This window comes from Ruminococcus sp. (genome assembly GCF_024691275.1).
GTDB lineage: Bacteria > Bacillota > Clostridia > Oscillospirales > Ruminococcaceae > Ruminococcus.
In genome coordinates, this window is record NZ_JAILNU010000056.1 from 1 (window position 1) to 52226 (window position 52226).

General features: G+C 43.1%; 36 protein-coding genes. 15 read left to right on the forward strand and 21 right to left on the reverse strand.

Annotation, left to right across the window (positions count from 1 at the left end; translation table 11 throughout):
* Positions 1–17: 17 nt before the first annotated feature.
* Together K6G33_RS15265 and K6G33_RS06465 are read left to right on the forward strand one after the other, a co-directional pair.
* The gene (locus K6G33_RS15265; RefSeq protein ID WP_367270490.1) at positions 18–128 is read left to right on the forward strand and encodes an SEC-C metal-binding domain-containing protein; all 111 of its coding nucleotides are present in this window, start codon (positions 18–20) and stop codon (positions 126–128) included.
* A 530-nt stretch (positions 129–658) separates the two neighbouring features.
* A complete protein-coding gene (locus K6G33_RS06465; RefSeq protein ID WP_296777496.1) occupies positions 659–1198 on the forward strand; it encodes a helix-turn-helix transcriptional regulator in 540 nt (179 codons plus the stop codon).
* Between the two features lie 230 nt (positions 1199–1428).
* Here K6G33_RS06465 and K6G33_RS06470 read toward each other — a convergent pair whose 3' ends face one another.
* A complete protein-coding gene (locus K6G33_RS06470; protein WP_296777497.1) occupies positions 1429–2970 on the reverse strand; it encodes a diguanylate cyclase in 1542 nt (513 codons plus the stop codon).
* A 47-nt stretch (positions 2971–3017) separates the two neighbouring features.
* Positions 3018–3776 (reverse strand): hypothetical protein, encoded by a 759-nt coding sequence (locus K6G33_RS06475; RefSeq protein ID WP_296777500.1) that lies wholly within the window; start codon positions 3774–3776, stop codon positions 3018–3020.
* Positions 3777–4470: 694 nt separating this feature from the next.
* Here K6G33_RS06475 and K6G33_RS06480 point away from each other — a divergent pair.
* Together K6G33_RS06480 and K6G33_RS06485 are read left to right on the forward strand one after the other, a co-directional pair.
* Positions 4471–4650, forward strand: a complete 180-nt coding sequence (locus K6G33_RS06480; RefSeq protein ID WP_296777502.1) for a hypothetical protein — start codon at positions 4471–4473, stop codon at positions 4648–4650.
* A 141-nt stretch (positions 4651–4791) separates the two neighbouring features.
* Positions 4792–6951, forward strand: a complete 2160-nt coding sequence (locus K6G33_RS06485) for a glycoside hydrolase family 11 protein (protein WP_296777505.1) — start codon at positions 4792–4794, stop codon at positions 6949–6951.
* A gap of 112 nt (positions 6952–7063) precedes the next feature.
* Here the strand turns inward: K6G33_RS06485 and K6G33_RS06490 are convergent, their stop codons facing one another.
* The gene (locus K6G33_RS06490; RefSeq protein WP_296777508.1) at positions 7064–9238 is read right to left on the reverse strand and encodes a substrate-binding domain-containing protein; all 2175 of its coding nucleotides are present in this window, start codon (positions 9236–9238) and stop codon (positions 7064–7066) included.
* A gap of 197 nt (positions 9239–9435) precedes the next feature.
* On the opposite strand from K6G33_RS06490, the gene K6G33_RS06495 reads away from it, so the two are divergent.
* Positions 9436–11598 (forward strand): cellulase family glycosylhydrolase, encoded by a 2163-nt coding sequence (locus tag K6G33_RS06495; protein WP_296777509.1) that lies wholly within the window; start codon positions 9436–9438, stop codon positions 11596–11598.
* A gap of 200 nt (positions 11599–11798) precedes the next feature.
* On the opposite strand, the gene metK is transcribed toward K6G33_RS06495, so the two are convergent.
* Positions 11799–12986, reverse strand: coding sequence for a methionine adenosyltransferase (gene metK, locus K6G33_RS06500; protein ID WP_296777512.1), 1188 nt, complete (start codon positions 12984–12986; stop codon positions 11799–11801).
* A gap of 431 nt (positions 12987–13417) precedes the next feature.
* On the opposite strand from metK, the gene K6G33_RS06505 reads away from it, so the two are divergent.
* From K6G33_RS06505 to K6G33_RS06515, 3 genes are all read left to right on the forward strand, one after another.
* Positions 13418–16177, forward strand: a complete 2760-nt coding sequence (locus K6G33_RS06505; protein WP_296777513.1) for a CotH kinase family protein — start codon at positions 13418–13420, stop codon at positions 16175–16177.
* Between the two features lie 239 nt (positions 16178–16416).
* Complete coding sequence (locus tag K6G33_RS06510) at positions 16417–16971, forward strand: RNA polymerase sigma factor (protein WP_296777515.1); 555 nt, start codon at positions 16417–16419, stop codon at positions 16969–16971.
* On the forward strand, positions 16961–19555 hold the full coding sequence (locus K6G33_RS06515) for a hypothetical protein (protein WP_296777517.1): 2595 nt from the start codon (positions 16961–16963) through the stop codon (positions 19553–19555). The genes K6G33_RS06510 and K6G33_RS06515 overlap by 11 nt, the downstream gene beginning before the upstream one ends.
* 63 nt (positions 19556–19618) lie before the next feature.
* Here the strand turns inward: K6G33_RS06515 and K6G33_RS06520 are convergent, their stop codons facing one another.
* From K6G33_RS06520 to K6G33_RS06560, 9 genes are all read right to left on the reverse strand, one after another.
* Positions 19619–20866 (reverse strand): fibronectin type III domain-containing protein, encoded by a 1248-nt coding sequence (locus K6G33_RS06520; protein WP_296777520.1) that lies wholly within the window; start codon positions 20864–20866, stop codon positions 19619–19621.
* A 10-nt stretch (positions 20867–20876) separates the two neighbouring features.
* Positions 20877–21437 carry a hypothetical protein gene (locus tag K6G33_RS06525; RefSeq protein WP_296777522.1) on the reverse strand — a complete coding sequence of 187 codons (561 nt, stop codon included), beginning with the start codon at positions 21435–21437 and terminating at the stop codon, positions 20877–20879.
* A complete protein-coding gene (locus tag K6G33_RS06530) occupies positions 21434–22081 on the reverse strand; it encodes an ABC transporter ATP-binding protein (RefSeq protein ID WP_296777525.1) in 648 nt (215 codons plus the stop codon). Before K6G33_RS06530 ends, K6G33_RS06525 begins: the two co-directional genes overlap by 4 nt.
* Positions 22078–23268, reverse strand: a complete 1191-nt coding sequence (locus K6G33_RS06535) for an ABC transporter permease (RefSeq protein ID WP_296777527.1) — start codon at positions 23266–23268, stop codon at positions 22078–22080. The genes K6G33_RS06530 and K6G33_RS06535 overlap by 4 nt, the downstream gene beginning before the upstream one ends.
* On the reverse strand, positions 23252–23662 hold the full coding sequence (locus tag K6G33_RS06540) for a DUF4418 family protein (protein ID WP_296777528.1): 411 nt from the start codon (positions 23660–23662) through the stop codon (positions 23252–23254). Before K6G33_RS06540 ends, K6G33_RS06535 begins: the two co-directional genes overlap by 17 nt.
* A gap of 239 nt (positions 23663–23901) precedes the next feature.
* Positions 23902–24384 (reverse strand): SMI1/KNR4 family protein, encoded by a 483-nt coding sequence (locus tag K6G33_RS06545; RefSeq protein WP_367270491.1) that lies wholly within the window; start codon positions 24382–24384, stop codon positions 23902–23904.
* 58 nt (positions 24385–24442) lie between these two features.
* Positions 24443–26473 (reverse strand): serpin family protein, encoded by a 2031-nt coding sequence (locus tag K6G33_RS06550; RefSeq protein ID WP_296777530.1) that lies wholly within the window; start codon positions 26471–26473, stop codon positions 24443–24445.
* A 233-nt stretch (positions 26474–26706) separates the two neighbouring features.
* On the reverse strand, positions 26707–29598 hold the full coding sequence (locus K6G33_RS06555) for a dockerin type I repeat-containing protein (protein ID WP_296777533.1): 2892 nt from the start codon (positions 29596–29598) through the stop codon (positions 26707–26709).
* Positions 29599–29957: 359 nt separating this feature from the next.
* Complete coding sequence (locus K6G33_RS06560) at positions 29958–31313, reverse strand: trypsin-like peptidase domain-containing protein (RefSeq protein WP_296777535.1); 1356 nt, start codon at positions 31311–31313, stop codon at positions 29958–29960.
* A 389-nt stretch (positions 31314–31702) separates the two neighbouring features.
* Here K6G33_RS06560 and K6G33_RS06565 point away from each other — a divergent pair, with 389 nt between their 5' ends.
* A complete protein-coding gene (locus K6G33_RS06565) occupies positions 31703–32263 on the forward strand; it encodes a flavin reductase family protein (RefSeq protein WP_296777536.1) in 561 nt (186 codons plus the stop codon).
* A gap of 294 nt (positions 32264–32557) precedes the next feature.
* Here K6G33_RS06565 and K6G33_RS06570 read toward each other — a convergent pair whose 3' ends face one another.
* The 6 genes from K6G33_RS06570 to K6G33_RS06595 form a co-directional block, all read right to left on the reverse strand.
* The gene (locus tag K6G33_RS06570; RefSeq protein WP_296777538.1) at positions 32558–33709 is read right to left on the reverse strand and encodes a glycerate kinase; all 1152 of its coding nucleotides are present in this window, start codon (positions 33707–33709) and stop codon (positions 32558–32560) included.
* A gap of 67 nt (positions 33710–33776) precedes the next feature.
* Entirely contained in the window at positions 33777–34973 is a 1197-nt protein-coding gene (locus K6G33_RS06575; RefSeq protein ID WP_296777540.1) for an endo alpha-1,4 polygalactosaminidase, read from the reverse strand.
* A gap of 150 nt (positions 34974–35123) precedes the next feature.
* Positions 35124–36341, reverse strand: coding sequence for a YqiA/YcfP family alpha/beta fold hydrolase (locus tag K6G33_RS06580; protein WP_296777542.1), 1218 nt, complete (start codon positions 36339–36341; stop codon positions 35124–35126).
* A gap of 15 nt (positions 36342–36356) precedes the next feature.
* Positions 36357–36731, reverse strand: coding sequence for a fluoride efflux transporter CrcB (crcB, locus tag K6G33_RS06585; RefSeq protein ID WP_296777545.1), 375 nt, complete (start codon positions 36729–36731; stop codon positions 36357–36359).
* Between the two features lie 471 nt (positions 36732–37202).
* The gene (locus tag K6G33_RS06590) at positions 37203–38129 is read right to left on the reverse strand and encodes a hypothetical protein (protein WP_296777547.1); all 927 of its coding nucleotides are present in this window, start codon (positions 38127–38129) and stop codon (positions 37203–37205) included.
* Positions 38116–38670 (reverse strand): RNA polymerase sigma factor, encoded by a 555-nt coding sequence (locus K6G33_RS06595; protein ID WP_296777549.1) that lies wholly within the window; start codon positions 38668–38670, stop codon positions 38116–38118. Before K6G33_RS06595 ends, K6G33_RS06590 begins: the two co-directional genes overlap by 14 nt.
* 198 nt (positions 38671–38868) lie before the next feature.
* On the opposite strand from K6G33_RS06595, the gene K6G33_RS06600 reads away from it, so the two are divergent.
* The 5 genes from K6G33_RS06600 (at position 38869) to K6G33_RS06620 (ending at position 45230) form a co-directional block, all read left to right on the forward strand.
* Positions 38869–39915 (forward strand): hypothetical protein, encoded by a 1047-nt coding sequence (locus tag K6G33_RS06600; RefSeq protein WP_296777550.1) that lies wholly within the window; start codon positions 38869–38871, stop codon positions 39913–39915.
* Between the two features lie 142 nt (positions 39916–40057).
* Complete coding sequence (locus tag K6G33_RS06605; protein WP_296777552.1) at positions 40058–40591, forward strand: flavodoxin family protein; 534 nt, start codon at positions 40058–40060, stop codon at positions 40589–40591.
* 806 nt (positions 40592–41397) lie between these two features.
* Positions 41398–43080: a DUF5131 family protein gene (locus K6G33_RS06610; RefSeq protein ID WP_296777553.1), complete on the forward strand. Its 1683-nt coding sequence runs from the start codon at positions 41398–41400 to the stop codon at positions 43078–43080.
* Between the two features lie 188 nt (positions 43081–43268).
* Entirely contained in the window at positions 43269–44087 is an 819-nt protein-coding gene (locus tag K6G33_RS06615) for a DUF169 domain-containing protein (RefSeq protein ID WP_296777555.1), read from the forward strand.
* 33 nt (positions 44088–44120) lie between these two features.
* Positions 44121–45230, forward strand: coding sequence for a flavodoxin (locus tag K6G33_RS06620; RefSeq protein WP_296777557.1), 1110 nt, complete (start codon positions 44121–44123; stop codon positions 45228–45230).
* Positions 45231–45513: 283 nt separating this feature from the next.
* Here the strand turns inward: K6G33_RS06620 and K6G33_RS06625 are convergent, their stop codons facing one another.
* Positions 45514–46125 (reverse strand): sugar O-acetyltransferase, encoded by a 612-nt coding sequence (locus K6G33_RS06625; RefSeq protein WP_296777560.1) that lies wholly within the window; start codon positions 46123–46125, stop codon positions 45514–45516.
* A gap of 15 nt (positions 46126–46140) precedes the next feature.
* Positions 46141–47859 (reverse strand): S41 family peptidase, encoded by a 1719-nt coding sequence (locus K6G33_RS06630; protein ID WP_296777561.1) that lies wholly within the window; start codon positions 47857–47859, stop codon positions 46141–46143.
* Between the two features lie 394 nt (positions 47860–48253).
* On the opposite strand from K6G33_RS06630, the gene K6G33_RS06635 reads away from it, so the two are divergent.
* Positions 48254–52009, forward strand: a complete 3756-nt coding sequence (locus K6G33_RS06635) for a lectin like domain-containing protein (protein ID WP_296777564.1) — start codon at positions 48254–48256, stop codon at positions 52007–52009.
* Positions 52010–52226: the final 217 nt, after the last annotated feature.

A 52226-nucleotide genomic window follows, 5' to 3' on the forward strand; every position in this document is an offset into this window, starting at 1 on the left:
AAGATCCAATTTTAGAAATGCTAACGCCATCAAAGGTTAAGAAAAAGGTAAGTAAAAACTGTAAATGTCCATGTGGCAGTGGAAAAAAATTCAGAAATTGTTGCAAGGGAAAAAGAATATATGACTAATAGTATCAAAAAACTTTAATGGATCTATGCTGGATATTTTCTAAATAAAAATGCATTATTGTTGGTTTGTCAATGATGCGAGACAAATTAAATCAAAAAACTTGACCGTATTCGAGGAAAGCTTTGATGTAATCAGAAGGAGATTTCCAGTTAAGCGGACGCATACGCAGCGACAAGTAGTTGTTGGCATACTGAAAGAATAACATACAAGGCACTCAGAATTCTGTTCGGAGTGCATTGTGTTTTAGTAGGATAGTTTTTAACTTTATCATCACAGACTGAAGTGAATGGCATTTCTTTATGTTGTCATGTGATAATGAACTGAAAAGACGCAGCAGTTCAGCACTCCTTTCGTTGATTTTTCTATGGGCTTGTGGTATAATAATAACAAAATGTGAGGGCTAAAAATCCTCATCAAATCGTTGTTTTTACAAAATGCTACTTCAAGTTGCGCAAATGCAAATTCAAGTTGGTAGATTTTTAAGAATGATATTTGATAGAATATAAAAAAACGAAAGCGAGGTATGCATATGAATTTTGCAGACAAATTAAAACAGATAAGAAAAGACAGAAAAATATCTCAGGAAGATTTAGCTGAAATGCTTGATGTGAGCAGACAGGCGGTATCAAAATGGGAGCAGGGAACAGGTTATCCGGAGGTCGAAAAACTGTTGCTGTTATCTGACACGTTGAATATATCTCTTGACAGCCTCATGGGAAGCGAAAACGTCCAAGAGAAACAATCGGTCAATGTCAATATAACAGGAAATATAATAATAACATCTCCTAATGAAAACGTGATCGTTACCTGCTATAAGGTTTGTTCTTCACAGGAAATGAAGGGCAGAGCAGGGACACCTAAATACTTTTTGATGGGTTTTAGCGGCGGAGGTAATCCTTTTTTGGGAGAGCCTGCAACTCTTCTTGGCTGGTATGCAGATAAAGACAGCATTTCAAAAGAGATCAGCGAAATACAAAATGCGCTTGAAAAAGGTGTACCAAGTTATGAACTAAAATATAGCGCTAAAGTGAAAAGACACTTGTTGAGTATAAAAATAGTAAATGATTAATGGCTGATGTCATTAAGCTAAGAATATAAAGTAAAAGAAACAGGAGTATGTTTGTGATAAGCGGACACACTCCTGTTCTTATGTAAAATAATAAGGCAGACGAAAAGACAGCCCCGAAGCTGCCTGAAAAAGAAATTGACATACTTTAAGAATAATGATATGGATATACAAAAATACAGCACGAGATGCTAAGATCCCGTGCTGTATTATGAAGGGGTGGAACGTCGTTATTACATAGAGTCCATATCGACGAATTCTACCTGACCTAATGTACTTCTTCCGCTGATGTTTACCATTTCCTTGAGAACTGATACAACGTTTGTTGAAGGCTCATTGGTCGTGCGGACAAGACCGATCTTATAGCCTACATTTATCATACCGATAGGAGTCTCCTGTGGCTCAAACAGGTCTCTCTGAGCGTTTTTAACTTCGTTGACAACCTGATTATGAGCAACTGTAGAAGCGTCTTCCTTTCTGACTGCTACAACGAACTCGTCATCACCTGTACGGTAAACAGTGCCGTCAGGGAAAGCCTTTGTGAGAGCAGCTGCTGTATTACAGAGAACAACGTCACCTGCGTCGTTTCCGAAATGTGTATTGATTGCTGCGAGCTCACTGATGTCGAACATTGCGAAGTAGCAAGGATGTTTCTCGTCAGCCTGCATCTTATCGAGGTCTTCACCGAAAGCAACACGGTTTTTAACTTCAGTAAGGATATCATTGAACAGAGCTGTCTGGAGTGAAGCTTCAGTAGCCTCATTTTTAAGGAGCTGGTTACCGAGTTTACGGTTGATAGACTCCTGATGAGCGTTGATAAGACCGAATACGGCAACGAGTAAGATGATAAGAATACCAAAGATAAGTATGAAGATCTGGAGCTGATTTCTCATGGAGTAAACTTCCTTTGAAGGAGCGTTTACGAAAAGTGTCCAGCCATACTCACTGATATAGTCACTTACAGAAGCCATCTTCTTGCCTGTTGCGTCAGGGAACTCACCGTAGCTTGTAACATCTTCAGTGCTTGAAACTAATTCGCTGTTGATATTCTGGATATCAGGGACTTCACAGACAGTACCGATCAAACTCTTATCTTCAGAGTAAAGATAAATGTTATCCTTTGCATTTATAAGGTCGTAAGTCGAGCTCTGGAGACCACCGATGTTCATATCAGCGATATCTGAGAGGACGTTTTCAGTTTTGATAGCGAGACCTACGAAGCCGATAGGAGTTCTGCCGTCGTATATAGCTTTGTAAATAGATACAACCTGATTGCCTGAGTTAGGGGATATCAGGATACCTGCGTTATATATATCATCATCAGCTGCTTCAAAAGCGTCACGGAGCTGAGCAAGACGGTCGCCTTCACGAATAACAACGCCGATGGTATCGGGGTTGATATGTGTGAGGGTCTTTGCATTCCAGTCACAAATATAGAGACCTTCAAGATCGGATACCTCTGCTCCGAATTCCTGAGTGTATTTCTGAGCTGCTTTATAGCAATCAGTATTTTCCTGATCGAGCAGGTAGTTCTTTATATCACTTGCATGGCTGAAGTTGTCCAGTGTGTCTTCTGCCCAGTGAACATAGTCAACAATAACCTTTGCACGCTCCTTAGCGACGGTTTCCATATTTGACTGCGCATTTCTTGCGGTGATCTTGCTGACAGCTACTGTCATGAATGTAATCAATATAGCCATGAAAGCAAGAAGTCCGATCAGTATCCAGGTGATAGGAGAAAGCTTCTTTTTCGTTTTTTCCTTTGAATTACTCATAATTTCTCTTCCTTTCTCAATGTAATGTTATAAATGTCAGATGTACGTCACTTCTTAAAGAGCTTTTTCATTAAAGCACTTTCTTCTTTTTCATCGTTTCCGATGTCCTTACCTGCATTCATAAGACCGCCCACTTTGTTTTTGAGCAGACTTCCGCCAGCCTTTCTGGTTGGCTTGGTAAGGCTGTTGCTGTACATACTTGAGGCGAATCTTCCTCCGCTTACAGGATTGGCTTCGTTGTACGGCATACTGTTGTTGTACATCGAGCCGCCTTGTCCGCCGTACATATTTCCCTGCGGAAGTGTACCGTACATATTTCCCTGCGGAAGTGTACCGTACATACCACCCTGCGGTTGACCGGCAAAACCATTGTTTCCGTACATATAGCCGCTCTGAGGAGGTGGCTGATTAAACTGGGTGTTGTTACCGCCATTCATTGTTCCGACCTGTGAAAGCGGTATCATACGGTCAGGAAGCACGACCTGACAATTAGCATTTGCAGGAGCTTGGCCAATAATTAAGCTCACGCAGTTGTTACACGGAAGAATAGGCTGCAGTGTCATGATATCAATGAGCATTATGAATTCTGCGACGGGATCATCCACAGCACGCATCTGCTGTAAAGCATCGAGTTCTGCGTGGACATTGACCATCATGCCGTTCTGCATTTCATTGTGACTTACGCCGGTGTAGGTTTGCTTTGTTGCTGAACAAATAACGCAAACAGTATCGTTTGGCGCACACTGTCCGGTATTCCGCCTCTGTAACGCGGTTTCTTGTGCAACTTTGAACATGTTCTGATACATCAAAATACTCCCCCTTCGATTTATTGTTGATCGTGCAAATGAGCATTACAGTCTCATTTCGCAAAACAACCATTAAACATTATAATACGAAACGTATTATTTTCCAACCCCAAATATGCGGCAAAGGTGGAAAATTCACTTGAAATAATTGTGGTAATATTACTTTGTTTAGCCACATTACGGTTGATTTTAAATGTTTTTTCGTGTGATGTTTACATTTTGATGTTATACTGATAGTTATAGCTTTTCAGCCATAAACAATCGGTAAAAACTGGGTTTAAGGTCGTGCGACATGATGACGGCTCTTGCGTTATTTAGAGTTCGGGTTTATTGCATCAACTCAATTATAAAACAGGAGTTTATTTCCATCATGTCCGGTGGATAGCTTATTGTAAAATAGAATGTCAATACCCTGTTTGTTGAAAAGATAGTACGTCCTGTTTTTATATTTATATTATAACACTATTACCAACAACTGTCAATGATGTTTATAATTATTTACAATTTGTGTTGTATTATATATAAATTATACAACCTGTCCTTTTTGGAAGGGTGAAATCAGAATGCAATATCTGTTATTTTGTAAATAATACTGCGGCATATCTCTTATTGTGTATATCAAATAACAATAATATGTTGTTGAATGAAGGAAATGCCTGAATGTTCATATTTGCTTTTTGGACATCAATTATGTATGCTTTTTGAAGAAACGATGACCGCTCCCGAGAAGTGTAAGCACTATAGTCTCTCAGGCAAACAAATGATCCTTTTTGCCGCGTCAGGTGGCAGTAAATTCGGAAAAGCGCTGTTTGTCGGACAACGTTCGGGGATCGCTGAGAAAACAGACACCTGCCGATACGATGAAAAAGCCTGAAATACCGCAATAAAAGCTTTGACGTATGATGGCTCAAATGATATTATTAAGACAGGATATATAATATCCGCCTTTTAGATGATATGATTTATTTGCGGCAGTAATACTGCCGACATGAGATCTCGGTGAGGAGGAAACATTATGCGCAAATGGTTAACCAAAACAGCATCAGCTCTGACAGCAGGACTTTTTATGCTCAGTGCATCGGGGCTTGCGTCTGTGAGCCCGACAGCTCAGGTATATGCGGCTGATTTTAACGAGAAAGAATCTGTAGACGGATATTACTATGAATTATGGAATCAGGATTACAGAGGTGAGCTGGATTACAAAAACACTGAAAATAACGGCTTTACCCTGAGCTGGAGCGGTATTGAGAACGCCTTTGCGCTTAAAGGTGACGCATTTGAAAGAAACACTGTCTATGCTTCGCAGATAAAAGAATATACCGTTGTATATGACGAAGATGTGGACTATATGGACAGTGCAAGCTATTCAGGCATTTATGGCTGGATGGAGGATAGCAATGCCTATTATGAGTTTTACATAGTAGACAGCTGGGGCAGCTGGCGGCCTTTTGCGGGTGATGTTCTCGGTTCGTTTGAATCAAACGGCATAACCTATGATATCTACAAAAACTTGAGAATTCAGATGAACTGTTTTGCGACGGCCCCTGTTACATACAGTTATTACAGCGTTGCTCGTGAAAATCTTGCTGAAAAAACCGACAGTGTCTGCAATATAAAGAATACTATCAATGTTGTGGACCACTTTAAGGAATGGCAGAAGTTAGGTTTGAATCTTGGATTTATGTACGATGTGGGCTTCAGTGTTCAGGCGTTCAGGAGCTCAGGCAATGCTAAGGTAAATTCTCTTGAAATAACCAAGGAGATAACCGAGCAAAACAACTACGGACCTGAGTTTGCATATACAAGGCATGAGCCTCTCCCGACAGACGAAGAGGGCAGGAAAGTATTCATAGATTTTGAGAATGAGAATGAGAAGGCAGGAGCGCCGTTCACGGGAACAAAGGCTTCATATGATACGGATCATTCCTTCGGCGGTAAGTATTCTATGCTGATATCGGGGGAGGGAAATGCAAGACGTGCCTTTGAGTACAAGATTGATCCCTATGATTTCAGCGGCAAGGATCTCTTTGCAGGTTTGAAGCTCTATCATAACAGCGGCAGGAATATCAAGTTCATATTTGCGATAGCAGATCTTAACTCCACAACAGGCTATTCCAGAGAACTGTATTCCAGAACTGTCCCATCGGGACTCTGGACGGATATGGAGGACTTAAAGTTCATGCTCCCCAACGACAGATTCGCAAATAATGTCATTCGCGTATTCACCGAAGAGCCCGTTGATTTCTGTGTTGATGATTTTTATTTGGCAGAGGAGTCCGACATTAAGGATAAGCTCGCAAAAAAGGAGCATACTGTCATAGGCGATGTGAACAGAGACAATGCAGTTGATATTTATGACGTTATCGCAGTCAGAAGACTTCTTCTGACAACCGAGGATTACAATGTCAGCTTCTATCAGGACGTAAACGGCGACTGCAAGCTGAATATCAGCGACCTTGTAGCGCTTACCCGATTTGTCCTCGGCAAAACAGATAAGATCACCGTGCCTGAGAAAGAGCGTGTTTATTTTGCAGACAATTTCAGCGAGACCGTGGGCAGTAAAGTTTTCAGCGTACAAAGCGAAGAAGATACTGCGGGAGAGGTAAAATCAGCTGTTTGCAGTGACGGCACATTCAGCTCTCAGTGGAGCGAGAAAAAACATTACGAGATATCAAGCTATCAGATACTGAAAGATCTTGACGAGTGCAGCTTAAAGTATTCGGGAACTGTCAAGACCGAGCCATGTGCCGCAGTCGGAAATGAAAGTAACGTAGAATCAGCGATCTGGGCAGAGTTCAAAAACGGCAGCGATACATTGGAATTCCTGATCTATGACGGAGCGAGCGAAGCTGAGAGATTGATGTGGCTTCATGATCCTGACGATATGAAGTTGGTAGAGATAGGCGGCAATGAGTATTACGTTGATAAAAACGCGGAGCTGCCCGATATTATGGAACCACAAATGTATATATGGCTTTATCCGAAAGAAAACAGCATTAAAACAGGTGAGGTATGCACCTTTGACGGTGAGATAGATTTCTCTGAGATGCTGAAATACTTCGGCAAGGAGGATTTCAAGCCGTATTCGGTTAAATTTTCATTAATTACCAATAATACCAAGGGATTCGTCGAGCTGAAAGAACTGTCCTGTACTGATAAGAGCAGGGCAGAATAAAAAACGGATCCGAAGTGCTATGTAAAAAGCTCCCTGTGCGCAAAATACACAGGGAGCGATTTTTGTTATATGCTTTATGTTTTTATCTCACAGTCGATGCTTATTATATCTGTCATGTTCCGTTGCCTGTCATGGATTTCCTGTAGTTCGAGGCGGTCATGCCTTTTTTCTTTCGGAAGAGCTTCATAAAGTGTGAAGCGTCGGGATAACCGCATTTTTCGGCTATCTCGCTGACATTGAGAGCTGTGTTCGCAAGGAGCCTTTCCGCAAGGGCAAGCCGTGCGGAGATAACATCTGCATTAAAGCTGATATTAAGGAACTGGCGGTAGAGGTGCTGGAAGTAGGAGGTGCTTACGCCTATTTTTGCGGAAGCTGTTTCTGCTGTCCATTCAAGCTGAGGCTCTTCGTAGACGTTGTATTGCAGCTCGCGGAGCTTTCCAAGAAAGGCGCTGCTGCTGTCTGCGGAGGAACTGCGCATATCCTCCAGCTTTTTTTCAAGCTGAGCTATCATGTCAGTGGGAGATGTACTGCTGTCGGTCACTGTAGACAAGCGCCTGAGCATAGGTGATATGCTTACATTTTGCTGCATCTCTATCATTTTCAGATTGGAGCTCAGTGAGTTTATGAAGAGCTGCTCGGGAAAGTCGGAATCGTCGCATTCGCCTATCATTATAAACTCCTCGCCGCCTGTCCTTGCGGCGATCTCGCCTCTTGCGCATGAAAGGTTCACCGCCTGAGCAAATGATACAATTATCTGGCGGACGTACTCACTGCTGTACTGTCCGCGGAACTTCTCTGCGATCTCGATACAATATAGAACGCCGTAGTAGCGTCGGTCGGGATCGAGTGAATCGGTACGAGAGATAAGACCCTTGCGGCTGAAAAGACCCGTGAGGATATCACGCTCCGAGAGCCGCTGTATCTTATCGTTGAGGGAGCGTTCGTAATCAAGCATACGTATGCGCTCAATGGTGTTTGCGGCGACCTGACAGAATTCGCCGTAGTACTGTTCAAATACAATGCTGTCTGAATACCTGCGGACGCAGTAGCCGAAGTTCCTGTCGAGGTAGTGCAGAGGAGTGTATATATAGGCGGCAGGCTGGTCTGAGAGCTCCTGCTGAGGTATGATCGTATCCAGTGGAAATTCCTGCTGAGAAATGTCGCATCTGCCGTTGCAGTACTTCATACGGCAGATCATTTTGTCAGTGTAGACGCTGCTGTTGTTCTCCTCACCGTTGCTGCAAAGGCATAGGAAAAAGTCGCTTTTCGGGTAGATGAGATATGCGTTCTGCGCGAGGACTATTGCGCACTCGTCCATGTTCTTGACATTGTTCATCATGGAGGAATAGTTGCTGTGCATGAATATGCTCATTGCCATGTCTCTTGCAAACATATTATCACTGATGGCAGCGTCCTCAGAGGTATCCCTCTTGCAGCCGCAGCTTGCGCCTAAAATAACGGCAGGCCGCACCTCTATGCGGCTGCGGGGACTATCGCCGCTTATGAGCTTATGCAAGCGGCATACAGCTTCAATGCCGTTTTCCGTGAAGCCGCCTCCGAAAGTGGTAAGTGACGGGTGGTAGCTGCTAACGTCGGGGTTGCCATCGTAGCTGCCCACAGCGATGTTGTCGGGGACGTTTATGCCATTTTTGGCAAGTGAAAGGCAGAGCTGCAAAGCCATGTAATCGTTCCCGCATACAATGGCTTGCGGACGCTCTATATCGCCGTTTGCAATGCGCTCAGCGAAGCTCTTGGCGTAGTTAATCCAGAAGTCGCCGTAGAAAACATGATCCTTTCTGAATGGAATGCCGTTTTCGGCGAGAGCGTCCTTGTAGCCCTCTATACGCTCGGTGGAATGTATCACGTTCTTGGGGCCGCTGAGGCAGTATATCCTTGTGAAGCCGTGTACCTTAATGAAGTGCTCCGTGAGCTTTCGGAAGTACTCCCTGTTGTTTTGCAGGCAGCTCTCAAAGCAGTCACTGACATAATCGAGAGCGATGACAGGTATGCCTTTTTTCACGAACATATCCTCCAGCTTTTTTGACAGTGAGCGGCTGAAGAATGATCCCAGATCAATTATAGCGCCGTCGAAGCTGAGCTGCTTGATAAGGGTGTAGATATTTTCATCGCCTTTAAGGTGTTCGGTCTCGTTGTCGAAGTTTACGAAATGTGTGAGTACTATAAAGTCGTAACCGAGGGCGGCGGACTGCTGCCAGATCGCTTCTATAAGACAGGTCTGGTAAAGTTTTTCCGCATTGACAGTTATGAAAGCTATTCGTTTTCTCATGAGCAGTCACCTCTTTTATTTGATTATAGCACAGGCACGGGCTGAAATCAACTGCAAAAAGCTGAAAAGTACATAAATTGAGTTGGAATTTTCATTGAAATTTACATTTGGCTGCTCTATAATTATAACAACAGAAAGTGTAGGGGACTGCATCCCTTAAAAATGTAAAATATAATTCAGGAAAGGAAGTTTTTAACATGAATAGTTTCTTCAAAAAAGGCTGTTCCGCTGCTCTTGCAGCAGTTACCCTTGTTTCCTCGGCTATGGGGAACACCATTTTCACCACGTCTGCTGTCACTGTAAGTATTCAGCAGTTTTCGGGTGAAAGCTCGGGAAGCACATACAGTATTCCGTCAGGTGCGATTAGCTCCGACATCAGCGTAACAGACATCGGCGGATTATCTGTACCGCTCCTTGCAAGCAATAAAGCAGCGGCTTCCAAATACAGTATCCCCGAACTCAATATCCCTGCAAGATCAGTTCCCGAGACTGAGGGCATCAAGTTCGTAAAGGATATGCGCCTTGGCTGGAATCTTGGAAATACTATGGACGCTATCGACGATACAGGCTGGGTAGGCAGCGAAATGGGTATCGAGACCTGCTGGAACGGCGGCTACAAGACCACCAAAAAGATGATAGATACCGTTAAGGCAGCAGGCTTCAGGACTGTACGTATCCCTGTTTCATGGCACAATCATGTTGATGCCAATTACCAGATCACAAAGCAGTGGATGGACAGAGTTCAGGAGATCGTTGACTACGCTATTGATGACGGTATGTACGTTATCCTCAACGTTCACCACGATAACGATGCAAAGTATATGTATCCCGATACTGCTCATTATGCTCAGTCAAAGAAGTACATGACAACTGTCTGGTCACAGATAGCAGAACGTTTCAAGGAATACGACAACAAGCTTATTTTTGAGACCATGAACGAGCCTCGTCTTATCGGTCATCAGAACGAATGGTGGATAAACCCTTCAAATCCTGACTGTATCGACGCTATAAAGACTATCAACCAGCTCAATCAGGACTGCCTTGACACTATCCGTAAGTCAGGCGGCAATAACGGCACAAGATACGTTTCCGTTCCGGGATATGACTGCTCAGTTGACGGTGCTACAAATGAGAATTTCCGTATACCCACAGACAGTGTACAGAACAGACTTATCGTAGCTGTTCACGCATATCTGCCATACGGCTTTGCACTTGCTGAGGAGAGCGACTCCCAGAGTGTAAGAAACTTCAACATCAAAACAGATACAGGCGAGATAAATCAGGCTTTTGACAAGGTGTACCAGAAGTACACATCAAAGGGTATCCCTGTTTATGTCGGTGAGTATGGCGCAAGAGAAAAGGGCAGCAATGTTCAGGACAGAGTTGACTGTGCTGCTTACTTCACAGCATATGCTTCATCTGTAGGCGTTACCTGCTGCTGGTGGGACGATATAAGCTTCATGCTTCTCGACAGATCAAACTGCACATGGAAGCGTCCGGAGATAGTTGCTGCTATAAATAAGTACGCAAGAGGAACAGCCGAGTCCACTATCGTTACTTCCGTTACAAATCCAAGTGAGATCGTGACCACAACTACATCTTCAAATATTACCGAGAGCGACAAGATCTACGGTGTAGAGACAGCAGGCGGTATGGTATCATTCGGTACAAGCATTGGCGAAACTGCATTTGTGGACGTTCAGTTCAAAGGCAATACAAACTTTATGAATGGCTGTCTGGGCTTCTCGCCGCAGCTCAACGGCAAGAGCTACTGGGTATCATATGTTTGGGAGGCTAAGAAGTCAGGCACTATCACTCTTGATATGAATAAACCCAAGCAGGTAATGGACGTATCTCAGGAGCCTGCTGAGGCTGTTACAGATGCTGATGTAAAGAAGCAGCTCATCGAGAAGATAAAGAAAGAACAGTCTGCACTTTTACAGGCTTGGTACGCTTCCGACAAGACAGGCAAGGAGATAACTCCACCTGCTTCGGGCGCTGAGAGCATAAAGGCATTCATCATTTCCTCAAACGGCTCAAAGCAGACAACAACTACCACTTCAACGACCTCGACCACATCGACAACGACAGTTGCAACTACATCAGTTGCGGTGGCAAAGGCTGACAAGTACGGCGATGCAAACTGCGACAAGGGTGTGGATATGGCAGACGTTGTAATCATAATGCAGTCACTGGCTAATCCTAACAAGTACGGTATAAACGGCTCTGAAGAGCACCACATCACCGATCAGGGTCTTGCAAATGCTGACGTACAGGGAAATAACGGCGTATCTACCGAAGATGCACTGGCTATCCAGCTGTACCTCCTCGGAAAGTACAAGGCACTTCCTGTAGACTGAGAAAAAGCTCGGATACTCATATAGTTAATGCCCCGAAGCACTTAAAAATGCTTTGGGGCAATACTTTTATATGGTTATTTGTCAGACGGATTCATTATACACTCAAAACCTTTCTGACCTTGTATACTTACACAAACGATCATGTTTTATCAAGCACGGTGCTTTATTTAAGAAGCTTTTCTTTGTATCAGGCTTCAAGATCATGCGTTGACCGAAAGATTCAATGCTTTTTTGAGTGCGGAGACCTTATTTGTACGCTCCCATGTGAAGTCTGCATCCGGTCTACCAAAGTGACCGTATGCGGAGGTCTGAGCGAACACAGGCTTTCTCAGATCGAGCTCCTTGATGATGCCGCTTGGAGTAAAGTCAAATACTTCTGAAACAGCAGCCTGTATATCTTCGTCAGGAACAACGCCTGTTCCGAATGTATTGACGTAGATTGATACGGGAGCAGCTACGCCGATAGCGTATGCGAGCTGTATCTCTGCACGTTCGGCAAGTCCTGCTGCTACGATATTCTTTGCAGCCCATCTTGCAGCATAAGCGGCACTTCTGTCAACCTTTGTGGAGTCCTTACCGCTGAAAGCTCCGCCGCCGTGATGTGCAGCTCCGCCGTAGGTATCAACGATTATCTTTCTTCCTGTGAGACCGCTGTCACCGACAGGTCCGCCGATAACGAATCTGCCTGTCGGATTAACAAGAATGCGTACACTGTTATTGAGCCAGTTTTCGGGAACTATCGGCTTGATAACATATTCGATAAGATCACTGCGGAGCTGTTCCTGAGAGATCTCTTCATCGTGCTGAGTTGAGATAAGTACAGTGTCGATGCCGACAGCCTTGTCGTCCTCATAGATCACAGATACCTGAGTTTTACCGTCTGGACGCAGATGGGGAAGAGTACCGTTCTTGCGTACTTCTGTAAGTCTGTATGCAAGTCTGTGTGCAAGGGAGATAGGCAGAGGCAGCAGCTCGGGAGTCTCATTCACAGCATAGCCGAATATGATTCCCTGATCTCCTGCGCCGATGTCATTGCCGTTTTCTTCTCTGACTTCGAGGGCAGAATCAACTCCCTGTGCAATGTCAGGGGACTGTTTGTCGAGAAGGTTTATTATCTCTGCTGTATGACCGTCAAAGCCGAGAGCTTCGTTGTCATAGCCGATGCTGTTTATAGCATCACGAACTACCTTTTCTGTGTCTATCTCAGCAGAAGAGCCTATCTCGCCTGCGAGGATAACGGTGTTGTTTTTGATAACAGTTTCAGCTGCAACTCTTGCAGTCGGATCTTTTTCGAGATAAGCGTCGAGGATAGAGTCTGAGATGCGGTCTGCGACCTTGTCGGGGTGTCCCTCTGTTACGGATTCAGATGTAAAAATATACTTGCTCATGATAAATTCTCCTTAATACATAAAAATAGGGAATACAGAAACCTGCATTCCCTTTGTTGTTTTTATCTGCGCACAGGCGCATATTTAAAATACAAAAGTGCTGTTTCTCTGACAAAAAAATATTCGATTGTTTATCGTCATACAACAGCAGCATATTTTTTTCATTGTGAAACAACTCCTTTCATTTGATGTTATTATTATACAGCTTATCGAGGGATATGTCCAATCCCGAAAAACTATTACAGGTCATAGTCAGCAGCAATAACCTGCAAATAAAAACGATATACATAAAAATAGCCGCTTATAATTGTAATTTCGGACTAAGTATGTTATAATAAACGTGTATTAAATGATCGCTGTCAGGAAGCTGTTGAACTGATAGCCGATAGAAAGGTCTTATCTTACTTTTTGAGAACATACGGAGGATTACAATGATAACAGACAGATCAAAAAATAAAGTCGGTAAAATATTGACAAACATACTGACTTGCGGCAGCACAGAGCGTTCCCGTGCTGCTGAAACGTTCAGGCATGGCAGCAAAAAGGCTTTGACCGCTGCGATAATATCAGCTTTAGCATTTACGAACCATGTACCGTTTTTTGCAACTGGAGCAGAAAACGAAAGGACAGTGACTATCAACGAAATATGTACGAAAAACACTTCTGTCGCTTCACCTGACGGCATTTTCTATGATTTTGTGGAGCTTTACAACCCGAACGATAAAGCTGTCTCTTTGAGCGGATATTCGCTTTCCGATGATAAAGGCGCTCCGAAGAAATACGTTTTCCCACATGATGCTGTTATAGAAGCAGGCGGCTTTTATGTTGTATACTGCGGAGTAAAGGAGGGCAGTCAGGCAGAGGGTACGACCTTTGGACTTTCCAAAAATGGCGAGACACTGCTGCTTTCGGATCCGAACGGTAAACAGCTTGAATGTATCGAAGTTCCGCCACTTGCGGACAATATCTCATACGGCAGGATCCCCGACGGCAGCGGCAGCTTCGGCGAGTTGAGAGAAATGACTCTGGGAAGTGTTAATTCCGAAAATGCTTTTGTTTTAAGCGTCCCAAAGCCGACATTTTCACAGGGAAGCGGCTTTTATGATTCGGAATTCAAGCTTTCTCTTTCGGCTCCTGAGGGATATAGCATTTATTATACTCTTGACGGCAGTGATCCGACTGTTGACTCGGAACGCTATGAAACTCCCATATCTGTATACGACAGGTCAGAGGAAGAAAATGTCTTTGCTGCAATAACCGATATAGATTATGGTGCGTATACCGCTCCTGAAAAGCCTGTTGATAAGGCAATGATCGTAAGAGCGATAGCGGCAGATGCTGACGGAAATATTAGTCCGATAGTTTCAAATACCTATTTTATAGGATACACTGAAAAAGACTATGCAAAGAATATGCGCGTGATTTCCCTTGTGACAGATCCTGATAATCTTTTTGATGATGAAAAGGGAATATACGTTGCAGGTAAAGCTTATAATGAAGCAAATGAAAATGGGATTTACACAGTAGAACCCAATTATACAATGGAGGGAAAAGAATGGGAACGCCCTGCAAATATAACTGTATTTGAAAACAGTAAAGCTTCATATACTGCGGATATTGGCATACGTATACGCGGAGCGGTATCACGTTTTGAGGCGCAAAAGAGTTTTACTTTAAATGCACGCAGTGAATATGGTCCGCGAAAAATGAACTATGATTTTTTCAATGGTGAACTTAGAAACATTAATGGAAAGGTAATTGATTCATTTGACAGCATAGCTCTTCGCAATGGCGGCAACGATGTTAAGACTAAACTCCGCGACCGTTTGAATCAGGAGCTTTCAGAGGACAGAGATTTCGGCATACTGAAGCAGACAGAATGTGTTTTGTTTATTGACGGTGAATTCTGGGGGCTTTATAATATTACTGAAAAAATTGATGAGGACTATATTGCCGATCATTACAAGGTAAAAAGCAAGAATGTGCAATGTTTCAAAGTTGGCAACACAGATTACGACGAGATAACTGAAGTTTACAAAACGATCAATAACATAATCAAAAATACTGACAGTGACGAACTTTATGATAAATTAGACGAGTTCATGGATATGAAAAGTTTTATGGACTACATGGCTGTGGAAATAATTATCGGCAATTCGGATTCAGGAAATAATAATACGGCTTTCTGGAAAACCACGAAAATTGACAGTAATAATCCGTATGCTGATGGCAGATTTCGCTTTATTCTGTATGATACCGAAGCAGGTCAGGGACTGTACAAAGATAAAGCCGAAGAGCCGAACCTTTTTAAGGCCAAGGAATTGTCGGAAGACAGTAACTATGTTCTTCTTTTTGATATGCTGAAAAAAAGTGAAAAAGTTCGCATGGAGTTCATGCGCACATATTTTGATCTTTGCAATGAAAACTATAAAGCCGATAATGTTTTGCGCAGGGTCAATGAACTGGCATCATTGTATAAACTTCCTATGTTAGATACATTTGAGCGATTTTCATATGAAAGCTATGTAAACGGCGGTAAACAGGAACTCACTACAGCGGAAAAATATGAAAACGAGGTCGGAAAGCTGACAAATTTCTGGAAAAAACGCGATAAATATGCAAAATCTCATCTTATAGAATTCCTTGGTGACAAGGTAAGCGGTGAAACATATCAGCTGGATCTTGATAATAATGCAGAGCAGGGCAGTATACAGCTCAATACGCTTACACTCGACTGTGCCGAAAGCAAATGGCAGGGGGATTATCCTAAGGAATTACCGATAATACTTAAAGCTGTTCCGAAAAACGGGTATAAGTTCCTGCGCTGGGAGATAAGCGGTGCTGAATATACGTCGGGAAGCGAAACGAGTACGGAAGCTGTTCTGATGCCCGATGAAAGCAGTGTTAGTATTAAGGCGGTATATTCTCCTGATAAGACAACTGAAGAATTGATATGGGGAGATGCGAACTGCGATGGCGAAGTTGATCTGTCCGATGCTGTACTGATAATGCAGTCGATCGCTAACCCCGATAAATACGGTTTGAGAGGAACAGAGCCGAGCGCTATAACGGAAAAAGGCAGTTTGCAGGCAGATGTTGATATCTCGACAAAGGGCGTTACAGGAAATGATGCATTAAAAATACAGAAGTATCTTCTTAGGCTCATAAGCAGTCTCGATCCAAATGAATAATCCCTATTACAAAAGCTCTTCCTTAAAGACGGTGCTTATACAGAAGTTTCTATATGAGTACCCTCTTATGGAGGAGCTTTTTGCTGTATGTGAAAAGTTTTCTTGACTCGTACAGCTGCAGAGATTATAATATCTTATGTGAAAAAGCAGAAAAAAGTTTTGGGATTAAGTGCGACATTTTCCATTTATCTTTCGTATAAGTTACAGATGGAAATATTTCCTGCCGAAAGGAGGAAAAAATGGATAACGGTTTAAGTAGCTACAGCCGCTTCCTCACAGGAGAAAAAGATGCAATTGATGAAATAATCCGCGATTATAAAGACGGACTCGTTTATTACCTTTACAGTATTATCGGCGATATGGGACAGGCAGAAGAAGCTGCAATAGATACTTTTGTAAAGTTGTATGTTGAAAAGCCGAGATTCAAAGGTGCAGGTTCTTTCAAAACGTGGATCTACACTATCGGAAGAAACAAAGCTATTGATATAAAGCGGAAATTTTCAAGATTCAATACGGTTTCGCTGGATAATGCATATGATATCTCTGATGAGGAAAATATTGAACAGAAGGTCGTTGAAGATGAACGGCGATCGGACCTTCGCAAGCTCATCTTGACACTAAAGCCCGAATATAGTCAGATACTGTACCTCATTTTCTTTGAGGACTTTAAAAATGATGAAGCGGGGAAAATAATGAAAAAGAACAATAAGCAGATCAGGGATTTGCTGTACAGAGCTAAAAACGCTCTGAAAAAAGAGATCGAAAAGAAAGGAGAGGTGTTCTATGGATTATAAGACCATGGCTGATATAGTAAAATCCCGCGGCGACCGTATCCTGGAAGAAAAACGTGTCCGCAGGATACGCATAAGAAGGATAACAACAGGTGCTGCAGCAATGTGTGCAGCTGCAATTATCAGCTTTGGGATATGGCACAATGATCCTGTAAAAAATCCTCCCCCGATCGGTTTCATCAGCGATACGACGGAAGCACCAACTGAAACTGCTTCGTCTGTTACAACTACTTCGTCAGGCAGTACTCCCGAGGTCACAAAAAAAGCTGTAACATCTGATAAAGCTTATACATCAGACACCACCGCTGCTGTCACGACACTTCAGGCAGCTGCATCTCATACAAATGTGTTTTCTGCGGTGAATACATCAACACAGAAAGCGATCGGAACAACTGGTGCAGCAACTGTTACAACAACAGCGGTGAGCAATAAAAATACGTACAGGAGGGTTTATTATATGAATAAATTATCAGCTGGATTTGCTGCAATGGTTGTGGCTGTATCAACGATCCCGAAAACGGCTGACGCAGTTAATGACACAGGTATGAGACGTGTTCCTTTTGAAGTTATGAGTGTAAAATACTGTATAGATGACTTTGATTTTGAAAAGTGGAGGAATGACGAAAGTATAATAGATATTGACAAGGACGGTAAATTTGATATAAATGATATTTATCTTCTTTATCGTATTTCCTGTGATGATAAAACTTTAAGTTCAGAGTATGCAAATATTGATTATGATAACGGAAGCCCGATTAATTTATATTCTCTTATTACTTATTATACCTGCTATAATAAAATCGAAAGGGACATTCTTGATCCTGATTACTATATCAGTGTCAGAAACAAGTATGTTGATGAAAAGTATATAAATGACGATGACGCTATCCGAGAAGATAAGGAGTATCGTGAGGGATTTGTTAAGGAGTTTATCGAGAAAACAGAGTACTTCCGTGGTCTGTATGATATATTTGAAGAAGCGATCGAAGAAAAGTCTCCTGACCTTGATGTAGATGAAAATGGCAAGGTAGATATATACGATGTAATGGACATTTACTATTTTCAGAAGATCTTTGATGAACCGAGTGTTACGTATGGATATATGGATCGTGACAATCTTTCCTTTGATGACAAGTTCAAAGTTTACAATGAGCTGTCAACTATCAAGTTCCCGTCAAAGTCGGAAAGAAAATGCATTGAATTGTTCAGAGAATTCAAGGATGATAGTTTAGTTACATCTGTTTTCTCAGATTATCTTATAAGACATTTTCTTGAAAATAATCCATTCCTGACTGAGTATTCGGATTACCGTTATTTTGATGCAGCCTGGGAGAAAAGATACGATGAAAGAAGACTTTACGCTGCTGAACATAAATCTATCCTTCAATGGTTTGAGAACGCAGTAGAAGATACTGAATGGGAAATGGGACTCCCAAATCAGGATATCAGAAAATCTGTGGATATGTCGCACATTGAAAAAGAATATGAAATATACAAAGAAAAGGTAAAAAAAGGACAGCTTCCGGAACCTGATATCAATCTTGACGGACAGATAACTTTTGAAGATCATACAGCTTGTGATGAGATATTCGATAATTACAGATACTTCAGCGGTGAAAAATATTCTGACGAGGTTATATATCATTTCCATAACGATTTTGATATTAACGAGAACGGGATAAGCGGAGATGCTGCCGACTGCAGCATTGCCCAGATATACATCTGTGAAAAACTCGGCGTAAAAACAGAGAAAGAAAAGGCTTATGAGGAGTTCAGAGATGCCTGGATAAAGGGAGAAGTTTCAAATTATCCATGGTCGGGTACGAATTGCCTTGAAGGTACAAGATATCCTCTTACAGCCCCCGACGATCTGTTCAGTCTTTGCTATAATTATGTGTTTGCTTTCATATATGCTTCAGAAGATACTCGTCAGGCTATATTTGATAATTTTTATGAAGCAGTTGAATCAGGTGCCGAACCTTATCCTGATGTCGATATGAATGGTGTTATCGACGAGCGTGATTATATATGCGCTGAAAATATTCTTTACTCTCAGACCCATACAAAAGATGACATACACACTGTTTCAGACGAGATAATTGACAACTATATCAAAAACTTTGATTTCGACAACAACGGAGTGAGCGGTGATGCAATGGATACAACCATCATTCTTGAATATGTTGCAAGGAAATGCGGTATTGATAAGATAGATCTTGAGGAAATGGCATGGAATGCCCGCGGTCAGTATACCAATACTCAGCCGAGCGAAAACTCGGGAACTACAACAAGCCCTGTTTTTGATAGTATCAGGACAACAACTACAACTGCTGAAAGCGTAGAAGATGACGTAGAAAAAAGCGGTGACGCGAACTGCGATGATGAGCTTGACCTGTCTGATGCAGTCCTTGTGATGCAGACTCTTGCAAATCCTGATAAATATGACGTTGAAGGTTCATCTGAAAATCATATTACGGGTCAGGGAAAGATAAATGCAGATGTTGATAAGTCTGTAGCAGGACTTACAGTTAACGATGCGCTGTGTATACAGCAGTATCTTCTCGGCAATAAAACTGCCTTAAATTGATAGCGGCTGCTTAATGAAAGATAAAAAGCAGTGTGCCATATGGCACACTGCTTTTGTTATTTGTTACTTTCTTTTGGAACGGCTTGAGGACAAGAGAAGGAGTGCAGAGATACCGATCACGGCTTCGGCTGCACCAGCGCCTGCTTCACCTGTTTTAGGACTGCTGTAGCGTTTGGCAGAAGTGATCGTTGTTTTAGCAGCAGTCGGAGCGGCAGTTGTTGCAGAAGTTGTCATAGCATTACCTCTGCCGCCTTTTTTTGCGTCAGGATCGGGAGTTCCGTCGGCTGTAACGTGAATATAGTTGTAATGGCACTGCGAGCCCATCCAGCAGGTAAAAAGGATATCTCCTTCTTCTTCGGGGGTGAATTCGTAAACGAAATTTTCACCGTGTTCAAGAGTAAGGTGATTCTCATTTTTATTGGAAGAATCCGTGCCCCAGCCAAGATCGGGTATCTTGATTGTACGTGCGCAGCCGATAAGCTCTGCTGCTTCGGGGACATTGACGTACCACTTTACAGGAACACCTGCTTTGACAGTGATATTGCCTGTCCAGAGCTGATCGTATTCGGTAACGATTCTCTGTTCAGCGGCTTCCGAAGGAGCATTTTCTGTTTCTTTTGCAGCAGCCAGTACGAATTCATTCTCGCCGGCACTATTGCCTGAAGTCGCCTGTGTAATGATCCTGAAGGTGTAGGCTTGATTCTGATCGAGTTCCTCAAAGACAGCGGGGCTTTCCTTTACAGAAACTTTTTTGCGCTTGCCGCTTTCATCTGTAGCTGTAACTTTATATCCTGTGATCCTTGCGCCCTCGGGAGCTTGCGGAGCAGTAAAGCTTATAGTTGCTTTATTGCCGTTCCACTCGGCAGAGATGTCAGAAGCATCGTCGGGTTTAGGAACATTATATGTACCGTCGGCAGTAACGTGGATATAATTATGGTGGCAGGACGAACCCATCCAGCAGGTAAAGAGGATATCTCCCGTTTCCTCGGGTGTGAACTCATAAACGAAGTTATCACCTTGAGTAAGTGTGAGGTGTCCTTCTTCCTTGTTATGGGAATCAGTACCCCAGCCGAGGTCAGGGATCTTGATTGTTGCGCCGCAGCCTTTAGGCTGAGTTCCTTCAGGGACATTTACGTGCCACTTAACAGTGTCGCCTGCTTTTACTGAGATATTTCCACTCCAAAGGTCTGAGTATTCTGTAACAAGTACAGTTGTATCGGCAGCCTTTGCAGTTAGATCAAAGTGACCTGCGGCGTTATAAAAAAGTGCAAAGCCTAAAATTGCAGATATGGTTTTTTTAATAATATTCATATTTATCTCCTTAGATTTCTTCAAGTTTGTCAACGTAAACAATACCGTCTTTGAGTGTGCCTGTGACGGAAACATAAAGCTCACTCATGCGGTCTGTATGGATAAGATAGTCCCATGCAAGCTCCTGACCTTTTTCGTCAAACATATAAAAGAGCCACGAGCCGTCTTCCTGCTGTATATCGAGACCGTAGCCGCTTGCACGGCATGAGTCCATAAGCATACACGGAAGATCATGTTTTGGCGGATCTTCAAAATCGCTGCAATCCTCATCAATGAGTATCCCGCTGAATGACTCGAAAGATACTGCTTCCGCCCCATTGCTTTCAGAAGAGAAAGCAGTAGTTTCCGCAGCTGTCTCGGCAGTTTCAGTCGGTGCAGTCCCAACTGCTGCGGTCGCAGTAGATGATACAGCGGTAACAGCTGCTGACTGTGTCGTAACAGCAGACGAAGCTGTGACTGTTTCAGTGACTTTCAATGGCACTGTTTCAGCAGTATTGGCTGTTTTGTTTTCTCCACAGCCAAATAGCAGGAGCATCGGGACAATAATCGCTGTATATCGTATTTTTTTCATATTCTGTCGTCTCCTGAACTTATTCTGATTACTTCGGGATCATATTCTAAAATATCTTTGTCATGTGCGACAATGAGCAAGCCTTTACCGTTTTTGTATTCCTCATAGAGTATCCCGCGGACTATATCAGCGCTTTTTTCGTCAAGATTAGATGTCGGCTCGTCCACGAGAAGCAGTTTCGCGTCGGACATTATCACTCTTGCGAGGAGCACTCTTCGGTATTCTCCGCCCGATATATCTGAGGGATATGAGTCGATGACATTGTCGATGCCGAGCTTCTGCGTAAGTTCAAATACGTGTTTTTTATCATATTTCCTGCCGTAAAGCTCAAGGGGACAGACGATGTTCTGCCACACTGTCAGTTCAGGGATAAGCGAATTGCCCTGTGCCATATAGCCCAGTGTACCGTTTCTAAGCAATGTGCGTTCATGTTCCGACATACTTTCATAGACGTTTTTTCCGTCTATCTTTACGTGACCGCTGTCTGGACTGAGCATTCCGCTGAGTATATTGAGCAGAGTGGTCTTGCCGCAGCCTGATTCACCTGTAACGCAGATGAACCTGCCGTCGGAAAGAGTGATATCAACAGGTGAAAGCCCGTTTTTACCGAAAGATTTTGATATATTATGTGCTTCAAGTATCATGGCTGTTCCTCCATAAGTATAGCAGGTTCTGTTCTCATGATCTTGAAGAATGTGAACGAGTAAGCTGCTATGAGAATTATCAGGTTCACTGCCAGGACAGTCAGACAAAGTCCGATAGTTTTTTCTGCACCGATAAAGCGATATGGCAGCTCCACAGAACGTTTGATAAGGTCATGCATAGGCAGGAGCAGTACTGCTGTTATGCCGATGCCGGCAAAGGTTCCGGCAAGTGTGAGATAGAGGTATTCAAAGAAGAATATTTTCACTATCTTAGCTTTGCTGATGCCGACAGAAAGCATACTTCCTATGCGGTTGCGTCTTTGGTAGAAGGTTAGGGTGATAAGCGAAAAAAGTGATACGGCTGAAAGGATAATTACAAAAGCGTCAGCCACAAAGCCCGAAAACTTGAAATATCCTGCCTGTTTTTTCAGTTCGCCGACCAAGCTGTCTGTGGAGTAAACGGTGACATCGCTGAGAGAACGGTTGATTATCCTTGAAAGATCGGCGATCTCGCAGTTCTTGTCAGCGTTTATGAGAACCATTGAGGTGAGGTCGCTTTTGCCCTTGAAAAGCTGTGAATACTTCTCATCTGAGGTGATCTGTTTTGCAGATTCAAATGATACGAAGATGCTGTGATCGTAACCCATTCCTGTTTCATCGAGGACATCGGCTACAGTGAAATCATGATCGAAAAATGTGATAGATCCGCCCTTTTGAAGTCCGCAAGATACACCTGCGATAAGCTCGCCGTCTTTCAGGCTTCGGACATTGTCTTTGTTTGTCCATGTGCTCACAGAAAAGTCAGTATCAGGGTCAAAAGCTATTATCTGAATACCTGCCGCCGAGCAGCAGTCCAGAGACAGTGTTTCGAGGTAAAGCTGAGAGCTTACCTGTGCTACGCCTTCGGTATTGCTTATCTTTGTCTCGGGATCGGCTTTGAAAAACATGGTGCAGGCATCACCTGCGAACAGTGCATCTTTTGCGTCGTCATTATAGTCTGAGGGAACTGCTATCATGTCAGCTCCGATACGGCCTTTGACCTGACCGATGCCTGAGCTTATATTGTCATTGAAGAAGCCTACTCCGAAAATGCAGGCGGAAGAGATCGCTGCAAGCAGGAAGAATATAACACTTCGGAAGCTGTGTCGGACTATATTGTTAAAAGCGACCTTATTTGGCGTTAGCATACGACCGCCTCCTTGATGACCCTTTTAGAATGATGATGACAAGAAATACAGCGGAGAATGCAGAAATAAGCAGTCCGACCGATCTGAGCGTCGGAAATGTCTTCATGTTGCAGCTCATGGAAGCGACCTGACAGCGTCCGAAAGCAGGAATGAAAAGCAGAAAGATGCCTGATGCTATATTCAGCAGAGCTGTCAGCGGCTGAACTGCCTTCTTTTTTATGAACAGGGTCGAGATGTTTAATATCAGAACGAAAGCCAAAACAAATTCAGCGATATAAGTACTGTGTTCACAGGGCATTGGCATAAAGCCGTGACATGGCTTACAGATCGTATTAACAAGCACGATCGCTGCCGCAGAAATAAGGACCGTAAATATCCTGAAAAACTTATTCATTTGAATCATCGCCTTAAAAAAGAGTTATATCTATCAAGTAGATGTTTATTATTATCTCACATTATTGATCGGTTGTCCAATTCATATAATCAATAGTGGGTTATAAGTTTTTCCGATAATGAAGAGATCCGCAAAACATAGCTTTGTATCCGCTCTGTAAAATAAAAATGACAGGGAGAAGCTCCCTGTCATTAAGATCATATGTATTGAATTTTCATCAGGAATGTTTGAAAAGCTGTTTACACTTCCTCATGATTGTATATCATGGTAAGAAATTCTTCTAAATTATTTGCGACAAAGGTGACGGAATTGTCAAGCTCATTGTCCACCAGCACGATGCGCGGTTCGCCGTTTTCGTCGACCGAACCGAAATCCATGAAGTACATATCATGACCCGCGGACTGTGTTTCGCCGAAAGGGATACCGATATTGGGATACTGCCATTCATTTATCCAGTTGTCATACATATCGGCAAGACCTTCACCTGACGAAACGCCGTAAATAACTGAAAGCCAGCAATCCTCGAACTCGTTGTAGTTTATAGAGCCGCCGTTACGTATCTTCAGGAGTGCGATATACGATTTTGGAAGCTTCCAGCCGATCGCTTTCTCAGTTTCTTCGAGCTCCTCATCGGTGAAAGGCGGAAACGTATATTCATCGTCTTCGTCGAATAATTTTTCTACGTTGATATTTTCAAAAAAGCCATTATGAACCTCCCTGATTTGTGTTTGACTTAATTATAATATATGAAGTCGGGAATGTCGGTAAAAAGCAGTCCGTTCAGGTGCCCAGCTCGGTAGCAGCGCCTATGAACATCGGGATATTGTTCTTATCCACTATCATGTACACGAAAGGCTTGTCGAGTCTGATTATCACGTCTTTGGTTTTAGGAGACATACCGCCTGCGTTTCCAAAAGATATAGAGGCAGCGGCTGCTTTTGTACCTTCTTTGCTGATTTCTATTTTTGTTTTATGGATAACATCGCCAAGGTATATTGGTTCAGCTTTGTCAACAGTCTGGTCATTGAGTCTTGAAAAATCGGCTCTCAATTCATCAAAAGCCTCCTTCATTCCGAGTTTTTGCAGAGCTTTTGGAAGGCTTGTGGCGTAGCTGTATTCAAATTCGGGGATCATTACACGAAGATTCAGCGGAACTTCAAGGGACTGATACGGCTTTGTGAGCGCATCTGAAAGCTTTTCGGGATCAAGGTCGTTCACAAAACGGATTATGTCCTTGTCTCTCGGCATGATACCGACAAAGAAGTAATCGCCGTTCAGATACGGCTTCTTGAATGCATCGGCATCTTCAAGCTCGTAATAATAGTCCTCATTACTTGACATTTCCATGATCTTGTGAGTTGTTCCGTCAAGAGCGGTAAAAATACCGTTTGTGGCATTGTCGTATTTTTTGTTCCATTCCATATCAAAGTAGAGTGTATTGATAAGTGCTATTCGGACATCATCTTTCAGATCTTCCTTGCGTATGGCGGTAGGGATCATGCCGTTGGTATTCTTGTTTACCCAGCTGTTGATGTCAGTTACTGTTGAGTTGTCAAAGCCGGTCTTATATATCTCGGCATTATAGTATTTTCTGTCAGTTTCTAAGAAGCTGTCAAGTGGCTTGAAGTAGTCAGCGTCCTTGCACCACAGGGAGTTGGCTACATTGAGGTGCTCACCGTCTTTGTCCGGGAGATTGCTGAGGAAATATGACATATATTCATTTATATCATCTAACGAGAGCTGTTTTCCGCCGAGCACTTCTTCCATTTCTTTGAGAGTATTATTGTCAGCGCCGTTTGCCATCATGGAAAGAGATGATGATATCGAAAAAGGTGAGATAAGGATATTTTTTTCTTTGCTTTCGGGGTCGAAGCATTCCTTTAGCAGGTCCACGCCGAGCTTCATCTGAGAGTCTGCGAATTTTTTGTCAGCTTGCTTTCCCTCAGCGCGCTGTATGTTGATTTTTTCATCGAGGCGTATGCTGCCTATTTCTTTGAATGAATTGAATTCGGATTCCTTTCCGAGAATGAAATCTGTCACCTGCTGATAATCTTCGGAGTCTATCCTTTTATCCTCATTGATGTCAGCGTTGAGGAATTCGTCAGCTGAAAGCTCTCTGCCAAGGCAGTTATTGATGTACTGACCGTATTCAAGTCTGTCGAAGGAATCAATGACCTCATCGCCGTTTATATCTCCGTAGTAATGGAAGTTGTGACGCTTAACGGAGATAAGCCTGTCTGCACGTAGCGAAAGGGCAGAAGACCAACCGAAAAATCCAAAGTTATCATAGTTTTTATCCTTGTCCTTGAAAGGATCGAATCCCAGTTCGGGATTTACGTGAAATGGCCCGGGAGAGCTGCCATCATTTAAAAACTGCTCCCACATTGAATTGCCGATAATATCAAAGGAAGAAACTGAAGAGGTGTTTAAGAAATCATAGAATACCTTTGACTCAAATACTATATCATAGCTTTTGCCTTCTGTCAGGCTGCCGAGCTTTTTTATACATTCCTCGTCTGCATCGGTTATATTGAGCTCGCCTTGTTTAGCAGAATATTCAGGAGCAGCATTATCCATGAAACTGATACAGGGCGTATCATTGATTATGGTAATATTTTTGATGACATAGTCTGAAAGAGTGTAAACATACATCCGGTCATCGGTGTTGTACTCAATGCTTCCGTATGCATTGATAATTTCAGCGGAAGCATCAATAGAACTGAAAATATTGTTGTTCGGTAAAGCGCAAACTGCAAGAAGCACTCCGAGTGAACCTGCAATAAGCTTTGAAACGGCTCTGTTTTTTTTCATGATCGCAGCTCCTTTCGCCATAAATAGCATTATATGCTTAAAGTATAGCATTCTGTAAATAAGATGTCAATATATCTCGATTTTTTTGTTGAGCAATAACAAAATAACGCAATAATTGCTTTGATTGCGGTAATTAGCAATTATTGCACATTAAATATGGTGTCATTGTCCGAAAAAGAAAATATCCGCCCGATTGGGCGGATATTCGCTGCTTTTGATGTATTAAATGCACTTTATGACTTGATCTCGCTTCCGCCCCATTCAACAACTGTAAATCCCTTTCTTTCAAAGGTCTCAAGCTGCTGCGGTTCGATCTCTACAGCGTTTTCAAGCGGAACATATGTCATGAATACACGGAGCAGGCTGTCAGGTGTCGGAGATATGTTCAGCTTTGCGGAATCCGTGTAGGCATTGCCCTGGAAAGAGATGAGGTTATACTTATTATGCTCCATTCTTGGCAGCCAGTATACTATGAACTCGTTCATTTCTTCTTCTGTCAGTCCCATGTATGTGAGTTTTTCTTTGAGGAAGCTCTCGGTATCGCTGCCTGCAACGCAGAATCCCTTTGAGAGATCGAATCTTGTGCGGCAGTTTGCTGCGTCCCAGAAAAGATACTTGTGATGTGTACCGTCAGCCTTGTTGGTAAGGCTTCCGTCGGGGTATGCCACAACGTTCCAGCCGTTGTTGTACTTCGGGTACGTAGTTGAAAGCTCTGATCCAGTCAGCTCAAGCTCCACATGAACGTCGGTCTTCTGCTCGGGATAAAGATAGATAACGGGCTTATCGGCATATACCTCGAAATAGATAGTCGGAGTTTTACCGTCATCTTTGACTGTCCTGATCCAACCGTAATTTTCGTTATAGTTAGTAAACAGCCATTTATCCTCATTGTTGTTGTAACCCTGTTCAAAAAGATGTTTTCCTTGCGGGATCGTGGTGATAGTCTCGTAGCTTTCATCGGGACCTGAGTACAGCTTCAGACCGTCTTCAGCAACAGTAAATGGTGCTCCATAGCCGTTCAGATTATGAGGAATGACAAAAGTGATATACTTTTCCTTCAGGGCTTTCATTTTTTCCAGAACAGCAGGCAATTTTGATGAAGCAGCCTTTTTCATGGAACCATCTGAATAGCTGAGTTCGAGAGTGTATGCGCCTTCATCAGATTCATGTTCGGCGGGAGAATTCATGTTCTGTATCATGCTCTCGTAGTTCAGAGCCATTATTTCGCGGTAATCAGCTTCCGATATACGGACAGTCAGCGGTTCGGCATACAGGTCTTTAGTCATATCCTTATAACTAAAATAGTATTTTTCATTTTCGCGGTATACTTTATATTCTAAAACTGCGCCTACGACTCCGCCTGTTTCTTCTTTGACGCTGACCTCAACAGGCAGACGCAATGATTTAAGAAGAGCTTTTTTCATAAGGCAAAGATCAAAGACAGTGAGCTTGTTATCAAGATCAAAGTCAGCTTCTGCCCAGGAGTAAATCTCCTTATCGTATGCATTGAGCAGCCATTTCTGCAATGTTACAACATCAGCAACATTGAACTCTGTATCGCCGTTTATATTTCCTGATACAGTGATATTAGTTCTGATGACCAGATCCATTGCACCGTTGTCATATAGTGTAACTTCGGGCTGATCGTCACACAGGAACGCAAAATAATCTGCCTCTCTGTAAAGGTTTGCAAGGCTATCGGTTGTATAGGTGTATGGATTGGAGTTGGGAGAATATATCGGACCTGTGTAAATCCAGCCGTTAGGGGACATATTTGTCCTGAATCTTATATCCGTACCGAATCCCAGGTTATGGTTCTTCACAAGCTCGCTCGGGATAAGCTCTCCCGTCTCCTTGTCATAAAACGTTATCCTTGTCTGACCTTTTTTGAGGTCGGTGAGATCAGCGGATTTTTCCTCGGGGAGAACTCTTTTTGCTTCTTTTTTCAGTCTGAACACAACATCAGCAGAGCTGTTGTCGTATTTTTTTATGGTCATATGATCTTCGGGGACGATAGTACCGTTGTAATATCCCGCAGATTTTTCTTCTGTATCGGGCAGTGAATAGCCGATAGGAGCACTGAGCAAGCCAAATGAGAAATTGTATCCGTCAAAGAAGTTCCCTAAATCTACTGTGGCAGGATTACTTTTGAATCCGACGGGCTGCATATTACAGTTGAGCTCACCCTCGGGAGTATTTTTGCGTATATCCGTCCATATTTTGGGAATTGTTCCGTCTGAAAGATCAATGAGCTCGCCTGTATCATAGTCAACAAGGCTGACACGCATATCTCCTGAAAGCAGAACAGTCTGCGCATTATCTATAACTTTGCAGTCGGCAGTAAGATTTTCTTCATTATCACCGTCGGTGGAATAGATCGCTCCGAAATCGTAGGATATTTTGTCATAGCCGTCTTTCACAGCCTTATATGCATAGACCGTGTTGATCTTTCCGCCGTCAAGGGGGATCGCAGATACGGGACTGCAATCGTTTACTTCTGCAAGCTCAAAGCAATTGCTGCCGTTTTCTTTCAGGGTCCAGTCATAGGCAGTACCTGCATTATGAGACAGGCAGAACACAACATAATTATCTTTTACCGAGACAAAGGAGTTATCTTTGGTAAATTTGCTGAATTCTTCGTTGCAGTCAGGAAGCCAGCTGTATATATCGGTCTCTATTACCTGAGTCCCTGAACTTGTGAAAGAGTACTCTTTCTGCAATTTTGAGTCACAGCTGAACTGAATTTTGAAATCCGGCTGTGATGTCCATGCATTTTTGTACGTCATAACTTCATATGCCGTATCTGTATTTTCGTCAATGAATACATTATGATAGTATTCCGCTGATACAGCGGCAGTGTTCTTTATGGTGTATTTCTTTGTGCTGTAGGATTCTTCTTTGAACACAACACACAGCAGGTCGCACTCATTTCCGTCACCTATATGCGTTGTGCCGTAGGTGTTGCGGAATCCGAGCGCAGAGTCGAAGTCTGTGGGGATCCAGTCGGGAAGCAAACTGGCTTCCTGAGTGTTTTCAGTCTGATCGGCAGCAATTGCAGGGGACAGTGATGCTGCTGATGACAACATCATACCTGTTGTCAAAAGAGCGATAATTCGTTTTTTCATTTTAAATTCCTCCGTTCTGTGATTAAGTTTTTTGCCTGTTCAGGCTTTTTGTTGATATTAGTTCCCGATACCAAATTCAAAAGAGCTGAGATCGGGAACGAGTGTAGTTTTGCATTTCACTTCAGGACTGCCGTAGTCATTGATGTCAGCATTTACGGATACCATTGGTAAATAATGCTTTTTACTATTTAACGGAGAAGAAAAACAAAATGTGCGGACAAAATCGTAAATTTTTTATGAACATATATTTAACAGCGGAACTTTTTTGAAGGTTTATGCTTCGGGAAATGTCGGTGCGGCAAAAAAATACCGCAGCATTAAGGCTGCGGCAAGGTATATATCAGAGAGGGGGGATCGGTTTAGTTTTGTTCGGCTATAGCCTCATCAAGAGTGACTGTAACCTTTTCCTCACTGCCGTTCCTTACAAAGGTAAGCTCGATGGTTTCGCCTGCCTTATGCTCGTTTTTCTTAGCAGTAAGCTCTTCATATGTTGTAACGGCTTCATCATTTACCATAGTAATGATATCGCCTTCCTGTAAGCCTGATTTTTCAGCTGCACTGCCTTCTTTAACTTCTGTGATGTATACTCCGACGGGAAGATTATACATTCTTGAGATATTCTCGGTGATATCCTGACAGCTGATACCTAACTGCGGCTTGCCCTTAACATAGCCGTATTCCATAATATCTTCAACTATTCTTGCAGCTTCGTTTGAAGGGATAGCAAAGCCTATGCCTTCGATGCTTGTCTCGGAATATGATGCCGACATCTTGGAGGAGTTGATGCCGATCACCTGACCCTTCTTGTTGATGAGAGGACCGCCTGAGTTGCCTGAGTTGATAGCTGCATCTGTCTGGATAAGAGTCATTGACTTTTCGTTTATTGTTATCTGACGGTTAAGTCCTGAAACGATACCGCTTGTTACAGTGTTCATAAGGTCAAAACCGAGAGGATTGCCGATTGCAATAACGTCCTGACCGAGATTGAGTTCGTCGCTGTTGCCGAATTCGGTAGCTGTAAGACCTTCTGCGCTGATCTTGAGGACTGCAAGGTCACAGTCTGTATCATATCCGATGACCTCTGCATCATAGCGGTCTTCTTCGTTTACGATAACAGAGATGCTTGAAGCTATGCCTGCGCCGTACTCTGAATCGTATATAACGTGGGCATTTGTAACTATATAACCGTCAGCAGTTATTATAACACCTGTGCCCGTAGCTGTTGCTGTGGAAGTCTGAGGCTGCTGATCCTGACCGAAGCCGTTCATGCCTCCGAATCCGCCGAAGTTATAGTAGCCGCTGCTGTTCTGTGAGGTCATTGTGAATGTGGACTCGATACCTACGACTGAAGGAAGGACCTTTTCCACAACTTCCTCTGTTGTGAGCTCACCGCTGTTTGTTGTTGTCGGAGTGATATAGCTAACATTTTCGGCAGAAACAGCTGATACGGAAGTCTTTTCAGCGGTTTCCTCCTCAGTTGTTTCAGCAACTACAGCTGTTATGTTTTTGTCTGTTCCGAATGCATGGTGGTAGATACCGATAGAGCCTGCTGATACGAGAGCCATTGCCATGATAGAAGCTGCGATTCTTGTGCTCATGCGTCTTCTGATGTTCTTTGATGAATTGCTGTCTGTTGAAAAAACAGTATATTCATGATACATATTATCCATATCGTTTGTATTGCCGTTAACTGTATATTTATTTTCTTCTCTCATAATATTCACTATTCCTTTCATAGCTTAACATTCGTTTTGATCTCGGGTGTCTTTCCCGTTGCTGTGATTATATTATATTTTGCCTGTGTGAAATAAATTTGCAATGAATGTAGAATTCTGTGGGATTTTTGGTGTTGTATTTTTCACATTTATAAAAACTGTGTGAATGAATGCGATAGTTTTGTTAGTGTATCATTCACACAGCTTACACTTTTTGAGAAAAAACATGATATAATGAAAGAACTGACGGCAGGTTTGACATTAATTAAGGGATTTCTGTTGATTTGCGAACGATACTGTGGTATACTAAGTAAGGAATAACTGAGATAAAATGATCTCAATAATAAAACGGCATTCCAGCCGCTGAATAAATACGGAGGTATTTGATTATGAAACAATCATTTGAAAAAGGCTTTTTTGCACCGCTGCCTGTTCTTATCATCGGTACATATAACGAGAACGGAACACCTAATGCAATGAACGCTGCATGGGGCGGACAGGTCGGCATGAGCCAGATATCTGTAAGCCTTTCAGCTTCTCACCGCTCCACTGAAAATATCAGGCTGAATAAGGAGTTCACCATAGCTTATGCAACAGCAGACCAGATCGCTGCCTGTGATTATGTGGGCATCGTATCAGGCAATAATGTTGAGAACAAGCTGGAAAAGTGCGGATTCACCGTAACAAAGTCTGACAAGGTAAATGCTCCTGTTATCGACCAGCTCCCTGTAACTATCGAGTGCAAGGTCATAGACATACAGGAGGAGTTCGGCGAGACCAGAGTAGTTGCGGAGGTAGTTGGTCTGAAGGCTGACGAGAACGTCCTCACTGACGGTAAAGTCGATTACAACAAGGTGGGACTTGTAATATATGATACAGCCACAAAATGCTACAGAAAAGTCGGCGACAGCGTTGCCGCAGCCAGAAGTGCAGGCAAAAAGTTTGAGTAAAACGATTTATCAGTAACCATTATCAATGAAAAATGCAGCCTGAGCATGATGCTTGCATAGAAGTTTTTACGTGAGCTATTGTTGAAAAATCTTTTGGAGAAGATTTTCTCTGTATTCTTTCAAGACCGTTATTTCATTTTTTCTATGATAAAGCCCCTTTGTAGTTAAATACAAAGGGGCTTTATCATAGAAAAAATCAGCTAAAAGTCTTTGGAAAGGGGTTCGGGGAAGAACCTTTCCTCAGAAAGGTTTCCCCCGATAATTCCGTGTAAAGTTTCTATATGAGCATCATGCTTATAGGCTGCATTTTTGTGAGGATAGTTCGATCGTCCTGAAGACCTGTTCTGCCGTATCAGCAAGATTATTGAAGGCATTAGTTCTGTCCATGGCTTGTTCGAGAGTTGAGACCTGCCTTATTATCGGGAAAAATGCATCAATGCCATGCTGATTGCAAAGCTCAGCGCCGCTTTTCACCGCACCGCTGAACGCTATAACGGACTTGCCGTATTTCTTTGCGAGCTTTGCGATACCGACGGGAGCTTTTCCCATGGCGGTCTGACTGTCGAGACATCCCTCACCTGTGACGACTATATCAGCTCCTTTTATTGCTTCTTCGAGCTTAGTTTCGCGCATAATGAGCTGAACTCCCGGTTCTGTCTTTGCATTAAGATAGTACATCAGAGCGAATCCGAGACCGCCTGCTGCTCCTGCTCCTGCCGTATCGGGAGAAGCTGCTGGATTATAGCTTTTTGTAAGCTCGGCATATTCGCGGAGCCATGTATCCATAATGGCTATGGACGCTGCGCAGGCACCCTTTTGAGGAGCAAATACTGCACTGCACCCATTATCGCCGCAGAGCGGATTCGTAACATCGCAGGCAACATGAAAACGGCATTGCCTTAGCTCGGGCGAGACATTGTCATCGGTGATGCGGACAAGCTGCGAAAGTCCCTTTGCACCGTATCCGACCTGCTGTCCGTTCTTATCGAGCATACCAAAGCCGAGAGCCTGCAAGCAGCCGATACCTCCGTCATTGGTGGCACTTCCGCCTATACCGATGATAAAGCTGCGGCAGCCGCACTTTACTGCGTCAAGTATGAGTTCGCCCGTGCCATAAGTAGTGGTATACATGGGAGCGTCAACAGTTGGGGACAGCAGAGTGATTCCCGAAGCAGCAGCCATTTCAATAACGGCAGTATTGTCGGGAAGTATGCCGTATTTTGCTTTGATACGCCTTCCGAGGGGGTCATAGACCTCTGTTTCGCGGAACTGTCCGTTCATTCCCGATACGAGAGCCTCAACAGTACCTTCGCCGCCGTCCGCAACAGGTCTGATAACTGTTTCAGCGTCGGGATAAACGCGGCGAATACCATCTGCGGCAGCTTTGCCTGCATCGAGAGAGGTAAGGCTGCCTTTGAATGAATCTATTGCGATAACTGCTTTCATTTTATGCCTCCTGTATAAGCACCGTGCTTACCGCTTGCTTTTTTCTTTTATAGAGAATCAGGCACTATCATACGGAAAGTGTGGGAATGATCTTGAGGAGATACTCCTGTATCTTTAAAGCATCGTTCAATGTTACGCCGTTTGAGCCCTCAACATCTGCATTAGCTGCTCCCTGCTCAGTGAGGCAGCTCTTTTCGCTTCCGTTCAGTCCGTATTTATTTGGATTTGCCAGTGACTGCATTATAAGAACGACATCTGACAGATCAACTGTATTATCCACATTTGCATCACCCGCCAATAATTGACCGACTTTTGTTCCGACAGAGGTCGTAACTGTAGAAGTTGTTGCCGCAGAAGTCGTTACTGTAGTCGAAGTAGTAGTTGTCGCTGAACTGCTCGGCTGAGTAACCGGAGGTTTTGCGATAAGCGGCTGCGAACCCTTCTCCTGTCCGGGTGTCAGAAGATCAAGAGTAGACGATGCGTAATAGGTATAGCCTTTTTCAAGACAGTAGCTCTTTATAAAATCTATCAGCTCGCTGTCCTTGGTGTATTCAAGCAGGTAAACATCTTTGCCGTAGTCACTGACGAGCTTGCAGTATTTTTGGAAATACTCTCTCTCCGAAGCCTTATTCTTTGAAAAGGTCTCGTTCTTCCAGTTGATGGCACTGAATACAGTCTCTTGATTTACAGCGTCCATAACAGCATCGAGACTTTTATTCTTTTTGGCATATTCCGTTACATATGTATCGCCGCCGTTGATGATAACATACGTGCCGTACTTCTTAAAGCCTTTGAGGATCTCTGTAACTCCGTCATATATCTTATTCTCTTTGAAGTTGTAGTACACGTCGCAGTTGTCAACAAATAGTCCGTCAACGCCTTTATCGAGTATACTCTTTGCGATGTCGCCAACGATGAAATCCTGCCACTCTTTCTGAGAAACATCTACCCATCTTTCGTCCTCCCAGTTCTCGTATACGCCGAGAGTATATTTCTTATATTTCTCGAAATAAGAGCGGAATTCTTCAACAGAACCGAGATTGATATAGCTGTAAACGATGTGGCCTGTATTCTTTAACTGACTTATCTCATTTTTCGAGAAATACTGTGCATCAATAACGATCTTCCTGTAGCTTTCCATATCAGAGATATTCTCGGGGTCTGCTCCGAGAAAAACGCCGTACTCGTATTTAATGTCTGCTGCACCAGCATTCGCGCAGAGCTGACCTGTGAATACTGTAGTAAAACAACAGGTTGCTGCCATGATCAAGCTGCCTATTCGTCCTTTTTTCATCTTTAGACCTCTTTTCATAAAATGATAGTTTGTTTCCGTGTTTACAGGCATTCCCACAGGGATATACCCGATTAATAGTACACTCGAACGGACAAAAAGAATTCAGACAATATATAAATATCATAAAAGCTGCACAAGTTTCAGCGGTGTATCAGCAATGAGCGACTTTATCTCACTTTCAGCGTCAAGATGCATGAGGTATACGTGAACTCCGCTGTCCGCAAGTTTTATGAACTCGGGAAGCATCTCTTTCAGATGCAGATGGACTTCGCTCTTGTAATATGCCGCTTCGGTATAAAGGAACGAACTGCTTTTCAGCAGAGGCTTGAAAGGTTCAAGAGTTGCTGTATCTCCCGTATATACGGCGTTGTTTCCGTGAATACTCAGGTGATATCCGAAGCATCTTCCCTCAAGCGGCTTCACATGGGCAGTCGGCACTGCTGCAGCGAACCATTTTTTATCAAGTTCATCGGCGGTAACAATATGGAACCACTCCTGCTCGCAGCCCTCTATCCTCATAAGGAGCAGCAGCAAGTCGTCTTTCACCTCAGCTGACGGAGCGACGATCGTCACTTTTTTCTTCATACAGCTTGCGAACCATACATATTGCAGCATCGTTCCCACGCCGCCGCTGTGGTCGCCGTGAGTGTGAGTAACAAGGATATAGATATTGTCGTACTGCTCCCAGTTCATCTTCTTGACCTTCTGGTATGAAGTCGCAGGGCAGTCAATGAGAACAAGCTCGTTATCCTCAACGAAGAATGCTGAATCATGCTCGTCGGCAAACGCCGAACCTCTGCCTAAAAACAGGAGCAAACGGTCATTCTGTATTTCTGTCAGCATTTCTGATAAATACCCGCCAATATTCTCGATGGTGCTGTGGCTGCCGTGAACCGCCTTAATAGTTTCCGACAGCTTCACACAGTCGGCATGATTTGCAGGAAGAATCGTATCAGCATCGCTGCATAAAGTATATGCGCGTTCATTTTGAGTGCTGACGGACATTTTTCGGTACTCCTCCACAAACTCAGCAGGTATGCCCGAAGCCGTTATAAGCTCCAGTTCATGGGGGTAATAGCATGGATTCGTAAGTATGCACGGACGGCGGTACTTGCGGCTAAGCTTGTCCGCGAACCAGCCTCCGAGACTTTGTCCGACGAAAAGAAAATCGTCGGTATCCACATATTCCGAAAGTTTTTCGAGCAGCTCAGACGGTGAGAGCTCCATGTATTTCATCTTCGGAGATATTATATCATCAGGAGAGATGATATCACACAACGCCTTGTAATTTTTGTTATCGGCTTCTCCCATGAAGCCGTGCAAATTCAGTATTTTCATATTTCTCACCTGTTATCAGAAGATTTTCTCAGCTAAAAACTGTGCTGCAAATAAAGCGGCTATCCCGACTGCAACGCTCAGTATAACATACGCCGAAGCTGTTATATACGAGCCTTTCTCCATAAGCTCTCCTGTTTCAAGAGCAAAGGACGAAAAAGTCGTAAAGCCGCCGCATATGCCGACTTTCAGAAAAAGAACGAGCCGCGGAGAATCTGAAAACTGCTTTAGCGTCAGTGCCGCTGCAAGTCCGATCATGAAACAGCCTACAATATTAACAATAAACGTTTTAATGGGGAATCCGTCAGTGCTGCCTATCGGCAGTTTTCCTATCAGGAACCTGCAAACTGCTCCGATCGCACCGCCTGCTGCAACTGCTAAACAATCTGTCATATTCTCACCTCATATTATATGTTATCCCAATTATATCACAACACGAAAGCATTTACAACATATATTATTATAGCTGTAACGTGAATATGAAATGAGCATTTTTAAAAAGCAGCGATCACTTAAGCAGAGTACTCATATAGAACCTTTACATGGGATTATCGGGGGAAACCTTTCTGAGGAAAGGTTCCTCTGACCGAGGCGTTCCCCTCTGTCACTGCGTGACATCTCCCCGCACTGCGGGGAGTCACCCCCGTGCCCCCTTCCAAAGACTTTTAGCTGATTTTTTCCTATGATAAAGCCCCTTTGTAGTTTAATACAAAGGGGCAATTTATCTATGTGCTTTATCATAGAAAAAATTAAATAACGGTTTTGAAAGAATACAGAGAAAATCTTCTTCAAAAGATTTTTCCTCAATATCTCACGTAAAAACTTCTGTATAAGCACCGTGTTTATGCATTTCTCTTTTTATATTTATGAAATATCATCTTCTTTTTTGTAAGAGCTGTTTATGAACATGAAGTATTCGTCGGTATTATTCAGTCGTGCAGCAACGGCTTCTTCCTTGTCGATGCCATTTATTTCGTATAGCGCCATACCTTCGACAATTTCCCAGCCGTTTGAAACTTTGAACGTTACGGATATATTTCTTATGAAGTCACCGATGCTTTCGGGCTTTACAAGAGCGTCCGCCTTCTCATAAAGACAGTCGTTATATCTGAAAATCCCGTGCGAAGAGCGGATTGCTTCGCTGTAATCAAAGGGGAGTGTTCCTTTTACTTCTGAATCCACTTGTGTCATTGAAGTAGTCGGATCGGTAGCTTTTGCTTCAGATGATGCGGAGCTTTTTGTGATCTTTGCAATTTCTTTCTGATCTGAAGTTGTCGTAACAGGTCGAGGTACTGCGGTGACAGGACCTTCATTCATAGAAGTTGTGGTGGTAGCTTCGATTATTGAGGTCGGAACAGAGGTCTGCACAGGCTTGACGCTTGTGGTAGTATGAGTATATGGATAGGCAGTAGTAGTCTTTGGACGGGCAGTTGCAGTCAAGGAGCTGCTTCCTGTCTGGGGAGCTGTTGATGAGCTGACGGTTGCTGAAGATGTGGTATTTCTGGAATGTTCGGTAGTCGGAGGCTGAGTTGATGCCGATTTATCCGCAGTAGTAACTGTTTTTTCGGCAGTAGTTTCCGTTGTTGATATCATGGAGCTGTTGTGCTGGTTATCAGGCTTTGGCATGGACGAAGTGACGCGCCAAACACCTATACCTGTGATAACAGCGGCACACATTCCCGAAACTGCATAAGAAGTATGTCTTATCTTTGCGGCTCTGACTTTTCTGGACTCTATGATCTGGTCGCCGCGCTGCATTATTCTGTTTGATATGTCTTCATAGCTCCTCATATTCAAAGCCCTCCTTTTCGAGTAATATCTTCAATGCCGCCTTTGCTCGGTAGAGAAGATTTCTTATTTGCCGCTCATTCTTATGCATTATCTCAGCCGTTTCGGTGTTGCTGAAATTCTCAAAATAAACCAGATACAGCACCTGCCTGTAATCGCCGTTGAGCTTCTCCATGGTACGGAGGAGCTGTTTTTTATTTTCGGCAGCTATATGGTTCTTTTCTATATCCTCTCTGTCTGATATATCATAGAAATCGTCCAGCGGAGCTTCCTGTATTTTGCGCCGCTTTCTGATAATATTGTAAGCCGTGTTGCGTCCCACGGAGAAAAGCCACGTTTTAAAGGTGCTTTTCCCTGAGAATTCGGGTCTGTCCGTGTAGAGCTTCAGAAAAGTCTCCTCGGCAAATTCTTCCGCTTCGGCGATATTTTCGGCAAAACTGTTAAGATATAGCGTAAGACCGTCCCAGTACTCCGTGACCAGTTCGGTAAAAGAATTTCTGTCACCTTCAAGAAAACGGCGGTAGCTACTTGCACCGTTATCCATAGACAGCTCCTTTCATATAATGAGATATTATCCTCTATTAATTAGTACCATTTTTCCTTGGTTTGTCTCACCTTGATTATAAAGTTTTGAGGAAAAATTGTCAACTGAAAAAATTATTAAAACGGCTGAGACATTTTTATCATTTGTGGTACTAATTAGTGAAAGCAAAAATCCATGACTTTTAAAGGAGGTCTTATTATGAATAAAAAGCTTATGTCAGTTATCGCAGCTGGGGCTTTAGCAGTCTGCGGTTCGCCGATCAGTGCAAATGCTCTTTATACTGAAAGAATGACAGGAGGGGATTACAGCGATTTCATTAAGATTGAATATAAGTCTGATGACAAAGTAAATTACTATATCTATAACGGAACTGAAACCAGATTTATCGACCCTGAGAATCCGTATTATCGCCGGGCTGTAAGAGAAGAAAAACTCAGTGACAGGATATACTTCAATATCGCAGCCGAGGAAGGAGCTGAAAGCGCTGTCACGGTTGGTGACAATGCAACATCAGGTCAGATAAACCTGCTGTTCAAGGACTTTGAGACAGAAAACGGTGACGCTGTACAAGTTCACGGCAGTATTTTCAGCGGCACATACAAATATTATGCAGAGCCAAGCAATGGAAATAAAAAAGGCGACGTGCTCAGGCTGACTGCAAATGATGTTCGCAGGATAAGGGATATACTTGTCAATGAAGCAGGTGCAGCTGATATTATCTTTGCTGATGACGTTAACAGCCCGTCCAACGGAAGTATCGACCTTTGCGAGTTCACGTTGTCATATGAGTACTATGTTGGCAAAACAAAAGAGGATAGAGCAGCGAAATTAACTGAGATCAAGCAGCAGGTAGAGGAGTTTGCAACAGAAAAAGGTTTTGATGTAACAGTTTCGGGCGAGTCGATCATTTTTGTCAGACCGAACAAGAATATCTCTTTGGCAGAAATGGCGGAGATCACCGGAGCTATAGATGATAATTTTGATGATATCGCGTTATATGAATCGTGGCAGTGCGACGCTTCAGAGAGCTTCGGCGGCATCGACCTTATGAACGCTGTTGACGGTGATTCAAACTGCGATGAGGAAATGGATATGGCGGACGTAGTGTTTATCATGCAGTCTCTTGCAAATCCGAACAAGTATCAGATAACAAAGCAGGGCAGATTCAACGCTGATCTGGACGGTAACGGTCTCACAGTAGGCGACGCTCAGGCGATACAGGAAACGCTTCTTGGTCTGAGATAAGGATAAACGGTAATAATTCTCTTTCATAGTGCAGCAAGCCCGCTCGGTCTGAGCGGGCTTTTGTATTGACAAAAGGCAGCTTTTATGGTAAAATATATTATAAAAATGCTTGCCAAAAGCAAAAATAAGGAGTGTAACTGACATGAAAGTATTGGTAATAACAGGAAGTCCGCACAAGAACGGAACATCTGCGTATCTTGCAGAGCAGTTTATCAAGGGCGCAGAAGAAGCAGGACATGAAGTCTGTCGCTTTGACGCGGCATTCAAGGATATCCACCCTTGTATCGCCTGCGAGAAATGTCATGGTGCTGCACCTGCCTGCGTGTTCAAAGATGATATGGCTGAGCTGAATCCTCACCTTATCGAAGCTGATGCAGTAGTTCTTGCGTCGCCGATATATTATTATGCTGTAAGTGCGCAGCTCAAAGCTGTTATCGACCGTTTTTATGCAAACGATGCTGTTATTCACGGCGGCAAGAAAGCTGTACTTATGGTGACAATGGCTGATGACAATGAAGAGACAGCAGATGGTGCAGCAACTTCGTTCAAGGGCATGACAAAGTATCTTGAATGGGATATCGCAGGCACTGTTATAGCTGTGAACTGCATGACACTTGATATGCTGAAAAAGACTGATTATCCCGTACAGGCTTACGAGCTGGGAAAAGCGCTCTGATAATATGTTTAAAAAGCTGCTTCCGTGTAAGCGGGGACTTATGTAGAAACTTTACACGAAATTATCGGGGAGAACCTTTCTGAGAAAAGGTTCTCCCTCAATAACTCACGTAAAAATTTCTATATAGGCACCGCGCTTGCTCCGAAGCCCTTTTTGTTTTATTTGAATATTAATTGCGGCAATGAAGTAAAAAATTTTATTTGAGCAAAAAAAAGGCGTTTCAGGCATAAAATTGCACAAAAATTGCATATAGCCCGAAATGTTAACCACGGTTAACAAAATAATAATGCTTGACATGGGCGAATGTACAGTATATAATTTTAATAGCAACATTTGATTAAATAGCAACAATTGACCTATGATCATATGCAAAGAAATTAAATTTTCATATTCTTTTTAGCTTTGCCAATAATTGCTTAAAAACATCGCTTTTAAACGAGCCGCAGCCTTTCTGCTGCCTGATGTGCAGTGGGATATTGTAACTATCATTATTTCATTTTTTCAGCATTATTCAGCTAATATTTAGGCAATGATTTATGACAGTTCCGATTATAATGACATAATCATAAAGCAGCCTTAAAGAGAGTAGATATGTATCTTTGCACCTGATGAAACCGTTCCCCCCATCATCTGTGTTTATCCCGTTATATCGTACATACGCTCTTTGTCTTTCCCCCCATTACGGCATGGAATGTCTGCACATAATGCGGAAAATACAGATCCACGCTTTGAATGCGGTAAGGCGTACACCGCTTTCAGGCAAGACGCAAAAAGAAATTTAGAAATGCTGAGAGGCAAGATGTTTTATGTTGAGAATTGAAGATTACTACACAGATGCCCCTTCTGCGGGTATTATCACCATGCTCGAAAAGCCCGAGGTCGTAAACCGACTTATGAACACTCTCATATGTAATTTTAAGGGCTTTGATTACATGAAAATGAAGATCGAGATGCACGCTGTCAAGGAGGAGCTGGAGGAGTACAAGAACCTCAATCAGATGTACCTTAACCAGATACAGAAGCTCCATGTCTACTATGACGGACATCAGCTTGCATTGAAGCGTATCCTCAGAGATATCAACTATGACACCCACCTGAATACCAAGGTGTATTCACCTGTAATCGGCTGTCCTGTAGGCTGTCCGTACTGTTTTACCAAAAATGTTGTAAATCACTTCGGCGTTACCGCTGACTACAAGAAGCCTGTTTTCCGCGGCTTCTATAAGATAATGAAAGATTCGGACGGCAACGATGTCCCCGAACTCTTTAACATTGAGAGCGAGAACCCTATCGACTGGTTCCTGACTTATATGTCAGATTTCGGCTGCTGGAGACCTGAGTGGCAGGAAAATGTACTTCAGCAGATCATTGCTGCAAATAATATAAAGCGCAGAAAGGGCAAGTGCCTTGATACTTTCCAGCTTGTAACAAAATGTCCTGAGGGTATCGACCTCAGTCCTATACCTGCCGAAACGGATATACGCAATGTCGTTATTTCCTGTACGGTTGACAGGAACGAATGTACACACCGTATCCCCGAGCTTATAAAGAATACAAGGGGTCATCTCATCACAGGCTGCGTTGTTTATCAGCCTGTACTTGAACATATTGATCCTGTTTATCTTGACGAATTTGTAAATACCTTCGGAAAAGATCATTCATGGGTCATCATTGGCGGTGAAGTCGGCGAAAATGCCGCTCCATTCCATTTTGAGTGGATAAAGGATCTCGTAGATAAGTGCAGGGAGCTTGGCATCTCGCTTAAAATGCAGCCTGATATCAAGGAGATCGTCAAGGCGAACGGCTATGAATTCTTAGAGCAGGGGCCTAAGCCGATAAGAGAGGCTAAGGAGATCCGCAAGAGAAATCTGGCTATGAAAGATGCCAATATTTCCGAGCGTTACAAACTCAGAGTTGCAGAACTCAACAGAAGACTTACAAACTGTGTTGTTAGTGAGAAAACAGGTATTGCTACACTTGTTATGCTTAGTGACGTTGAAATGATCGTGGAGTGCGCAAAGCGTCTGCTTGCACTTGCACCTGATTTCGATGTTATCCTTTCGGCAGAAACAAAGGCGCTTCACCTTGTTTATGAAATGGCAAGACAGAGCGGCAAGAACTATATCGTTGCCCATAAGTCTGTCAAGCTTTATATGAACGATGCTATCGAGGTAGCGGTCAAGTCAGTTACTACCGAGCAGGATAATGAGCATTTCACCAATGACAAGCTCGAAGTAGCTGTAAGATCTGTTGTTACCGAGAATGAGCAGAGACTCTATCTTGAATCTCAGGATGTTGAATCTGTTAAGGGCAAGCGTGTCCTTATCGTTGATGACGTAATCAGCAAGCCAGATGCTCTGAAGGCTCTGGTAGCTCTTGTTGAAAAGGCAGGCGGTATTACCGCAGCAAATGCTGCTCTTATCGCAGACGGCAACGCTGCAAAGCGTAGTGATCTCATCTTCCTTGAAGCACTTCCGAATAATATGTAAGAAAAACAGTGCTGTATAGTATACAGCGCTCAAAATACACCGATTAAGGACTATGTTTGCAGCATAGTCCTTTTTGTTTGTGTTGGATTTTCGCAGGAAAAGCTGAGGCGTTTGTATTGACAATATATTTTCGGTAATGTATAATAATATTACAAAAAACTTGCTATTTATGAAGGTGAAAACAGACTATGGAACAGAACAGACGAATTTCAGAATTATTAAAAAACACGATAGGACAACGCTATGATGCAATGGCTCTTAAAATGATACGCGAGGAATCCGAGGTCGCAGAAAATGCCATTTATCCTCTGCGTGATCTCGGTCAGCATATGGCACTTTGTCAGGCTTTTGCCCTTTCAAGGAGAGAGGGCAAAACGGTCTATATGCAGAAGAAGGATCATTGGTGCTGGGCTCCGCTCATCGCCTATGGACAGGTAAAGCTTCAGAAGGGGACACCTGCATTTAATGAGCTGCTTCCTGTTATCGGTATCAACGATCCTGAAGCAGCTGCTGCATTTATCGAGAATATGCCTCATCTTCCGACAGATGTATACAAGGGTATACTGACAGCTCCTCTCAGGACTGCCGAATTTGAGCCCGATGCTATCGTTATAAACTGCCGTAATTCGGAGCTCCGCTCAATTCTGCTCGGCATAAAGACGCAGACGGGAACGACCATGAAAACTGAATTTGACGCAATAGACTCATGTGTATGGGGAATAATACCGACACTGACAAAAGGGGAGTACCGCGTATCGTTTCCTGATCCAGGAGATTTCTCAAGAGCCAATACCAGTGAAGATGATGTGATATTGGCTGTACCAAAGGAACGGCTTGCGGAATTTGAAAGGGGTATCGAATCGCTTAATCATATGGGAATGCTGCATAAGTCTTTCAATATGGGCATGGAATATGACTTTGCGCGTCCGCAGTTCTATAACAATATGTTCAGGGCGTGGGGACTTGACGAAGGAAAGAGCTTTACTATTCCAATGCCTGAAAAATAATTCACAAAGCCACGAAAACAACGGAGGTGCTTTATGGAGGGAAAAAAGCTTGAAAAACGCATCGGAACGGCTGTAGACGTACTTATGTACGCGCTGCTGCTTGTACAGATGGTATACGTCTTTACGGGAAATATCCTGCATGAGGCGCTTGGCGTGGGATTTTTTGTGTGTCTTGCAGCGCATCTGGCAATAAAAAGGAAATACCTGTTCAGCCTTTATAAGCTGAAGGGCAAGTCTGCTGCGCGTAAGACCGCTAATATTTCGACAATGCTCCTGTCACTTACATCTGTGGCAATGATGCTTAGCAGTATGGGTGTTTCGAGGACTCTTTTCCCGTGGTTCAGGTATCTTGGATATTCCGATCTTCATGTATATCTTGCAACCGCTGTGCTGACGCTGTCTGTATTCCACGGCGGAATACAGGGCTATATCAGGACAAAGAAAAAGAAACGAGCTGCTGTATTCATTGGTCTTGGCTGCATTGCTTCAATAGCTGTGGGACTGGCGCTCGTTCCGTATCTGAACCGCCATTTCAAGGTCGTGCGTGTAGACCTTGCAAAGGCAGTAAGCGGCGAAAAGATCGAATGGAACGGCAGCAAACCGCTTGTGGTCTACTTTACAAGAGTTGGAAATACCGATTTTGAGGACGATGTCGATGCAGTTTCGGGAGCTTCTCTGATGCTTGCCGACGGCGAACTCATGGGCAGCAACAAGCTAATCGCGGATATGATAGAAAATGCCATAGACTGTGATGTACAGGCAATTAGTCTGACAGGAGAGAAGTATCCTTCAAGCTATGGAAGTACGGTCGCAGTTGCAGGAAAGGAGCTTCGGAAAAATGTACGTCCCGATATCGAGCCGATAAATACCAGTGGCTATGATTCGATAATACTGATATATCCGCTCTGGTGGGGAACCGTTCCCATGCCTGTGGCGACATTCATTGAGAGCAGCGACCTTAGCGGCAGGGAATTGTATCTTATAGCAACTCAAGGCAGCAGCGGCTACGGAAGCAGTGCCGACGACATAGAGAAAATGGCGAAAGGTGCAGATGTTCATAAAGTTATGAGCATTTACTGTGATGATATCCCGACTTCAAGGGAAAGTATCGGCAAATGGCTGAAAGAACTGAATAAAGGATAAAACATTCTTCCACTTTAAGAATGATACTCATATAAAAACTTTACGTGGAATTATCGGGGAAGCGTGTCGCTCTGTCCTTCGGATATCTCCCTGCACTGTGTGGAGCCCCCCTTAATCTTTCCAAAGACTTTTAGCAGATTTTTCTATGATAAAGCCCTTTTGCAGTTTAATACAAAAGGGCAGTATGTTTATGGTTTTTAATGGTCTTGAAGGGGTACAGAGAAAAACTTCTATATGAGTACTGCGTTAAGTGGAAGAATATTTTTTAGCTTCTGACAGTTTTTCACTGCTTCGCTATCTCCATTTGCTTTCCGTGGGAGATAAGCTGTCTGTCATCGTCGTTTATCTCGCGGAGCACACGGCAGGGATTGCCGACAGCCACAACATTCGCGGGTATATCCTTTGTGACCACTCTGCCTGCGCCGATAACTGTATTGTCACCGATGCTTACTCCCGGGAGTATCACAGCTCCTGCTCCGATCCAGCAGTTCTCGCCGATATGAACGGGGAGATTATACTGATAGTCCTGTTTTCGGTATTCGGGGGAGATAGGGTGTGCAGCTGTAGCAACAGTGACATTCGGACCGAACATGGTATAGCTTCCCACATAGATATGAGTATCATCAACGAGTGTAAGGTTGAAGTTTGCGTATATATGGTGTCCGAAGTGGACATTCATACCGCCGAAATTGGAATGGAACGGCGTTTCTATGTATACATTCTCGCCGATCTCAGCGAACATTTTTTTGAGCAGTGCAGTTTTCTCTGTCTGTTGGCTCGGTCTCAGAGCATTATAATCAAACAGCATATCCAGTCGGCGGAACTGCTCTTCGGCGATACTCTCTTCGCCCGGGTGATAGATCATTCCGCTGTGAAGTATCTCTTCAAATTTCATAACTGACCTCCTGTATTATTCTGATGTATTTTCGAGGTATTTTACAGCCCAATCCAGCTCATAGTCTTTCTTATCCCGAAATATTTTCATGGCAGCTTCATAGTCGAGGGGGATGCGTACTTCGACCGGATCACGGCTTATCCTGTCTGCGCGTGGGTCGGTATCGGGTTCGCCGTTTTCATTTATAGTGAGCCCCACAGGATATGAAACGACCACCTCTCCCTTTGACAGTGCGCAGATCCCACCTGTCATCTGACCGCTTCCGTTGGGGTCTGTTATACCTGCAAGGGTGACATTTGGAAGCTTTGAAAGCAGTGCTGCCGTAACGTCGCCTGCGCTGACGCAGTTGAGATTAGTGAGTGCAACGACATTCAGGTCGGCGAATTCTCCGTCGCCGCGGACATTGTGGTATGCAGTACGAATGTATTTACCGTTTTTGCGATAACCGACTCCCACTGCATATCTGTCCTCATCGGTGAGAAGTCCGCACAGTGCGCAGCCTATTTCGTCATAGCCGCCCATATTGTTGCGCAGGTCTATAACAAGGTATTCCATTCCCTGATCTTTTAGTTTTCGCAGCTTTTTGCGGAACATTTCCATTGAATCGCGGCTTTCTCCTTTGAAAAAGGCGATCGCGTCACTTAGACTTCCGCCTGTTGTCTCGGCGCACAGCAGGAGATATCCGCATTTGTCGTTTAGCATTTTTGTGCTGAAATTGGACGAATACATTTCACTGCGATGTTCTGGAATGTGCAAAAAAGCGTTATAAGCATCATCGAGGGTATGTTTATTTTCAATTGCAGGGAGCGATACGGTTTTTTCTTTTCCCGAGCTGTCATTAAACGTGACATCGACAGTTTCCGTGCCGCAAGCTGCAAGATCGAACAGTGCAAGGCGGTCGCCATTGGCTTTTACGGGAACTCCTTGATCGGGAACGTCCTCTTCGGCAGCCTGCAAAATCGGTTTGCCGTTCCATTTTGTTATGACAGTGCCGTCTTTTATACCGAGTTTATGGACGGAAACATCTGTACAGACCGCAATGACCTCTCCGTTGTCAAGCTGAACCATTGATAGTCCATGATCGCGCAGTATTTGTGTCGGTGGATACTTTTCGTGGTCGTAATTTTCAGCTACAAAGATGTGTTCGTCGTGCAGTTCGTTGCAGAACTTAGTCACAGTATCGGCAAATTTTGCGGGATCATTTTCCTGTTCCGCGTTTTTGACAAGCGGCATATATTTTGCTTCAAGGGCGTTGAAATCAATTTCTTTCCATTCTTTAAGCACATAGCTCCTGTCCATTTCCCTGACGAGAGCATGAAATGATCTCGTGTAGCTCATTCGTGAGAAATTATGCGGATTATTCATCGAATTCAAGAAATGAATGCTGAAAATTACAGTCAGAACGCCGCAAATAGTTGATATTACTTTATACGCTTTTTGATTTCCCGCACATAGCATTGGCAGCAATGCGATAACAGCTGTGAGGTACATTGGCGTGTAATTGTTCATGAAATCGGGAAATCCTGATATATATATGAAATAGTGGACTGTCGTTATCAGCAGTGGTATAAAGCAAAGTTTTTTCCATAGTTTGAGTTCGTTTTCATAATAACGCCAGCGATGGTGAAGAATGGCGAGCATGAGCATAGTCAGGAGCACCAAAGCAAGCCATATGATATGCACCATGTTTGCTCTTGCAAACATAAAGCATATCCTTCCTAAAAAATTCTTCATATCAAACCTCCCGTAAATAAATTGAGCATCATTATCCTACCTGTATGTCAGGGAATGATGAATTACATTTATTATAGCATTTTGGAAGGATATTGTAAATGCTTCTGAAAGTATAAAGCTGTAATAAATTACCATAACACAGTTTCGGGTCTGAGCATGATATGCGGCATACGGAAAATGAGTTTGCTGACTGTTTTGGCGTAATATAGCCTTATGTGGTATGTCTGAAAAATTATTAAAATTTTTTATAAATTTGTGTCACATTTTAGTCTGACACTTCGTTAATTAGTATGTGAGATATGAAGAAGGTGGTTTTTACAAAAAAATAATAGAGTTCTCAATTTTACTGTATCCCATATATCTCTGCAAGCAATTTATTATAGGAGGAAAAATTATGAAAAAGAAAAAGACTCTTGCATTCCTTTTAGGCCTTGCACTGACAATGCCGTATTCTTCACTTGCAGCTTTTGCTGCTGAAACAGAAAGCACTGAGGAAGAAATTAAGGATACGGAAGAAATTACCGAAACAGAAGAGGAAGAAGTCCCCGAGGTAAGGTATTTATACGAAGCACCGTTTGAAATGCAGCCTGATCTTGCCGCTGATGAGAACGTTGATGCTGCTGAACTTCCGTCAAAGGTGGATCTGCGCCAAAAGGGACTTGTAACATCTGTAAAAGATCAGGGTGATCTTGGAACCTGCTGGGCACACGCCCTCCTCGGAAGCATTGAAACTGACGTGATCGCTGATGATCCCCATGTTGATCTCTCGGAGCGCTATCTTGCAACATATATCGCTTCTGACGACTATGGCATAGGTAAGGAAAGTCTTATAAAGGGTTCATCTTCTCCGACAGCGATAGGACTTATCTCCAATTGGATCGGAATCGTTTCAGAGAGTATAGCTCCTTACGAAAAGGAGTATGTCTCCGATAAGTCAAGAAAAGAATTACAGGAGCAGTCCGAGCTCCACCTGACCGACGTTCACGTATACGATTTCTATGATCGGGAGATCTGCAGGAGAATGGAAACGAACGATGATTTCTATGCAAAGATCAATGCGGTCAAGAAGGCTGTATGTGACGGACACGCACTGTATCTGTCTATGAATTTTGTTGAGGAGTATGGTGCGGATCATCCGGTAGAAGCAATTTATAATACTCCCGAAGTTGCGGCGGAGAATCAATCTCCTCATGCTGTATTGATTGTGGGTTATGATGATGACTATTCTTTAGATAATTTTTTAAACAAGCCTGAAGGCAACGGCGCATGGCTCGTAAAAAACAGCTGGGGCTTAGACATGGGCGATGACGGTTATTACTGGGTATCGTATTACGACTACTCGATCAATGAGATAGATTATTACGATGTTGTTCCTGCTGAACTGCACGACCACCTGTACTCATATGACGATTTTGGTGTAAGCGGCAGATTCGGACTCTACGAAGACGGCGACACCTGTACATATATATCCAATGCCTTTGTAGCAGAAGAAAACGGATTTGTTACCGATGTAATGCTGAATTGCTGTGTGCCGAATGATGAGTATGAGATATCTGTCTATACAGGTCTTGCAGATGCTTCCGTTCCGACATCGGGCGAAGCTCATTCCGTAACATCAGGCACTATGGATCATATCGGCTATCAGACCATAACTCTCTCCGAGCCCGTTCATATCAGTGAAGGCGAGAGCTTTGCTGTAGTTGCAAAGATATCGGGTGAACAGGGATTCCATGTAGCTTGTGAGTATTCGCCAAATGTTTATGAAGGAATATGTGGCTTTTCTAAATACGGAGGTGAATTAAATGATTCAACTGACCTTGTGAGCGGAGAAAGGATCTTGAAGACATTCGGCAAGGGACAGAGCTATTTCAGTGATGACGGAAAGGTATGGAACGATCTTTATGACAGCTATGAATATGATTCAAGATACCTTACTGGAAATATCTGCCTCAGAGCTATGACCTGCAATGAAGGAGCTGTTCACTTCTCGACTTACAGCGATGCAGTTGCAAAGGGAACTGAGATCGAGCTTTCATGCGCAGACGGCAAGAATATCTACTATTCTGTTGATAACGGCGAATATAAGCTCTATACAGCTCCTGTGACATTCACAAAGGAAATGACATTGTCTGCATACGTTGAAGGCGATGAGAAAAATGTATATTTCAGACATTATGCGGAAAAACGTGCTGATCTGATAAATCTTCTTGTAAAAGCAGGAAATAAAAGATTCTATGCCGAGCTTTCAGACGTGATAGATATTGAAGTGCCTGTTTACACCGAGAATTTTTCATTGCGTCCGACCATGACATGTGTTTTGAAAGACGGGACGAAAGTTTTCGGCTCTTATGAGGATATGACTTATGAATGCAGTTTAAAACCTATGACGCTCAAGTATACTTTAGAGGAAGAAGGACTTCCGTCAACAGAATACACCATTAATGTACATAAGGCGTGTGCGGATACATTTGCAAACGGCATATGGAACGTTGCAGATCAGAATATCTGGTATTATTTCACTGAAGACGGTAAGACAGGTTACCGTATGGATCAGGTAACAGGTGAAAAAACAGCTCTTTCATATACTATAGCAGATAATTTTCTGACGCTCAAGGAAGAGGACAGTGTCCGTAAGGGCTGGATCACTTGTGATGAGATTTTGGCATGTATACAGTGGGAAGACGGAACAAAAACGGAACTGCAATTTTATGACAAAAATGAAGATAAGCATTTTTATACTGTTCCCGATATGAAAAAGGCGGCCATTGATTATATTAAAGGAACAACAGGAAAAGATACGAAATCTGTTGAGGTAGCTCTGAAAGAGCATACTCAGGCAGAAATAACTGCTGTAACTGCATCGGGCGAGAACATAAAGTACACTGTATCCTATAGAACTTTGACGGGACGTGACCAGGATAACAATGTCGTTGACCTGAAGAACATTCCTGTTGATACAGGTATAACTTCCTTCAAGCCAGGTATCTGGAGTACCAGCAATGGAGATTCCAAATATGTTTCCGAGTATATTTATTTTGCTCCGAACGGAAAGGAGTGTGTATATTATTACCTTTACAACGGAGATAAAAATAGTTTTGAATACAGTCTTGAAAACGGTCAGTACGCTATTGATATGAGTTATGGTTATTCTACAGCAGGTATCATAACGATATGGGAAGACCATGCAGAACTTGTGACTGAGTACGGCGATGTCGTGAGATATACATACTTATCAGATGATACTCCCGAGACGTTTAATTTCCTTTGTGAACAGAAAATATCAGAGCTCGTTTCGAAGTATTACGAGTCAGCTAAGTGCCTGGAATATCCGTTTAACTGTGTTGTTAGCGAAACAGGCAATACAGTTGCGGTATATGTAAACTATGAGCAATTTGAAGATGATGAGATCACAGACAAGATATGCTTCCATGTTGACCGCATTACAGGAAAATGTACCGATAAGGACGGCAAAGAGATCGATCTGTTCGCTCCTGTTGAAGATGAGGGAACACGTTTCAAGAGAGGTCTATGGAGAGCCATAAACAATGACAATGTCTGGGAAAACGGTTACTACTGGTTCGGCGGCAAAGACGAGACATCGCTGCTTTTCGAGTGTTCGCAGGGCTATGAGAAGGACATTGAGTATCATGCTGTTGACGGCAACGGTATCGCATATATATACGGTGAAAAGATTCATTTCACCTATTATGAAGATGAAAATGGATTGCATATTGAATGGGGAACCGGCGCCAACGAATATGCCCGCTCAGAGATACTGACTTATATCAAGCCAATGGAAAGAAGCGATGTCAAGATCTATTCGTATTTTACACTTGGCGAATGGGCTTCAAACGATTATAATATCAGGAACCACACACACAGACCTTTAAACTGTTCTTACGTTGAAAAAGAAGATGATAAAAAGGTCATACTTTTTATTTCGGACTATGAAAACGGCGATCTTGTTGATATGTATACAGTCGATGTATTCACAGGAAAGGGCACAAACAGCAATGGAGACTATGTTGAACTTCCGCAGACAGGTATCGGCATCACACCGTATATGATTCTTGCGATCGGTTCGGTTATTCTGATAGGCGCAGGTCTCTTTGTGATAAAGCGTTCAGGCAGAAAAAATGCCGAGGAATAATTAAATTATCCGACAGGTAAATACCAATAAGAAAAGTCCACTCATAAGCTCGGTGCTTATACAGAAGTTTTTACGTGAGATATTGAGGAAAACCCTTTTGAAGAAGATTTTCTCTGTATTCCTTCAAGACCGTTATTTCATTTTTTCTATGATAAAGCCCATTAACAAACTGCCCCTTTGTATTAATTACAAAGGGGCTTTATCATAGAAAAAATCA

Bases quoted from the DNA above. Each gene is read 5' to 3' on its own strand.
- K6G33_RS15265 (WP_367270490.1), top strand. From the start codon at position 18: ATGCTAACGCCATCAAAGGTTAAGAAAAAGGTAAGTAAAAACTGTAAA.
- K6G33_RS06465 (WP_296777496.1), top strand. From the start codon at position 659: ATGAATTTTGCAGACAAATTAAAACAGATAAGAAAAGACAGAAAAATA.
- K6G33_RS06470 (WP_296777497.1), bottom strand. From the start codon at position 2,970: ATGAGTAATTCAAAGGAAAAAACGAAAAAGAAGCTTTCTCCTATCACC.
- K6G33_RS06475 (WP_296777500.1), bottom strand. From the start codon at position 3,776: ATGTATCAGAACATGTTCAAAGTTGCACAAGAAACCGCGTTACAGAGG.
- K6G33_RS06480 (WP_296777502.1), top strand. From the start codon at position 4,471: ATGCTTTTTGAAGAAACGATGACCGCTCCCGAGAAGTGTAAGCACTAT.
- K6G33_RS06485 (WP_296777505.1), top strand. From the start codon at position 4,792: ATGCGCAAATGGTTAACCAAAACAGCATCAGCTCTGACAGCAGGACTT.
- K6G33_RS06490 (WP_296777508.1), bottom strand. From the start codon at position 9,238: ATGAGAAAACGAATAGCTTTCATAACTGTCAATGCGGAAAAACTTTAC.
- K6G33_RS06495 (WP_296777509.1), top strand. From the start codon at position 9,436: ATGAATAGTTTCTTCAAAAAAGGCTGTTCCGCTGCTCTTGCAGCAGTT.
- metK (WP_296777512.1), bottom strand. From the start codon at position 12,986: ATGAGCAAGTATATTTTTACATCTGAATCCGTAACAGAGGGACACCCC.
- K6G33_RS06505 (WP_296777513.1), top strand. From the start codon at position 13,418: ATGATAACAGACAGATCAAAAAATAAAGTCGGTAAAATATTGACAAAC.
- K6G33_RS06510 (WP_296777515.1), top strand. From the start codon at position 16,417: ATGGATAACGGTTTAAGTAGCTACAGCCGCTTCCTCACAGGAGAAAAA.
- K6G33_RS06515 (WP_296777517.1), top strand. From the start codon at position 16,961: ATGGATTATAAGACCATGGCTGATATAGTAAAATCCCGCGGCGACCGT.
- K6G33_RS06520 (WP_296777520.1), bottom strand. From the start codon at position 20,866: ATGAATATTATTAAAAAAACCATATCTGCAATTTTAGGCTTTGCACTT.
- K6G33_RS06525 (WP_296777522.1), bottom strand. From the start codon at position 21,437: ATGAAAAAAATACGATATACAGCGATTATTGTCCCGATGCTCCTGCTA.
- K6G33_RS06530 (WP_296777525.1), bottom strand. From the start codon at position 22,081: ATGATACTTGAAGCACATAATATATCAAAATCTTTCGGTAAAAACGGG.
- K6G33_RS06535 (WP_296777527.1), bottom strand. From the start codon at position 23,268: ATGCTAACGCCAAATAAGGTCGCTTTTAACAATATAGTCCGACACAGC.
- K6G33_RS06540 (WP_296777528.1), bottom strand. From the start codon at position 23,662: ATGAATAAGTTTTTCAGGATATTTACGGTCCTTATTTCTGCGGCAGCG.
- K6G33_RS06550 (WP_296777530.1), bottom strand. From the start codon at position 26,473: ATGAAAAAAAACAGAGCCGTTTCAAAGCTTATTGCAGGTTCACTCGGA.
- K6G33_RS06555 (WP_296777533.1), bottom strand. From the start codon at position 29,598: ATGAAAAAACGAATTATCGCTCTTTTGACAACAGGTATGATGTTGTCA.
- K6G33_RS06560 (WP_296777535.1), bottom strand. From the start codon at position 31,313: ATGAGAGAAGAAAATAAATATACAGTTAACGGCAATACAAACGATATG.
- K6G33_RS06565 (WP_296777536.1), top strand. From the start codon at position 31,703: ATGAAACAATCATTTGAAAAAGGCTTTTTTGCACCGCTGCCTGTTCTT.
- K6G33_RS06570 (WP_296777538.1), bottom strand. From the start codon at position 33,709: ATGAAAGCAGTTATCGCAATAGATTCATTCAAAGGCAGCCTTACCTCT.
- K6G33_RS06575 (WP_296777540.1), bottom strand. From the start codon at position 34,973: ATGGCAGCAACCTGTTGTTTTACTACAGTATTCACAGGTCAGCTCTGC.
- K6G33_RS06580 (WP_296777542.1), bottom strand. From the start codon at position 36,341: ATGAAAATACTGAATTTGCACGGCTTCATGGGAGAAGCCGATAACAAA.
- crcB (WP_296777545.1), bottom strand. From the start codon at position 36,731: ATGACAGATTGTTTAGCAGTTGCAGCAGGCGGTGCGATCGGAGCAGTT.
- K6G33_RS06590 (WP_296777547.1), bottom strand. From the start codon at position 38,129: ATGAGGAGCTATGAAGACATATCAAACAGAATAATGCAGCGCGGCGAC.
- K6G33_RS06595 (WP_296777549.1), bottom strand. From the start codon at position 38,670: ATGGATAACGGTGCAAGTAGCTACCGCCGTTTTCTTGAAGGTGACAGA.
- K6G33_RS06600 (WP_296777550.1), top strand. From the start codon at position 38,869: ATGAATAAAAAGCTTATGTCAGTTATCGCAGCTGGGGCTTTAGCAGTC.
- K6G33_RS06605 (WP_296777552.1), top strand. From the start codon at position 40,058: ATGAAAGTATTGGTAATAACAGGAAGTCCGCACAAGAACGGAACATCT.
- K6G33_RS06610 (WP_296777553.1), top strand. From the start codon at position 41,398: ATGTTGAGAATTGAAGATTACTACACAGATGCCCCTTCTGCGGGTATT.
- K6G33_RS06615 (WP_296777555.1), top strand. From the start codon at position 43,269: ATGGAACAGAACAGACGAATTTCAGAATTATTAAAAAACACGATAGGA.
- K6G33_RS06620 (WP_296777557.1), top strand. From the start codon at position 44,121: ATGGAGGGAAAAAAGCTTGAAAAACGCATCGGAACGGCTGTAGACGTA.
- K6G33_RS06625 (WP_296777560.1), bottom strand. From the start codon at position 46,125: ATGAAATTTGAAGAGATACTTCACAGCGGAATGATCTATCACCCGGGC.
- K6G33_RS06630 (WP_296777561.1), bottom strand. From the start codon at position 47,859: ATGAAGAATTTTTTAGGAAGGATATGCTTTATGTTTGCAAGAGCAAAC.
- K6G33_RS06635 (WP_296777564.1), top strand. From the start codon at position 48,254: ATGAAAAAGAAAAAGACTCTTGCATTCCTTTTAGGCCTTGCACTGACA.